Source organism: Streptomyces sp. UG1 (assembly GCF_049974585.1).
In the GTDB taxonomy this organism is placed as follows: domain Bacteria; phylum Actinomycetota; class Actinomycetes; order Streptomycetales; family Streptomycetaceae; genus Streptomyces.
In genome coordinates, this window is record NZ_JBNGGG010000003.1 from 113,064 (window position 1) to 170,223 (window position 57,160).

Consider the following 57,160-nt stretch of genomic DNA (forward strand, 5'->3'; position numbering starts at 1 on the left):
GGAGATCACCCCTCTTCCGCTTGCGTCGCAACAGTGCCCGAAGTCCACCAGTGCCCGCATTGTCCGCGAATGGGGCTCATTCACCACGGAACTGAAGCGCCATGAGATCGAGCGTGCCATCGAAGCCGTGGTCGTCAAGCCTGCCGGCAAGGGCGGCTCAGCGCGGCGCGTTTCGTCCCGGCCTGATCGAGATCGTGTGGAAGGCCTGACAAGGGCGGCAGGAAGGGGAGCTCGCTGCACGGGCCCATGACGCCGGATGCATACCATGGCACCCCGTAGAACGACAGGGTAGGAGTCCGCCCTCATGACAGAGCCCAAGCCCATCGAGTCGTGGCTGACAGACATGGACGGAGTCCTGATGCACGAGGGCGTCCCGATCCCCGGCGCGGACGCCTTCATCAAGAAGCTTCGCGACTCGGGCAAACCCTTCCTCGTCCTCACCAACAACTCCATCTACACAGCGCGCGACCTGCACGCCAGACTCAATCGCATCGGCCTTGAGGTGCCGATAGAGAACATCTGGACCTCTGCCCTGGCGACTGCCAGATTCGTGGACAGTCAGCGGCCGAACGGCACGGCGTATGTGATCGGCGAGGCAGGTCTGACGACTGCTCTGCACGAGACGGGTTACATCCTGAGCGACGCGGACCCCGACTTCGTGATCTTGGGCGAAACCCGCACTTACTCCTTTGAAGCCCTCACCAAGGCAATCCGCCTCATCAACAACGGCGCCCGGTTCATCGCCACCAACCCCGACAACACGGGACCGTCCACCGAGGGTGTGCTGCCCGCCACGGGGTCGGTCGCGGCTCTGATCACCAAGGCGACGGGCAAGGAGCCCTACTTCGTCGGAAAGCCGAATCCCCTCATGATGCGTACGGGTCTGAACGCCATCGGCGCTCATTCGGAGTCCAGCGCCATGATCGGCGACCGAATGGACACGGACGTGCTGGCGGGGCTGGAGGCCGGGATGACGACATTCCTCGTCCTCACCGGGCTCACCAGCGAGTCGGACATCGAACGCTTTCCCTTCCGGCCGACCAAGGTGGCCGACTCGATCGCGGACCTCGTCGACCTCGTATGACGACATTCTCCGACCACCGGGAACCACACGGTGGTCGGAGAACTCGCCCATCGGTCAACTGCTTGCTGGACACCCATCCCGATGCTCGCCGGGTATGGCGGCAGTACCAGCTCGAGGATCACCTGCCGGACGGTCTCGCGGGCGACCTCGTACTCCTTGGAGAGGTCACGCGAACGTCTGGGCCGGGTACGGGCCATGAGCAGGGCCCTGGCTGAGGTGTCCGAGTGTTCGTTCGCGGCACAGGGATCATGGGTGCCTGACGGGCCGTACGGGCAGTACAACTCCGGGTCCCACTTCGACCAACAGGCAGATCCACAGTCGGTAATGGGCCAGGTCTCCCAGACCAAGTCGAGGCGTCGGTACGCGTCATCGAACCAGGCATCGACCAGTGGGACAGTGGTCGTCACCGTCGTCAGAGACATGGAGTGGTCCTTGATCGTGACCTGGCACCGGTCATCGTCCTCGTCGAGTTCGATGAACAGCCACGGGCTGCGTTTCCCCTCGCACCAGGCGATGTCCTGTCCCGCGTCGAGCGAGTCCAGGGCCTGCTGCCACTGCCGCAGGTCCTCGGGGAAGACCCAGGTCTTGAGGGCGCCACGCACGAAGGGCGTGTTGACCAGGAACTCTCCGACCAGGGCATCGGCCTCGCTGGGACGCGATCGATCCACCTTCCCTGCGACTCGGAGAATGACGCTGTTCCCATCCCCCTCCAGGCGGATCAGGTCGATCGGATCTTCGGCCACGACTGTCCCTCTCGACTCGCGCATGTTGCCGCACACTAATCTCCGGCACCGACACAGGATCGGTTGAGGTGTGTCAGGCCGCGTGGGCTTCGGGGCGTTCGACGAGGTGTCCTCGTTCGAAGCGGGCTCCGGCGCGGACGAGGGCGACGAGGTGGGGTGCATTGACGGCCCGCCACCGTTGTTGGGCGGACTCGACAAGCTTGAAGACCATGGCGAGAGCGGCGGCCGCGCTGCCGGCGTCCTTGGTCACCTTCGTGCGGAGCCGGACGGTGGCGAAGGTGGACTCGATGGGGTTTGTGGTGCGCAGGTGGATCCAGTGCTCGGCGGGGAAGTCGTAGAACGCCAGCAGTTCGTCGACGTCGTCGGTGATCTTCTTCACCGCCTTGTGCGGACTTCGGCATAGCGTTCGCAGCATTGGCGATCTTGTGAACCCAGCACCTCTGATGGCGGGCCTCGGGGAACACCTCGGCCAGGGCCTTCCAGAAGCCCAGGGCGCCGTCGCCGACCGCGAGGACGGGAGCACGCATGCCCCGACGTGCGCAGTCCCGGGCCTACGCCGCTGCGGAGCAGAAGGCGATGAAGTGGACGTGGCGGATCCTCGGCTTCTCGCTTGTCGTCTTCTCCCTCTTTGCGATCCTGCAAGGCATTGTGGGCGGCACATAGCTGCTCCTACGCGGCAGCACCCCGCAGCACGCGTGGAATCCGCCGAACCTCGTCCTGGCCGAGGCCGGGATCGAGGACCCGGTGACGTTTGAGGAGGAGGCGGGTACCTCCAGGCTGCCTCTACCCGCTCCAGCGGCCGAAGTTCGGCCATCTGCTCACCTACACGCGGCCGGGCGACACCGTGCACATCTCAGTTCCGCCTCATGCGCGGCACCCAGCACATCCTCGACGTGCTCGACGTCCTCCGCCAGGGCCGCCGCCTCGCCCTGCGCATCCACGACGGCGGACACCTCCGCCCCGACCACCACGGAGGCCCGATGACCGTACCGAGCTGCTGCGCCGCACCACCCGGCCCCGGACTACAACCGGAAGTTCGACGGGCAACCCGTCGTCCATTGCCCGGACTGCCACTGGGCCCAGGTCTTGGACGAAAACTGCACGAGGGGCCCTACGCCCTGCTCTACCGGCACACCGACCACCCGGACGACGCGGTCGACCACCTCGCAGAGCCCTCGGATCGCCTGGCCGTCCCGGCGTACGTACGGTGGTGGGCGCAGGGCCAGTGGTTGGCCATCGAAGACAAGCGCAAGGAGGGGCCGGCGTGCTGTTCGGCACGAAGTGCCTGGAGATCTTCCGTTCGGTCCAGGCCGACGGAGGCCTGGAGGAGGAGGCGGTCGCGAACACCCGTCGGCGGCGCGTCTTCCCGTCCACGGCCCGCGCCGACATCGAGTGTCCCGTCTCATTGGATCTCGATTTCGTGAGGCCTGCTGACCAGCGATGATGCTCTTTGGTGTGAGAGGGGATCTCACTTCATCGTGTCTGTCGGCCTGGGAGGACGGCCGTGGCGGGTCGGCGCTCTGACTGCTGATCGGTGATCTTCCTGGCCGTTGGGCCAGCCGATAGGTTCGTCCCATGAGATCACCACAGGCGGACGTGCATCATTCGGCTTCGTCCTGGCGGCAGCCCTGCCCTGCGGCGGCCTCCGTCGAGCGCAGCATGCTGGTCGAAGAGATCGCCAAGCGCATTCTGAATGTCGGGCAGGGCCGTCTGCTCGTGGGGATCGACGGCTTCACCGCTGCGGGGAAGACGAGTTTCGGACATGAACTGGCTGAGTGGATCAGTGCTGCGGGGCGGCCCGTCCTCCGGGCCACTCTCGACGATTTCAAGAAGCCGTGGAGCGACCGGCATCTCTATGACCGGGAGTCTGGTGAGGGGTACTACCGCAACGCGTATGACTATGAGGCGGTCAAGCGCCTGCTGCTGGATCCCTGCCGGTCATCCGAAGCGACATCGTGCGTGCTGTGCAGCATCGACCCGCTGACCCAGCGAGATCACTCGTCGGAAGCGACGCCGCTTGAGGCGGACGCCGTACTGATCGTGGATGGTGTCTTCGCGTTCCGGCCTGAGATCAATGAGTACTGGGACTTCCGGATCTGGTTGCAGGTGGATGCGGAGCTGTCCGTTCGGCGAGGTGCCGAGCGTGACCAGAACTGGGCCGGGTCTGAAGCCGAGTCGATCCACCGCAACAGATATCTGGTGGCCGAGGGGATCTATCTTCAGGAAGTCGCCCCGCTGTCGATGATGGATGTTGTCATCGACAACTCGGCGTTCGCGCGTCCGCAGATCGTGACACCGTGACGTCGGGATGACGCGGGCGAGTGGTCGACTGAGCGAAGGCAACAGAGCATGTCGGCTGCCCTGCGACCGTCAGTTCGCTGCTTTGGGTGTGATGTAGCGGTAGATCGTGGCGGGTGCCGCCTTGAAGGTACGGAATCGGAGGCTTGGTCGTTCGGGTAGTCCACGCAGGGATCGTCGCAGACGGAGCGGCGACTCCTCCCGGCGACCAAGGGCTCGCCCTCAGCGGCGCCCCCGCACCACCAGAAGGCCGGCGCCGGTCAGCAGGAGGGCCAGGGTGGCGGCGAAGGTGAGCGCGGGGGGTGAGGTGAGGCCGGTGCGGGCGAGTTCGTCGGCGAGGGTGAGCCGGTTGCGGGCGGCGTCGCCGGGCGTCGGCGAGGCGTCCGGGTGGGCCGAGGCGTCGCGGCCGGCGGGGTCGGTCGGTGCTGCCGTACCGGGCGGGTGGCCCGCGTCGGCGGGGTCGGCCTCGATCTTGAAGCGGTAGTCGTTGGACTGGCCGACCCAGTCGCCGTCGCCGTCGTGGCGCTGTACGACGGCCGCGTTCGCGGTGATCCGGTTCGGTACGGCGTCCGAGGTGACGGCCAGCCGGATCTTCACGGTGATCGTCTTGCCGGGGCCGACGGTGAACCCGGGGAAGCCGTCGAAGGCGCCGACGAGTTCGTCCTGGTCGGTGGTCTCGAAGCGGACGGGGTGGGGCCGGGTGCCGTCGCGGCCGTCGTAGAACTCCAGGCGGGGCTGGGACGGTTCGAGGGCGCGCTCGCCGTCGACCAGGACGACCACGGGGTGGATGTCGGTGCAGGTCCGGGTGGTCTCGTTGGTCAGGTCCAGGTACCAGGTGCCGAATCCGCCGCCGACCGCGTAGGAGGCGGGGCCGCCGTGCAGACGGGTGGTGAGGGGGAAGGCTCCGTCGCCGGTGACGCAACTGGGGAGCGCGGCGGGCGGTTCCGCGTGCACCGGGGGCGCCGCGGCCAGGAGGGCGGCGGCTGCGAGGCCGAGGGAAGCGGTTGAGTGCAGTCGCATGAACACATGACCATGCCGGGTGGGCGCGGCCATGGGGCGGAGCCATTCCGTACGGCCCGGCAAGTCCGCTCGATCAGCGCACCCGCCCGGCCAATCTCGCAGAGGGTGACCGCCTCACCCCTCCGCCCGCCCGAACAGCGGTGCCAGCATCAACTGCGCCGCCCCTTCGGCGACCCCCTGCCCCGCGCCGGAGGCGACCCGCACCGGCACCGCGTCCCCGCCCGCGCGCCGGGCGCGTTCGGCGAGGACGGCGGCGGCTCCGCGGACGTAGGTCTCGGGCGCGGCGGCGACCGTACGGCCGCCCAGCAGCACGAGGTCGACGTCGAGCAGCGCGACCAGGTTGCCGGCCGCGGTGCCGAGCACCCGGGCCGCCTCCGCCACGTCGCCCCGCGCCACCGCGGCCAGGCACAGCGCCTCCACACAGCCCCGGTTGCCGCACTCGCAGGGCGGCCCGTCGAGCTGGACGACCTGATGCCCGAACTCCCCGGCTCCGGTGCGGGTGCCCCGGTGCACCGCTCCGCCGATCACGAGGCCTCCGCCGAGCCCGGCCCCGAAGTGCAGATACGCGAAGGAGGCCAGGGCACCGGTCTGTTCGGCCCCTGCCCCGACCGCGAGCCCCAGGGCGGCGGCGTTGGTGTCCTTGTCGACGACGACCGGCAGCGAGAGCCGCCGCGCGAGCACGTCCCGCAGCGGGAAGCCGTTCCACTCCGGGAACCCGGTGACCCGGTGCAGCACCCCGCGCCGGTGGTCGAGCGGCCCCGGCAGCGCCACGCCGACCCCGAGCACCGCACCCCGCCGGCCGGCCGCCCCGTCCGCCAGCTCCCCCACCTCACGTACCGCCCGCTCCACGACCGTGTCCGCACCGGCCCCCAGATCCAGCGGGGCGCCGCGCCGCGCCACCACGGCGCCGGTCAGATCGCAGAGCACGGCCGTCAGCTCGTCCCGGTCCAGATGCACCCCCACCGCATGCCCGGCCTCCGGCACCAGCCGCAGCACCGTCCGCGGCTTGCCCCCGGTCGACGCCCGCCGCCCCGCCTCCGCCGCGAGCCCGTCCTCCCGCAGCCGGGCGGTGATCTTGCTGACGGCCTGCGGGGTGAGCCCGGTGCGCTCGGCGAGTTCGAGCCGGCTGATGCCCTCGGGCCCGGCGACCCGCAGCAGATCGAGCACGAGCGCGGCGTTGTGACTGCGCAGCGCGCCCAGCCGCATCGATGTGCGACTCGGCCGTGCGGCACCGCTCACACCGCTCACCCCTTCGACGGCCCGGCCCTTCGTCCTGTTCACGCCTCCATTGTCCCTGCCGCTTGCGCTTTGGCAACAGCGTTGCGAAAGTAGAGGCCATGAGCTCCATGAGTGCTACTCCCCTCCGCGTCGGGCTCGTCGGCTACGGCCTGGCCGGCTCCGTCTTCCACGCTCCGCTGATCTCCACCACCGCGGGGCTCGCCCTGGACACGGTGGTCACGTCGAACCCCGAGCGGCAGAAGCAGGCCCTCGCCGAGCACCCGGACGTACGCGTCGCGGCCACGCCCGACGCGCTGCTCGCCCGCGCCGGCGACCTCGACCTGCTCGTCGTCGCGTCCCCGAACAGGACACACGTCCCGCTCGCGACGGCAGCCCTCGAGGCGGGCCTCCCGGTCGTCGTCGACAAGCCGATCGCCGGCACCGCGGCCGAGGCACGCGAACTGGCGGCGCTCGCCGAGGAGCGCGGCCTGCTGCTGTCCGTCTTCCAGAACCGCCGTTGGGACAACGACTTCCTGACCCTGCGTAAGCTCCTGGCCGAGGGCGAGCTGGGCGACGTATGGCGCTTCGAGTCCCGCTTCGAACGCTGGCGTCCACAGCTCAAGGGCGGCTGGCGGGAGTCCGGCGACCCGGTAGAGATCGGAGGTCTGCTGTACGACCTCGGCAGCCATGTCGTCGACCAGGCGCTGGTCCTCTTCGGCCCCGTCACGCAGGTGTACGCCGAGGCCGCCGTCCGCCGCTCAGGCGCGGAGACCGACGACGACACCTTCATCGCGCTGACGCACGCGAACGGCGTCCGCTCCCACCTGTACGCCTCCGCCACGACCGCCCAACTCGGCCCGCGCCTGCGGGTGCTGGGCTCGAAGGCGGGCTACGTCAAGTACGGCCTGGACCCGCAGGAGGCGGCGCTGCGGGAGGGGCGGCGGCCCGGCGCGGGTGCGGACTGGGGCGTGGAGCCCGAGTCGCTGTGGGGCCGGGTCGGCTCCGGGGAGTCCCCCGTGACGGGCGGCGGCCGCGTCGAACCCACCCTCCCCGGCGACTACCCCGCTTACTATGCGGCCGTGGCAAAGGCACTGCTGGCCGGCGGCCCCAACCCGGTGACCGCCCTGGAGGCGGCCGCCGCGCTCGACGTACTGGAGGCGGCCCGCCGTTCGGCACACGACTCAGTGGTGGTGACGCTGTGATGACGCACAACCAGTCGCATCAGACGCACAACCCGGAACTCACCCCGAGGTTCCACCCGGAGCTCATCCCGACCCTGGAGGAGCTGGAGGCCCAGGAACGCCGCCTGGTCTTCGGCCGGTTCACCCACGACGACGCCTGGGCCCTGGGCTCGCTGCTGGTCGACAGGGCCCGCGAGCGCCAGGCCCCGGTCGCCATCGACATCCACCGCGCCGGCCAGCAGCTCTTCCACGCGGCGCTGCCCGGCTCCACGCCGGACAACGACGCCTGGATCGCCCGTAAGCGCCGGGTGGTGGAGCGCTACGGCACCTCCTCCTACATCGTCGGCGCCCGCTTCCGCGCCAAGGGCACGACGTTCGAGGACTCCTCCCGCCTCGACCCCGACACGTACGCGGCCCACGGCGGCTCGGTCCCGATCAATGTGGAGGGGGTCGGGGTCATCGGGTCGGTGACGGTGAGCGGTCTGCCACAGCTCGAGGACCACCGGATGGTGGTGGAGGCGGTGGAGGAGTTCTTGAGCAAGGGGTAGGGCAACGCCTGCTCTCGAGGGGCGCGGGGCTGTGTCGATATGCGGCTCCGCCGCGTGGGCGCGACAAGCCACGACGGACCAGCTGCCCGCCGTACTGCGCGCAGTCCCCACCCCTCATGCGTCTTTGAACTCCTGCCGCTGCCGGCCAAGCCCTTCAATCTCCAGCTCAACCACATCCCCGGCCCGCAGATACGGCTTCGGCTCAGGCCGCCCCATGGCCACCCCCGCCGGCGTCCCCGTGTTGATGACATCACCGGGATACAGCGTCATGAACTGACTGACGTACCGCACGACCTCCCCCACCGGAAAGATCTGCTCCGCGGTCGTCCCGTCCTGCTTCAGCTCACCGTTGACCCACAACCGCAGCGCCAGGTTCTGCGGATCGGCGACCTCGTCCGCCGTCACCAGCCACGGCCCGAGCGGGTTGAACGTCTCGCAGTTCTTGCCCTTGTCCCAGGTCCCGCCCCGCTCGATCTGGAACTCCCGCTCGGACACGTCGTGCGCCACGGCGTACCCGGCGACATGCGCGAGCGCCTCCTCGGCCGAGTCCACATAGCGGGCCGTACGCCCGATGACGACGGCGAGTTCGACCTCCCAGTCGGTCTTCGTCGACCGCCTCGGGACCAGCACCGTGTCATAGGGACCCACGACGGTGTCCGCGGCCTTGAAGAAGACGACCGGCTCGGCGGGCGGCTCGGCGCCGGTCTCGCGGGCGTGGTCGTGGTAGTTCAGCCCGATGCACACGACCTTGCCGATCCGCGCGAGCGGCGGCCCGACACGCAGCCCGGTGGCATCCAGCGCGGGCAGCTCGCCGGCCGCCGCGGCCGTACGGATCCGCTCCAGCGCGGCGTCATCGGCAAGCAGCGCTCCGTCGATGTCCGGCACGACACCGGAGAGGTCCCGCAGCACTCCCTCGGCGTCGAGCAGCGCGGGCGTCTCCGCTCCGGCCGTACCGACTCGCAGCAGCTTCATGATCACAATCTCCCTCGATCGCGGGGTGCCCGCCGATGTGTGCAGCCATCGGAGGACTGGTCGATCCTCCAAGGTCCACGGCCGGTCCGCAATACCCGGTTCACGTACTGGACCGTAGGTCAGCGATAGAGCGCGGCCCGCTCCACCGCGCTCCACGTCGTGCTGGTCACCACGTACAGGGCGGCGGCCAGCGGCACCACCGCCACGGTGACCAGTGTGAAGAAGGACATGAACGGCATGACCTTGGTGACGGCGCCGAGCCCGGGCACCTGCTCCCCCTCGCCCGCGGGCACCGGCGTACCGGCCGCCATCATCCGCTTGGTCCGCAGGTAGTTGAAGGTGGCTACGGCCGCGACGATCGCGAACAGCCCCAGGTACACCACCCCCGCCCCGCCGAGCAGCCCGCCCCCGGCGCCGGTCAGCGCGTCGGCCCACCGGCCCCCGAGGGGCGCGGCGAAGAGCTGGTGGGTGAGCAGTTCATTCGTCCTGCCACCGATCGTGGTGTTCGAGAACAGGTGGTAGAGGAGGAAGAAGGCGGGCAACTGGAACAGCCCCGGCAGACAGCCGGCCAGCGGCGACACCTTCTCCTCGGTGTGCAGCTCCATCACGGCCCGCTGGAGCCGCTCGGGGTTCTTGCCGTGCTTCTTGCGCAGCTCGGCGATCTTCGGCTGCAACTCGGCGCGCGCCTTCTGCCCGCGCGCGGCGGCCCGGGACAGCGGATGCACCAGCAGTCGTACGAAGGCGGTGAACAGGACGATCGCGGCGGCGGCCGCGGAGGCGCCGAACAGCGGGTCGAGCAGTTCGGCCAGCTTCTGAACAAGGTCGGCGAAAACAGACATGGGTGAGCCCTCCGGGGGTCTCGTCGTGCCGGAACGGGGATGCCGGGAAACGGCATGGCGGCATGACGACCCGCGCGGGTCACACGTATGAGCTGTTCCGATGAACGGTTCCGATCGGGCTGTTCCGATCGAGCTGCCTCGGTGGCTGTGCGTGCCCTACGCGACGGTCGCCGGGAGGGCGTGCCCGGGTGCCCTGGGCCGTGGCCGGCCGGAGGCGTCGGGGTCGCGTTGCGGCAGGAAGGCCGTACGGCGGGCCCGGTCACGGATGGCCGTACGCACCCGGGTGGGCGCCACGGCGGGCGCGGCACGCGAGGCGAGCAGGGAGCAGACGGCGAACGCGGAACCCGCGGCGGCGGTCGCCGCGAGGGCGACGGTCGCGGAGAGGCTGCCGGTGTCGAGCAGCGTGATCTCGAGGAAGAGCAGCACCAGCACGGCGGCGGGACGCAGACTGGCCAGGCTGCGGATCATCGGCGTTCCCTCCCCTCGTACGGCTCGTCCTGACGTTCGCATTGGCCCTCTTGTTATACACCGATGGGCGAACGAGGTCACCGCGGCCGCATGGAGACGAGCTTGCCCCACACCACCAGCCGGTACTTCGACGAGTACTCGGGTGTGCAGGTGGTGAGGGTGAGGTAGTAGCCGGGGTCCTCGTATCCATGGCCCGGCTTGACCGTGGAGCGCGGGATCGGCCGGATGACGCTCGAGTCGTGGGCGGCGGTCTGCGGCAGCGTCCGGTCGACGGCGTACGTGTACGTCGCGCTCAGCGTCTCGACCCGCACCGTGTCCTTCGGCGCGAGCCGGTTGATGTACCGGAAGGGCTCGCCGTGGGTGTTGCGGTGCCCGGCGAGAGCGAAGTTGCCGGCCTGGCCCGGCTGTTGGGTGCCGGGGTAGTGGCCGACGTAGCCCTTGTTGAGAACGCCGCTCTTGCTGATGCCCTCGGCGATGGGGACGCGGAGGTGGAGGCGGGGGATGGTGAGGATGGCGTAGGCCCGGGACCAGTCGGGCTCCGGCGCCGGCGCGGCGACGGACCGGCGCCGGGTGCCGGCGGAGGGCTCGGGCGAGGGCGCGTCCGTGGCCGCAGGTACGGGCGTTACGGACGTACCGGAATCGGAATCGCCACCTCCACCGTCCCAGGCCCGCTCCAGCGCCCGGACCTCCCGCTCGGCCCCCGCCCTGGCCTCCCGGTTGGTCCACCACACCTGATGCACGACCAGCAGCAGAAGCACCGCCCCGACGGTGACGAGCAGCTCCCCGCCACCCCACAGCACGCGCCGCCGCAGCGCACGCCGCCGCAGCCCGCTGTGCCGCACGACGCGAACCCGCACCATCCGTGAGCCTCCTTCACCGGGGCCGCCCGCACGATAGGGGCCGGGGCGCGAGGTCTCCAGCCCCGTGCGCACCGGCACGGCGGCGGGACACTTCCTCCACTGGTTTGAGAAAGGCCTGTCGGAAAGCTCGACAACCTCACACACCACACCCGATGCTTCCTGTCGGCATGAACGCGGCATGAACGGGACAGGCCACGACGCCGGTTCGACGACGACCGGCCGTTGAAGGAAGCGGAGAAGTCATGATCCGACGCAGAACTCTGCTGGCCGCGACTGGCGGCGCACTCCTCGGCAGCACCCTGGCGACGGGCACCGCACACGCGGACGCCACCATCGCCGTCAACCCCGGCACGTCGTACGGCACCTGGGAGGGCTGGGGCACCTCCCTGGCCTGGTGGGCCAACGTCTTCGGCAACCGGAACGACTTCGCCGACCTCTTCTTCACGACCGACTCGGTCACCTACAACGGCACGACGCTGCCCGGCCTCGGCCTCAACATCGCCCGCTACAACCTCGGCGCGTGCAGTTGGAACAGCGTGAACGGCGAGACGATGGTCGAGTCGCCGAACATCCCCCGCTTCAAGCAGATCGAGGGCTTCTGGCAGAACTGGAACAACGAGGACCCCACGTCCTCGGCCTGGGACTGGACGGCGGACGCGGCCCAGCGCGCGATGCTGCAGAAGGCGACGGCGCGCGGCGCGACCACGGAGCTCTTCGCCAACTCCCCCATGTGGTGGATGTGCAACAACCACAACCCGTCCGGCGCGGCGGGCGGCGGCAACAACCTCCAGACCTGGAACTACCGCCAGCACGCGAGCCACTTGGCGGCGACGGCCCTGTACGCCAGGCAGAACTGGGGCGTGAACTTCGCGACGGTCGACCCCTTCAACGAGCCGGCGTCCTCCTGGTGGACCGCCACCGGCACCCAGGAGGGCTGCCACATGGACCCGGCGGTCCAGGCGGCCGTACTCCCGTACATGCGCAGCGAGCTGGACAAACGCGGCCTGACGAGCATCCGCGTCTCGGCATCGGACGAGACGAACTACGACACGGCCCGCTCGACGTGGGCGTCTTTCGGAGCGTCGACGAAGGCCCTGGTGAACCAGGTCAACGTGCACGGCTACCAGGGTTCGGGCGGCCGCAGGGACCTCCTCTACACGGACGTGGTGACCACATCCGGCAAAAAGCTGTGGAACTCGGAGACGGGCGACAGCGACGGCACGGGCCTCACCATGGCCTCCAACCTCTGCTACGACTTCCGCTGGCTGCACCCCACGGCATGGTGCTACTGGCAGGTCATGGACCCGACGACCGGCTGGGCGATGATCGCGTACGACCCCAACACCCTCCAGCCCACGACAATCCAGACCAAGTACTACGTCATGGCCCAGTTCAGCCGCCACATCCGCCCCGGCATGCGCATCCTCGACACGGGCGTGAGCTACGCGGCAGCGGCGTACGACGCCTCGGCACGCCGCCTGGTGATCGTCGCGGTGAACACGTCGACATCGGCCCAGACCCTGACCTTCGACCTGTCCCGCTTCACGACGGTCTCCGGCGGCTCGGGCGGACTGGTCCCCCGCTGGAACACGGTGACGGCGGGCGGCGACCGGTACCGGTCGTACTCGAACACGTACCTGAGCGGAAAGTCGGTGGCGGTGCCGTTCGCGGCGAAGGCGGTGCAGACGTTGCAGGTGGACGGGGTGGTGATCTGAGGGGCAGAAGTCAGGGGTCAGGCCGGTACGGGTCAGGCCGCACCCCGGTTCGGTCCCTGTAGCCCCCGCCGTCGACCACGTCGTTCGCGAAGATCTGGGCCCTGGCCAGCGCCTCGTCGACCGACTGCCGGCCGGCGATCGCCGCGGAGATCTCCTCGGCCACCCGGCCCCCGAGGCCCGCATACTCCGGGATACCGACGTACGACGTCCCCGTCCATGGCTGCCGGTGCAGGCCGGGCCGGGTGAGATCCACGGCGTTGATGGCGTCCAGCGTCGGTTGGAGAAACGCCCTGGCGGCGCCCCTGTACTGGGGAAGCCGGTAGGTGGACAGCCGGCTTCCGGGCGGCACTCCGACCCAGCCGAGCCGTTCGCCGTAGAGCTTCACGTACCGTCGCGAGGTGGCCCAGGACACGAAATCCCATGCGGCCTCGGGGCGTTGGGACGTGACCGGGATGGCCAGGGCCCATGTCCACAGCCATCCCGAGCTGTCCGTACGCTCCACGGGCGCCGGGGCGTAGCCGAGCTTGCCGGCGACCGTGCTGATCCTGGGATCCTCGAAACGCCCGGCGAAGGACGTGCTGTCGTACACCAGGGCCGCCTTGCCCTCCAGCATCGCCGCCTGGCACTCGGCGGGCCCGGCCTCGAAGGCCCGGGGCTCGCCGGACCTGCGCACGAGGTCCACATAGAACCGCACCGCCCGCTTGGTCTCAGGGGAGGTCAGCCGAGGATTCCACTCCTCGTCGAACCAACGGCCCCCGAATGTCAGGATCACCGTGTTGAGAGGCAACAGGTCCAGCCAGAAGGGACCTCCCCGCAGGCAGATTCCCGCGATGCCGCGGCGCGGGTCGTGGAGCTTCGCGGCCAGTTCGGCGACCTGCCGCCAGGTCGGACGCCGCGGCATGGTCAGCCCGGCCTTGGCCAACAAGTCCTTGCGATACATCAAAAGGGACGACTCCCCGTAATACGGCACCGCATACAGCCCCTTGCGATACGACAGCGCCGCGCGCACCACAGGAATGAAGTCCTGTACGTCGTAGTCGCCCCGACCTGCCCGCGAGTCGAGCCGGGTGAGCCACCCGCGCGAGGCCCAGATCGGCACCTCCCACGGGCCGATGGAGACGACGTCGTAACGGCCGTCCTCATCGGCAATATCCCTGGACAGCCGATTCCGCAGCACACTCTCGGGGAGAAAGTCGAACTTCACACGAACACGGGGATGAGTACGCCGGAAGTCATCGACGAGCCTTTCCATGTCCCGAGTGAAGTCGACGGCTGCCACGGTGATGGTGGTCGTGCCCTGCTCATTCCTGTCACAGGCGGCAGTGCCCAGCACGAACGAGACGAGCAGGGACCCCACGACAAGAATACGCAGGCTGTTCACTGCGGAAGTCGATCCGAGCCGGCGAACGAGACATAGTCGGGCACGTTCAAAAGGCATCCCGGCACCCGCTCCGCACTCGACACTCCGAAATAGGTGGTGACCTGCTCTCCCTTCTCAGCGGGAACCCCCATTCCCTGCGCCAGTGCGACCTTCCACTGCGACAGTCCGATCGCGTTACTCTCCTGAAGAGGGTGATCCAGCGCGATGACCAGAGTGATGAACAGGCCGATGAAGAGCGACAGAAGGCCCGTCAGCGCCACGTGGTCCACGAGCCTGACGCCGACAAGGGCCCAGGTCGCCCCGATGGTCACGGCCGCACCGCCGAAGAGGACGAGATACAGCACAGGCAGCAGCCCGATGCTCACCTCCCCCTGCCGTTCGCGGCGCAGGTTGTTGTATTCGTTGAAGGCCTCGAGCGTGACGGACTGGGCGTTCGACTCCTGCTCGTTCCGCGGCTCATAGAACATCAGGGACTCGAATACGGCATCCAGCCGCCCCTGATCCTCGGCGATGACTCCCCGCTGCTGCTTCGCCCACACCTCATTGATCACATTCTCGGCGTAGTTCCGCACCTGCGACTGAATCCGGCATCGACGGCTGTTGGGGAACGCCTGACCGGCACGATAGACGGTGGTGAGCTGCGAGGCCTCCTCATTGACCAGCTTCTTGACCTCCACATAGTGCTCATACGCCCCCACGGCGACGAGCCCGATGAGTAAGGCGTAAAAAGCCCCCACGACTTCCACCAGAAACTTGACACGGTCGTTGTGCTCGGGATCATCACCGAACCACCGACGGACCCGGGAACGCACGAACAGACCACTCAGCCCGAAAGCAAGGAAGCCTCCGACCAGAAGCACGGCCTGGACCCAGAGAGCCAAATGCGAGAACCACCCAGGCATGAGCCACCCCAGCACGATGATCCTGACGCGCCCGCCGTCACCACAAGAGCGCACGAGGACAACAAGAAGCAGCCACCACCACACGGCACGAAGAGATCCCGCCTGCGTACGCCGCCCAGCGCGACCGGCGAGAAGAGCGCCCCGCCCGCCTCGACCAGCCAATATCCGCCCCCTGTTCCCCCCTGTGTTCTCTCCTCCGCCACCCCTGGGCAGTACGGTGTCCCCCATGCGCCCCGACACGCCTGCCGAAAACGTCGACCACACCGCCGAAGCGGCACGCCTGGAGCGAACCGCCGGCCTCTATCCGGAGGACGCCGAGGCCCTGCTCCTGCGGGCCGCGGCCCACCTGGAACTCTCCGGCGACCGCCCCGCCGCGACCGCGCTCTACGACCGCCTGCTGTCATCGTCCACCCCCCTGGACAACCCCCATCTGGTACGGGCCCTGAAGGCCTCGAACCTCTGGGAGTACGGCCACGAGGCGGAGGCCCGCGCGATCATCGACGGCGTCCGAGCAGCGTCCCCCCGGGACCCGGCCCCGTGGGTGATCGTCGCGGAGGCATTGGAGTCCCACGACGAGCTGGAACAGGCGCAGGAGACTTTCACGCAGGGCGTGAGCCTCCTCCTGACGGACGTACCGGAGCCCCCGTACGCCACCCACCCCCTGCTGTTCGGCCGCCACCGAGTACGCCGCATGCTGGGCGCACCCCACGACGAGTGGGACACCTTCGCGGACACCCTGCACTCGATGCCGGTCTCCCTGGACGAGCTCCACGACCCGAAGCGCGTGTGGTCCCTGGGCTCGGACAACCCGGCGGAACTGGAGGCGGAGATCTCAAGGCTCCGCGCGGAACTGGGCGCGTACCGGGAGGCCCTGTCCCGCCCGTTCCCCGTGGCGGTCCTGCACTGGACGGCCCTCGAACTCACGGAACTCCTGACGGCGTACCCGTCCCTGTCCACCGAGTACCCCTCCCACGAGGAGCACCTGGCGACAATAGAGGCGTCACTGCGGGAGCTGTCGTCTTCAGGCACCCCAAACCTCGGCATCGTGACAGGCACGGTCCCGTCCTACGAGGCCTTCGCGGCGTCGGAGGGCGCCTCACCGGAGGACGTGGCGCTGCTGCCGCAGTATGCGACGACGTTGGCGGCGCGGGGGCGGGCCGTGGCTTGGCCGCCGCAGCGGGGGGCGGCCTGTTGGTGTGGGTCGGGGCGGGTTTATGGGGAGTGCCACGGGGCGTAGACGCAGAAACCCGATGGGGGCACCCAACGAGGGCGGGGCGACCGCCAACAGGGGGCTGCACACGGGCCCCGATAGGGTGGCCTGTCATGAACGCGGGCTCAGGGAACGAGATGGCTACCGTCCCGGCGGGCCGGGTGACGCTATCGGATCGGCGGACCGAACGCAGTTGGTCGGTCGAAGTCGCGCCATTCCAGATGTCGGCGTTCCCGGTCACTCAGGCGTGGTACACGCAGGTCACCGGTCAGCGACCGAGTGCCGCCGAGGGCGATCGGCTGCCCGTTGAGGGCGTGTCGTGGTGGGACGCCGTCCGTTTTTGCAACGCCTTGTCCCTGCGTGAGGGGCTCACACCCACCTATCACCTGGGGCACAACCCCGAGACGGCCGAATGGGACACCTCTGCCGACGGGTACCGGCTGCCGACCGAGGCCGAGTGGGAACACGCCTGCCGCGCCGGTACCACCGGTCCGCGGTACGGCCGACTCGACGAGGTCGCCTGGTACCGGGCCAACTCGGACGACCGGATCCACACCGTGGGCGGCAAGCAGCCCAACGCATGGGGCCTCTACGACATGCTGGGCAACGTATGGGACTGGTGCTGGGACCTCTACGACGCCCAGGTCTACGGCACTTACCGGGTGCTCCGCGGCGGCGGATGGTCCGACGAGCACTGGAGCTGCCGCGCCTCGGTGCGACGCCGCAGCCATCCGACCTTCCGGATCGATGACGTGGGCTTCCGCGTCGCGCGCTCCACGCCAACGCAGCGACAGCCGGCCGATAGGGCGGGGTGCCCCTCGGCTACGGGCGCCGAACACTGAGCGGCTGACCTCACTCGCGATAGACGGGTGGGGCGTTGGTGTACGCATGCCCCGTGGGCGCGGTCCAGGTACTGACGCCACTGCAGGGATCCCGCCTGACCTTCCACCCGGGATGATGGGTCTTGAGCCGGTGATGCCGTCGGCACAACGGCTGCAGATTGTCGGGAACAGTCTGCCCACCCCGCTCCGGATGCCGATGATCGAACGGCCGGACATGGTCAAGATCGCAACGGCCCGCAGGCATCCGACAGCTGGGGAAGGCGCAGTACTGATCCCGAGCAATCACATGCCGCTCGGTCTCGGCAGTGGGCCGATAGGTGGTGGGGTCGGTCTTGATGAGCAGCCCGGTCTCAGGAGCCGTGAGCAACCGCCGCCAGACGCTACCCGGCGCAAAGGCAAGCTCCCGAGCCTGCGAGGCGGCGATGGGCCCGTACCCCTTCAGCTCGGCAGGCCCATCCTCGTCCCCGATGAGGATGTCGAAGGGCACGGTCACCTGCACAACAACGCCCGACCGCCCCGCCCCAGTGGCCCTGGTGGCCCTGGTGGCCCCGCCTGCACCCGAACCCCCGACCGCACCGGGCTGATTGACCACAAGGTCGAAGAGCGCATCGACCCGCTTCTGCTCCAGACTGCGCCCATCCTCGGCATAGCCCTGAGCCCGACTGTCGACGGCCTGCTCCATGAGAGCGGCCCGCTGGGCAGGCAGCACGGCCCCGAACATGGCCATGCCGTCCTCCTGCGGATAGTGCTGAATGCTGCGCTCACGCACCCGCTGCTGGTGGCGCCGCTCGGCCCCTCCGGGATCGGCCCGCACGACTTCCTGGCGCAGCGCGGCCCGCGTCTGCCCGGCCGCTTGCCTGGGCATCTTCAACGCCATGACCTGCTCAACCTGAGCCGCAACGCTGTCATCGACGACGCGCAACTGCTCGGCGAGCGTCTGTGCCTGGATGTAGGAGATCTCCCCGGCAGCAAGCAGCTTGGTAGTGGTCTCATGCCGACCGGCCAGCAGGCTGGCCGCCTCCAGCCGCCGCGCGGCAGTGGCATCGGCCAGCCGCAACGCACAGGCGACTTCTTCAACGGCGCTGTCCCACTGAGCGGCGAACACATCATCCAGCCTCCCGCCCGCCGCCAGGATCATCTCCTCCGGGGTATCGGCATGCGCGGCAATCGCAGCCAGCACCTCAACCTGCTTGGCCTGCAACCACGACAAGTGCTGCTCCAGCACCACCAGCGCATCAATACGCCCCCGCGCAGAGAGCTGCCCACAGTCGAGCCCACCCAACAGCCCAACCGTCCGATCCGACGGCCCCTGCTCCCGAACCCCCGCCACCCACTCATCCAGCGGCCCACACAGCACCACACCCACCCCCTCACAAACCAGCAGCGCACCACACGGAACTCGCGACGATCCTGAGCGAGTCAGCACTGTCAATTATCGCTTACGCAGAGTAATAACACCAGGTCAATCCAACACTCGAAAGAGTGAACCAACCCCAAACAGAAGACTCACCAGGGCCCCTCGCCCGATCTTGAACAGCCCCCGCTACCCCACGTCACCGAAAACCCGCATCCCGCGCCGGCGCGGCGCACACCACCACAACACCGCACCCCGCCAAACCGGCCCGCCGTGCCCCCACAAGACGACCGCGCCACCCCACCCCCACCCACCGGCCGCCCGCCGCTCAACCCACCCGGCCTGCCACCAAGACGCGAACGCGCCCCCATCCCCGGCCAGCCACACAGCCCACCCCACCGCCACCAACCTGGGCCGCCCGCTCGCTTCTCCCCCGTGCTGGAGCGGGCCGGGTCAAGGGTGGCCCGGAGGGCCATCGGCGCAGCCGACGCGGAACGCAGCGCAGCGGAGTGAAGCGCCCTTGACGCGGCCCGCGGAAGCACGACACTGACCAAGAAGCGGGCGGCCCGACGGCAACGCCCTGGACGAGGGTCCTCTGCAACGCCTCATCGCAGGCAAGTGGACCTCCCCGCGCAAACGGGGAGGCCATGCGCGTACGTCCACGCCGGCAGAATGTTCATGTGCCTGGTGCCGTCCCCTCATCCCCCGAAGTCTCAGCACGCATGTCCCGGCAACTCAGCAAGGACACGAGGGCCGAGCTGGCCGTGCGACGCCTTCTCCATGCGGCGGGCTTCCGTTACCGCGTGGAGTACCCGGTGCCGGGCATGGCTCGGCGCCGGATCGATGTGGCGTTCACCGGGGCGAAGGTTGCCGTCCTGATCGACGGCTGTTTCTGGCACGGGTGCCCGCAGCACGCGACGCAGCCGAAGGCCAACGCGCAGTGGTGGCGTGACAAGCTCGACCGGAACATGGCCCGCGACCGGGAGACGACGGAACACCTCATCGCCGAGGGCTGGACGGTGCTGCGGTTCTGGGAGCACGAGGCTCCAGAGGATGTGGCCGTACGGGTGGCGGCGGCCGTTGAGCGGCGTCGAGTGGAACGGACCAAAGGGAGGAAAGCATGAGTGGCCTGTCCTTCGTGGACGTGTGCTCGGGTGCGGGCGGGCTCGCCCTCGGGCTGGAGCGGGCAGGGTTCGAGCCGCGCTTGCTACTGGACAACGACGAGGACGCCGTCCAAACTCTGCGGACCAATCGGCAGCACTGGAGCGTGCTCCACACCGACCTGTTGGGCTTCGACCCGAAGGATCATCGCGAGAGCTATGACGTGGACCTCCTCGCGGCGGGACTGCCCCGGGTGAAGTCGAGTGCGACCGTGAAGCGGGCGGATTCGGATGTGGAGGTGCGGTTGCTGGAAGCCACCGTCTACCTCGTCCACGCGATCCGGCCCCGGGCGGTGCTCATCGAGAACGTTCCCGGGCTCGCCCACGCGGACAAGTATCAGGAGTTCCGAGACTTCGCCCGAGCCGAACTGGCCCATCTGGGATACGAGTTCAGTTGGTTCGTCGTCAACGCCGTCGACTTCGGCGTACCGCAGAACCGCAAGCAAGGCATCCTGGTGGCCATCGGGCGGCAGTGGGCCGGGGCATTCCGGCCACCGACACCCACCGTTCAGGAGCCGATCACGGTTGGCGCGGCCTTGGGACCGACCATGGCATCAAGGGGATGGGCGGACGCTCCCCGCTGGGCCGCCCAAGCGGATCAGCCGGCTCCGACTCTGGTCGGAGGCTCGAAGAACCGGGGTGGCGCCGACCTGGGCCCGACCGGCGCCAAGCGAAAGTGGGCGACCATGGGTGTCAACGCGCACACCGTGGGTGACGCCGTCCCTGGCCCGGACTTCGTATGGGATCCCGAACTCGGCAGGGACAACATGGTGAAGATCACGGTTGAGCAGGCGGCGCTGTTGCAGAGCTTTCCGGCAACGTGGGAGATCGCCGGGCTCAAGACCGCCCGGTACCGTCAGGTCGGGCATGCAACGCCGCCGCCCGTCGGAACGGCCCTGGGGCGAGCCATAGCCGAAGCGCTGGTTGGGGATCCGGCAGTCCCCGTTGCCGGCTAGACTTCCGCCACATGACCAGCACGGCGTCCCACCAGCCCATCCTCGACAAGCCTTTCGTCCTGGACCTCTTCGCAGGTCCCGGAGGGCTGGACGTCGCCGGGCACGCGCTCGACATCCCGAGTCTCGGCATCGAGTGGGACAAGAGTGCGTGTCTCACGCGGTACGCGGCGGGGCTGGACACCCTCCACGCCGATGTGAGCGAGGTGCGCAGGGACGCCTTCGAGTCGCTGCCGCCGGAGATCAACGTGCTGGCAGGTGGTCCCCCGTGCCAGACGTACTCGGTGGCCGGGCACGGCGCCGGGCGCCAGACCCTGGACAGGGTCAAGGAGTACATGGAACGGCTGTTGGCGGGGGAACCCGACGAGGAGATCGACAAGGATCTGAAGACCCTCAGCGATCCACGCACCGCACTGGTCCTAGAACCTCTCCGCTATGCCATTCAGGCGACCCGGAGCCCGAACCGGGAGAAGCGCCCGTACGACGTCATCGTCCTGGAACAGGTCCGCGAGGTCAAAGAGCTCTGGAAGCACTACGCCAAGGTGCTGGAGGAGACAGGGCTCCCCGACGGGACCAAGTACAAGGTCGTCGTCGATGTTCTCGACACCGAGACCTACGGGGTTCCGCAGACACGGGACCGCGCGGTGCTGATCGCTCGACGTGAAGGGCTTGGTGAGCCCTCGCTCCCCTCGCCGACCCACCATTCCTACGAAGCCAAGAAGTGGAACCGAAGGAACGGGAGGAACGAACACGACGAGGCCGCGGGCCATGCCCATCAGCCGACTCTCTACGACGGCACCGAACCGGAGTCCGATGAACACCAGGCGACAGGCGACGAGGATCTGCTGCCCTGGAGGTCGATGGGTGACGTCATCGCGAACCCGGTGGGTTCACATCCGGGGCGCCCCACTCCGTTCCTGGTTCGCTCGAACTATGGCAGCTCCCGCCACCCCGGGCGACGAGGCGTGCGAGGCGACCAGCAGCCCTCCTTCACCGTCACCGGCAAGATCAGCCGCTTCGTGGTCTTTCAACACCTCACCGAGAGCATCGTCTACGAGGGCGCACGATTCAGCATGAATGAGGCGGGGATGCTGCAGAGTTTCCCGCCGGACTATCCATGGTCCGGTACGGCGCAGGCCCAGCAAGTGGGCAACGCCGTCCCGCCCCTGTTCGGTGCGCACCTGCTGAGCGCTGCGCTCGGGCTGCCCAGGCCGGGCCCGAAGGACCTGCGGAAGCCGTGGCAGCCGGCCACGGAGGAGCAGCGGGCCAAGCTGCGAAGCAACGGCTGCGGGGCCGCCGACGCGTGCACCGATAGGTGTCCGCAGCCCAAGGACCAGGTGCCGCCGCCCTCTTCCATGCGCCCGCGCAAGAACAAGAAGGCGCCGGCGAAGTAGTCAGTAGTCGGCGAGTACGGTGCGGAGGGCACTGCGGCGGCCAGCCACAGCTCCGGGTCAGTCCCCGCTCTTCCTGCCCCTGACCGGCGCGGTCTCGAACAGTTCCGCGAAGTAACTGGTGAGCGCGGCCACGGATTCCTCCGGGACGGGATCCTCGTCGGGCCCGTTCGGGAGCTCGTACCGCTCGACCGGTGGCGCCGATTCCGCCTCCGCGATCCAGTCCCGCAATGCGGCGGGGTCCCTGAGCTCGTCCGGGGCGAGGACGTCGTAGCTCAGGGTCGCTCCGGCCGTACTGATCGCCACGCAAAGACCGTTGATCTCTCGCCCGGTGGTGACCAGCCCGCTCTGCAGGAGGCGGACCAAAGCCTGGGCGGTGGGACGGTGGTCGATCACATCCATCCGCAGAACAGTGTGGACGAGATCCTGATTTCCGCAGGCATCCTCGACGGGCCCGTAGTCCGACCCGTTTCGGAAAAGCTCAGCCGCCCACCACAGACGGGAGAAGCACTGACGGTCCGCAGGGCCACGGAATCGCTCCGCAGCGACGCGTCTTTCCGGCCTGTTCGCCGTCGGCTCCGACCGGTGACGCCAGACGACATAGTCGGGGGCCACCGCCAGGGCGATGTGGTTCCACAGACGTTTGTCCGCAGCCTCTCGCCGCGTCAGGCGCAGCGTGGCGTGGAGCCGAGGCGCCAACCACGCGTCGGCTCGGGTGCGGTCCTCCCGGAACTCGAACATGGCGTCTTCCACCAGGCTTCGGATCGGCTCGACCCACCATCTGGCGTCGTCCTCGGGGAGCGGCTCGACGATCTTGGCGAGATCGATACCGCCGTGGACCTGTTCACCTTTGAGCAGTTCCTCGGTGAGGAACGGATCGACGGCCGAGGTGGCGAGCAACCCCAGGCGCTCCGGTACGTGGTTCGGTTGCGTGATCACGTCTCACTCTCGCGGTTCATCTGTGCCAGACTGCGGATGACATGGGCGAGCGCCTTGGAGGCATCGGCGCGGCGGACCGCCGCGTAGTGGATACGCGTCTGGAGTTCCACCCAGCCGGAGTCGCCGGTACGTCGACGGTGGACCTGTCGTAGGGCCTCCTCGACGTGCACTCCGGGAATCACGTCCGGGAGCATCTCCCGCAGTACCTCGCCCTGCCAGTCGGTCGGGAAGACCGGGCCACCGCCGGGTTCCACTTCCAGATCGCCGATGGCGCCGTGGAAGACCGCGGTCCAGACGTCTGTGGCCATCTGGGTGACCAGGAGGTCACGCACCTTGCTCTCCACACCCGAACCGTTGCTGTCCAACAGGCCGATGGCACCCTCGACGTCGGTGTTCACGAACACGGTGGGGACCCTGGCCGAGGCGTCCAGGATCCAGGGGGCGTCGGCGTAGGCCTGGAGCCACTCCCGGGAGCTTCTCTTGAACGACGTTGTCTGGACGTCCAGTTGGAGCCCTCGGACCGGTTCGTCGGAGATCGTGTCGACGATCCAGCTCCGATCGGTCTCGGCGATCGACCGTCCGCGGACCCCGTCCACGGTCCCTACCGCATGCACGGCGAGAGAGGCTCGCCCCAAGTGGTCGTCACGGAGCACTTCCACGGAGCCCGACCAGTCCCGACCGTCCGGCGCGTCACGCGTGAGCTCCGCGGAGGTGCGGATATTGGTCTCGCCGTCCGTCAGCACGGCGAGGACACACAGATCGGACCAGGCCGCGTCCGGCGCGTTCACCCCGGGCGGCAGCGTCGCCGAGAGACCGATCGTGGCGCTGACCCAGTCGGCGTGGCCCGCGATGCCGAGCGCGACGGCCTGCTGCTGGGTCGAGTACGCCGTGGTCTCCAGCTGGTCGCGGGTGCCGTCGGCGAGCCTGAGGGAGACCGAGGTCACTCTGAGCGTGACCGGCCGGTTGAGCCGCTTGTACGGGTAGATCTTCACGCGTCACTCCCCCTTGCCGGCACGGAGTTCGACGACGAGGCGGGTGAGCGTCGTCCTGACCGGGTGGCTGGTGACGTCGGTGAATCCTTGGAACTTCGCACGACGCGTGCCGGGCGGAAAGCGCAGGGTCCCGTCCTCCACCTCGCAGCCCTCCAGCGCCACGAGCTCCGCCCAGTCCAGTTTCGGGCGGCCTCCGGAGCGCACGTCCAGCTGGGCGACCGGCACCATCGGGACGATCTCGTCGCCACGCGGGATGCTCACTTCGGCGGTGATCCGCCATTCCCCGTCATCGCCGACCGTCGCGTCGAGCTTGTCCAGCACCGGAACCACCGGCCCGGCGGGAGCCTTGGCCTTGGGTCTCGTTCTCACTGTCAACGCCTTGCGCACGGCCTCACCGCCGTCGCGACTACTGCGCTTCGGCCGTCCGACGAGCTCCCTGACCGCGCTGTTCACCTCGGTGGTCAGCGCATTGATCCGCCGGTATGCGGACGGCGACCAGCGCAGGGTCAGCTCCTCCGTCTGTCCCCAGCGGTCGTGCTCAGGCGGTTCCGCCGCACGCAGGAAGTCCTCGGCCTCCTCCGCAAAGGGGGCCGTTTCTCCGACTGCCTCGCCCACCAGCAGAACGGCCTGGAAGGGGTTGGTCCCAATCGGCAGCTTCGGGACCACGGTCCTCTTGACGGTCATGCGGTTACCGCGCAACGAGTGCACCTGGTTCTTCCCCCCGACCCCATCCCTGTCGCCCTCGGCCTCGGTGACCAGCAGGACCGCCTGGTGCGTACCGAGCGTCCCATGAGTGCCCCCGGAGAGCGGCAGTTTCAACGGAACGCTCCGCGCCGCCACCTGCCCGGCCTCGGTGAGGCGATCCACCGTGGTGCCCTCGTAGTGCGCCTTGAGGGCACGAGTCCGGGCGGGCTGCTCGGCAGACGGGTCCACCTGCTTTTCCGGCACGACCTCCTTGCCGTTCTGCAAGGCACGGACAGAGACCTCAAGCAAGGGGAGCCTGCTGCCGCCGCCGGTCATCGCGGCCCAGAAGTCACGTCCCAGCGCCTCCACGAGACGGCCATGCATCTTGCGGATGTCACGCGTGTCCTCGTCACCCTCCTTGTCTTCGATGGACTCGTCGTCGGCCTCGGCCTTCCCCTCAAGGCTGGCCACGTCGTGCGCCCCGACAATGAGGAAGGACGTACCGGGTTCGTCGCTCTCCCTGGTCAGATGCAGGCTTGCCACGGTCTCCTCGTCCGCCCACCAGGAGCGGGCCACCATGGCACCGGGCGAATCTGGGTCGGGGCGCCCGAACCATGCCGGGCCCGCGTACGGCTCGCCATCCACCTCACGCCAGGGCAGTTCGAGACGGCCGATGACCCGTCGCTCGGTGCGTCCCTCGTGTGGCACGGACAAAGTGGAGTTGATGAGCACGAGGCCGAGGGCGCTGGTGGCCCACAGCGTCGCCTTGCCCAAGCCGTACGAACCACCCGCGCCGGGCCCGGACTTGAGGCTCTCCAACTGACGTCTGACCACGGCGGCGAACTTGCCGTCCGCGTAGTCGTCGCCGATGAGCCCGGAAGCGTTGTAGTCGTCAACCCGCAGCAGGACCAGGCGGCCCTTCTCGTACATGTCGCGCACTCCGGCGTCCACGACCCGGCCGACCTTCTGGTTGGCGGCGGTCTCCGAGACGGCGGAGTAGTGCGGAAAGAGATCATTCCAGAGGATCGCCTCGCGGAAGGCGTCCAGGGCCTCGCCGGTGAGCTCATGGAGGGTGTAACGAACCCGGACCGGGCGGCCGTTCTCCGTCAGACGCTCGTCGAGACTGTTCTGGCAGGTCTCGCGCGCGAGGACCTGCACGTCGGCGTCGAAGGCGAAGGCAGCGGCATTGCCCAGGTCACGGCCGCCGTCGGGGTAGCCGGGGCGGTGGTACCAGGTGACGGGGAGGCCGGCCTGGGTGTCGGTGGTACGGGTGTGGACCGTACCCACATCCGTGCCCAACGCCTTGGCGATGTCCGTCATGACGGTCGGTCGGGGAGTCGACCTGCCGGTGATCCATGCGGACACCGCAGCCCGGGTCAGGTTGAGCTCGTCGGCCAGTTCGGCCTGCGTCTTCCCCGCGAGCTTGAGCTGTCGGGCCAACCAGGGCCCGAACTCCTCACCTGTCTCCACGCGCCGCCTGCTCTTTCCTCGGAGTCCCATGCTGATCGCATGTTGTGGACCACCAGGCTAATTTGACACGCGCAGCATCGTCAACCAACAGTTGATCGGGCTTGATCACCTGGGTCACTTCAGTCGAGTGTCCAACTTGCTCAAATGATCATATTTATCCTCAGATGTACCACTCTCGTAAGCAGTGAGGATCAACTCCCCCCAGGCAAAGGGGAGTTGGTTGACACATTCGAGTGAACGCCGATAGCGTTGTTGACAGTGGGGATCCCACTCCGCTCGCGAAACCCGAAAACGGGAAGGCCGGGCGGCCTGGGGAGAAGTGCGCCCAAATTCTAACCTCATACCTAACCGACACCTCTACAGAGCTCTTCCAGGGAACGCCCTTCCAAAAAGGACTGGCCCCACAAGACTTCCATCCGCTAGCTTATTTTGGGGGAGCAAGTCTCAACCAAAGCATCAACTTGCCTATTTCTTTTCACACGGGGGGCGTGTGCCCGAATACACCCCTGTGCAACTGCAGGATGCGACGATAGACAGGGGTGCAACCAGTCGATGAATGAACAGGATAGCGACTCGCTCGACTCGCTTCGGGATTCCAGCTCATTCGAGCTGAGTATCAAGACCGCAGAAAGCATGGTCGAAGTTCTGGAGATTCTCCACGAACAGAACCTGTCCGAGGAGGATTTCACCAACAGGTTCCCCATCCTGGCCAAGCTGTTCCAGGGGCTGCCGAACGAGACCGCTCCCCCTGCCTGACCCCAGAGCCCAGAGCCCCAAGCATGTCCGGGGGTCTCGGTCTCGCAACAACCAACGTCTTCACCGCGAGTTCTCCGCTTCACGACGGCACTGTGGGAAATACGCCCACGTGCCATGAGAACGAACACGGGCCGGCCGACGCCCGGCGGCCGGCCCTCCGTTCGACCTTTCGCCCGAACCTTTGACAGCCCAGGAGCGCAGAAGCAGTGCCATCTTCGTCCTCTCCAGTAATTCAAACCGTTCTCGAACAGTCCTCGCGTGTCCTGCAGACATACGCCGTGGACCCCGGTCTTGTGGCCGAGCACGCCAACGGAGAGCGCCGCATCACCCAGGGTGGATATGGCGACCGCCAGCTTTTCGAGCTCGTCCAGAATGCGGCCGACGAAATGGCCGACGAGCAAGGCGGGCGAGTTTATGTCGTCCTCACGGAAACCCACCTGTACTGCGCGAACGAGGGTAATCCGGTAACCCCGGAAGGCGCGGAGACAATTCTTCGGATGAGTATGTCGAAGAAGCGTGGAGGCCAGATCGGGCGTTTCGGAGTGGGCGTCAAATCGGTTCTCGTGGTGACCGACGCACCGGAATTCTTCAGCCGCGACGGTAGTTTCGGATTCGATCGAGCGTGGTCGTACGAGCAGATCAAGGCCGTGCCCGGCGTGACGGCGCGCTACGGCCCGGAGTTCGACGCTCCCGTGCTGCGGATGGCCCGGCCTCTCGACATGCAGGCCGAGCGCGCCTCCGATCACGTCCTCGACGAACTGCTGAGCTGGGCCACCACCGTCGTACGCCTGCCCCTGCTCCCGAAGGCCGACGACCGGCTGGGCCGGGACATGCACGGCGGTCGCGCCAAGGACCACGGCGAGCCCCGCGAGGAATTCCCGGTCGGCTTCCAGCTCTTCTCGCCGCACGTCGCAAAGGTCGTACTGGAGGACCGCCGGCCACGGCCCATGGCCCGTCGGACGCTGACCGCCCGGCAGACCGGTGACCTGCACACCGTGATCGAGGAGCGAACCGGGAAGGCCGTCGCCACCGACCGGTGGCGCGTGTTCACGACCACCCACGAACCCGGTCCAGCGGCCCGCAGCGACGCCGGAGAGCTGCACGACCGGCTCTCGCTCGACCTCGCCTGGGGCGTCCCCGCCCTGGAGAAGGATCAGGAGAGCGGTTTGTACGTCAGCCCCCGATCGCGCGGACGCGGCAAGTTCTGGTCCTTCTTCCCGACCAAGTACGAGATGTCGCTGAGCGGCATCCTCAACGGGGCCTGGAAGACGAACGAAGACCGGCAGAATCTCCTCGACTCCTCCCCCTTCAACCAGGAGATGATCCGAGCAGCCGCGCAACTGGTCATCGAGTCGCTCCCGGCCTTGGCACCCGCCGAGGACCCGGCCGCCTACCTCCCCCTGCTGCCCGGCCGTGTGAAGGAGGCGATCAGCTGGGCGGACGAGTTCCTGACGGAAGAAATCTGGATGCGCGCCGCGGTGAACCCATCGCTTCCCGACCAGGACGGCGTGCTGCGCGTGCCGACCGAGCTTCGGGTGCACCCCCGTCCCAAGGACCCGAAGAAGGAGTCGAAATCTCTCCTGCGTTGGCTGCGGTGGTGGCACGAGTGCGCGGACCGTCCGGCGAACTGGCTGCATCCGAGCGTCGAAGTGGATGCCCTGCGCTCCGGCAAGGTCGAGCACATCCTTGGTGCGGCCAAGCACCAACGAGCCGACGTTCGCGACTGGTTGGAGGCCCTCGTCGAGAGCGGCACCGTGCAGGCCTCCGCGACGGCGATCCGCATTCTCGCCGACATGGTCGAGGTCGGTTCCCCGTTCGTCGAGGAGGCCCGTAAAGCCCACATCGTTCTCACCGAGGAGGACGGTCTCGTCGCCCCTGTGCAGGGCAAGGTCTACCGCCGCACCGACCAGGACGGACTGCGCGAGTCCACGGTGTACGTGGTCGACGAACTCGCCCAGGACCCCTCGCTGGCGCACGCGCTCGACGTCCTGGGCATTCGGGAGGCCGATGTAGAGGGCCGGTTCGACAGCGTTCTCGACCAGGGCTTCGATCACTACAGCCAATCGGACTGGGAGCGGTTCTGGGAGCTGTTCCGTCAGGCGGGGGTCCGTCGCCTGACCCACAAGGTCCTGGAGCGGGTGCCCGCAGCACGCTCGACGCTTCGGGTGCGGACCGCCGACGGTCGGTTCCGACCTGTCGAGGACTGCATGCTGCCGGGTGTCGTGGTCGACGCGAAACGGGACCCGAGCATCGCCGTCGACATGGCGTTCCACTCCGACGACACTCCCTTCTTCTCCCAGGTCGGCCTACGGGAACGACCGTCCGGCGGGATCCGGCCCCAGGAGGGCGAGGCGTGGTACGACGAGTACCGCGAAGCCCTCCACACCTCCTACCTGCGCCGCCTGGACAGCAGCGCCCCGCGCCCCGCGCTGAACCGGATGAAGACCGATGGCGCCCCGATCGGCGGCCCGCTCCATCTCTTTCGCGCTCTCTCCGAGGAATCCCGCGCCGCCTTTCTGAAGGTGCTGCCCGACGACGCCGTGGTGGACAACTGGACGCGCCAGATCGGTACGCAGACCAACACGCGGCAGCCGGTCGCCTCACCGATCCGGTGGATGCTGTGGAAGTACGGGACGGCCGTCACCTCCCAGGGGATCAAGCCGCTGAAGGAAGCCGTCGGCCCTCAGCTCGCCGCCTACCGCGACGTATTGCCGGTGGCCGAGATCTCTCCGGAGAAGGCCCGTAAGTTGCGGCTCCCGACCACCGTCGACGAGGTACCCGCCGACCGTTGGGACGCGCTCCTCGACGAGGTGACCCGCAGCGAGGACGACTCCTTCGTCGGCGCCACCTACGTGATGCTGACCCGGTTCGGCGCGGACTTCCCCGAGGACGCCCTGACTCGTTGCCGGATCGGCGATGGCTGGGGCACCCGCCCCGACGACGAGATCACCCTCGCCGTCGGGGCCGCCCAGTACCGCGCGCTGCGCGCCGAGCAGCTCCCTGCGCTGCTCGTACCTACCGCTGACGACGCCGAGCTGATGATCGAGAAGTGGGGCATGCTCCGCTATGCCGACGTGATCAGTCTGGAGACCCGTGAAGTCACCGAGGGCGACCCCGTGCCGCTGGTCGAGTTGTTCCCCGCCCTACGGCAGCGCCTGAACAGCGGGAACCGCAACAGCATGGTGCAACGGTGCAGCGAACTGGAGGAGGTCACCCGCACACCCAACGGGACGCACGCCTCCCCCCTCGACGCCGTGCGCCAGGACAGCACCGTCAAGGTCCGCGTTCCTCTGGACCCCGAGCCGATGCTGCGCCTGATCGACCGCGAACTCGGGCTGGGCCTCGGTGCCGCCGGTTGCCGTCAGGTCCTGGAGCACCAGGACCGTATGGCGCGGGACAGCGAGCTGAAGGCAGCGCAGAAGGCGGTGCGCGAGGCCGAGGACGTGGTGGCCAAGATCGAGCTGCTGATCGGGGCGGACGCGCTCCGGACCGGCCTCCCCGAGGGATTGATGGAGGCCGAGCTGCAGGCGACCGACGGGGTGGAGCCGTCCGGGCGCCGGATCGCGCAGATGGCATTCAACGCGCATGGTGACGGGGTGCTCCAGCAGCACGCCCGCGACATCCAGGCGCGCTTCCCCAACGCTCCGGTCGCATATGGGGGTTCGTCGGTTGCCATCGCGTTCGTCTCGGAACTGAAACTGCCTGCCGCTTTCGCCGGTTCGAGGACTCCGTCCCCACCTCCGTTCGAGACCGTCGAGGGCCCCCGGGACTTCCCGAGCCTCCACGAATACCAGGAGGACCTGGTCCGGAACATCTCCACCATGCTCGACCGACTGGCGCCCCAGCGCGGCATGCTGTCGCTGCCGACCGGCGCCGGCAAGACCCGGGTCACCGCCGAGGCCGTGATCCGTTGGGTGAAGCGGGTCGGCGACCTCAAGGGACCGCTGTTGTGGATCGCGCAGACCGAGGAGTTGTGCGAACAGGCCGTCCAGAGCTGGAAGTTCGTCTGGAGCAAGGTCGGCGCCGAACGGCCGCTCACCATCAGCAGGTTGTGGAGCACCAACGAAGTCGGGGACGTGGTCGATCACCCGCACCTGGTGGTCGCCACCGACGCCAAGCTCGAGCGGTGCCTTGCCACCGACCAGTACGCCTGGCTGCGCCAGGCCGCTCTGGTGATCGTGGACGAGGCGCACACCGCGATCTCCAAGCGGTACACCGAGATCCTGGGCCAGTTGGGACTCACCCAGTACGAGACCGGCCGGCATCTACTCGGTCTGACCGCCACCCCGTTCCGAAACCGCAACGAGGAGGAGACCCGCCGTCTGGCCGGCCGCTTCGGCAATCGGCGACTCGACGAAGGGGTCTTCCCGTCGGGCGACCCGTATCGCGACCTCCAGGACTGGGGGATGCTCGCGCAGGTCGAGCACCGCACCCTGGAGGGCGGCCGTATCGAACTCACTCGGGACGAGAAGACGCACGCCGATCGCATGGCCATGCTCTCCCGGTCCGCCGAACAGCGGCTCGCCGACGACCACGCGCGCAGTCGACGCATCGTCGACTCGGTGGCCGAACTTCCGGACGACTGGCCGACGTTGCTCTTCGCAACCTCCGTCGACCACGCCAAATACCTGGCGGCCATGCTCAACGACCGGGGTGTCCGGTCCGCTGCCGTGGACTCGACGACCAGTGCACAGGACCGTCGAACTCGCATCGAGAACTTCCGAAACGGACGCATCCGAGTACTGACCAACTACGGTGTGCTCACCCAGGGATTCGACGCGCCGGCCACTCGTGCCGTGGTCGTGGCCAGGCCGGTCTACAGCACCAATGTGTACCAACAGATGATCGGTCGCGGACTGCGCGGACCGCGGAACGGCGGCAAGGACAGCTGTCTGATTCTCAACATCAGCGACAACATCACCAACTTCGACACCGACCTCGCCTTCAACGAGTTCGAGCATCTCTGGAGCCGGAAGTGACCGACGTCTACCAGGACAGCCCTCCGCTCACCGACGAGCAACTGGCCGTGGTCGAGCAATCTTGGGACGCTCGGGTCCTGGTCACCGCAGGCGCCGGTGCCGGAAAGACCCACACCCTGGTACGTCGACTCGATGCCCTGTGCGGCAACGAGGACCCCGAACAGGCCCTGGAAGCTGCCGAGATCCTGGTGCTCACCTTCTCCCGGGCCGCCGCTCGGGAGCTGCGCGAGCGGATCTCCCGGCACGGGGAACGAGCGCATCGGGTACGTGCCCGGACCTTCGACGCCTGGGCCTACGAGGTGCTTCTCCAGGTGCAGCCGGACGGCGAGTGGGGAGCGGTCGACTTCGACGAACGGATCGCCGCCGCGACTCAGGCGATCGAAAGGGGCGCGCTGGAGATCGGCGACGCGGTCCCGCCGGCCCATGTCGTGATCGACGAGGTGCAGGACCTGTTGGGCGGGCGCCGCGAGTTGGTGGAGACGCTTCTCGACCGATACCAGGACAGCTGCGGCTTCACCGTCGTCGGGGACGCCGCCCAGTCGGTGTACGGCTTCCAGATCGAGGATCTGGGCGAACGCGCCGACGAGACCGGCCGGTTCTTCGACTGGCTGCGCTGCTCTTACCCCGACGACCTGGTGGAACTGCGTCTCACGCGGAACTTTCGGGCCAACACCGAAGAGGCTCGGGTCGCACTTCCCCTCGGCCCCCGTCTCCAGCGGTTGAACGATCCGGACGAGGCGGGAACTGTCTACGACGAACTGCGCGATCTCCTCCTGGATCCGGCGAACGGCATGGGCGGCCTCGACGACGAGTTCACCCTGGACGGCCTGCGGGAGGTGTCCGACACGTGCGCCGTCCTCACCCGTGACAACCAGCAGGCCCTCGTGGTCTCCGGGCTGCTGCACGCGCACGGCATCGCACACCGACTGCGGCGCCCGCTGGAGGAGCGTCCTGTGCCGTACTGGGTGGCCGAGTTGCTGCGGCGCACGGAGGCGACCGGCCTCACCGAGGACCGGTTCCGTGCTCTCCTCTCGGAGATCCCTCTGCGGTACGAACCGAATGCCACCGCCCTGTGGACGGTGCTGCGTCGGGTCGCTCGCGGAGCGGGGCGCGGTGTGCTCGATCTGGACCGACTGCGCCGCGCGGTCGGCGAGGGAAGATTTCCCGACGAAGCGGCTGACCCGGAGACGTCCCGGATCGTCGTCTCGACCGTGCATCGAGCCAAGGGGCTGGAGTTCGACCGGGTGATCGTCCTCACGCCACCGACCGTCACGGATCTCCGCAAGCGATACGAGGAAGAGTTGGACCTCCAGGCCGAGGCCCGAGCTCTCTACGTGGCGATGACCCGTGCCCGTCAGGACCTTTACCACGTCGCCCCGCCCGAACTGCCGCACTTCAAGTGGGCCGGGCGTCGGCGCCATGGCCGTCGTTACCTCGGGTCATGGCGGTCGTACGACAGGTACGGGATCGTCACCGACGCGGGCGACGTCTGCCGCGACAATCCGCCCGGCCACGAGACGAACGCCGTGGCCGCCCAGGAGTATCTCCTGGAACAGGTACGCCCCGGCGAGGAAGTGGTGCTGCGCAGGCGTCACGATCTACCGATGGGCGAGACACAGAGCCCGCCCTATGTGCTGGTACACGGTGGGCGGGAGATCGGCGAGGCGTCTTCCCGCTTCCGAGAGGACCTGTTCCAGGTGCAGAAGGTGAGCCGTACCTGGGATCCCTGGTGGCCCGACGAGATCCACGACCTGAGGATCGACAGCCTGGAGACCGTGACGGGCAGCACAGCCGCCGGCGCCAACGCCGGACTCGGTGATCGAGGTGTGTGGATCGCCCCGCGGATCACCGGCATCGGTCGATATCGGAGAGCCGACAACTACGAGGAGCAGGGCGCATGACGCAGGTGACAGGCCGACACTCCGAGCACTACCGGTTCCGGGACGAGGAACTCCTGGTGGGGCTCCGCCGTGAACTCCTCGGCCCCTCCGAGGACGCCGAGCCGGACGACCGGGGCGAGGTTCTCACCCAGGACGCGCCGATCGACCGCTATCTGACCGGCGTGCTGTATCCGCGTGCCGCGGACAGGGCCGCGAAGGAGCAGCAGGACGATGACGCGGGCGAACAGCAAGGCCTGGACGCCGCACCTCTGCTCACCCGCGACGACGTCGAGGAGTCCGGCACCGCGCAGGACGTCGGTGCCTCGGGGGACAGGCGTCCCTCCTCGATGGGTCTCACCTTCGCGGTCCGCCCCGCCATAAGCGGTTCGATCGTGGTCTCGGCCCGTGCGGCTGTCTACGAGCCCACCGATGCCGATGGCAGGCGCATCCCGGCCCGCCGCGCCGAGGCGCGTACCACCGCCGACCAGCGGGAGCGGTGGCGGCGCAAGGAGCTCGACCTCCCTGATCAGACCATCGAGGTGACCCGGCCGGATCCGAGGATGAGGATCGAGCTCTCCCCGGAAGCCGCGCTGCACGTCAACGTCCGGCGTCTCGATCAGACCACCCGCACGGTCACGATCACAGTCACGTTGATCAACACCCAGAAGGTCGGGGAGTGGGATCTCCAGGACGCCTTCTCCCTGTTCCAGTGCGGTCTGACGGTCCGGGCCGCCGACGGCTCAACCGCGTTCGTGGAGCGTCCCGCGCCCGCGGCCGGCCACGACCCGGAGATCGGCACGAGTCGGTTGCTGCACCGCCACGCCCCGACCTTCGCGGTCGGCCACGGCTGCTCCGCCGAGTGGGATTGGACTCCACAGCCGATCGGTATGACCGAGGCCGAGACGCCCGCCGTCCCCGAGGTGCGGAGCCAGTTCGTACCCAGCGTGGAGGTGCTTCTCACCGACTCCAACCCGGAGATCGACAGCTCGGCACTGTCCATGCTGGGGCTGGCCGAGCAGTCCGACTCCGAGGTCCTGGCCGCTCTGGAAGGGCTCGCCACGGGGTACGGGCACTGGATCGACCGCAAGTCGGCCGAGGCGGACGCTCTGACCGGCGGCCCTCACGAGAAGCCCGCGCGGGAGCAGGTGACGGCCTGCCGGGAGGCGCTCGACCGCATCCGTGAGGGCATCGAACTGCTGCGGACCAAACCCGATCTCATGCACGCGTTCCGTCTCGCGAACCGTGCCATGGCAGACCAGCGTGCCCGCAGCAAGTGGGTGAAAGACGGACGGGTCGGGGCCCCCGACCTCGCCGCCGGGCACTGGCGCCCCTTCCAGATCGCGTTCGTGCTGCTCTGCCTGGCCGGCATCGACGACCGCGAGCATCGCGACCGACAGACTTCCGACCTACTGTGGTTCCCCACTGGTGGCGGCAAGACGGAGGCCTATCTCGGGCTGATCGCCCTCACGTCGTTCCTGCGTCGCATCCGCAAGGGCGCGGACGGCGGCGGTGTCACCGTCCTCATGCGCTACACGCTGCGACTGCTCACCCTTCAGCAGTTCGAACGCGCGGCGATCCTGCTCTGCGCCATGGAGCGCATGCGGCGCCGGACGCCCGAGTTGGGCCGAGAGGAGTTCTCCGTCGGCATGTGGGTGGGACGTTCGGCCACCCCCAACACACTGGCCGTGGCAGGCCTGAAGCTGGACGAGCTACGGAGGAACCTCGACAAGCGCCTCGCCACCGAGAATCCCGTCCAACTGCACGCCTGCCCCTGGTGCGGGACCCGCCTCGACGCACGGAACTACGAAGTCGACGAGGACGCCAAGCGGATGCGCGTCCGATGCCCCGGCGCGGACTGCGACTTCACCGACGGCCTGCCCGTCCATCTGGTCGACGAGGCGGTGTACGACGCACGGCCGACCCTGGTGATCGCCACCGTCGACAAGTTCGCGTCGATGCCGTGGCGTCCCGCGACCTCCGCGCTCTTCAACCGCGACGACGACCCGGAGGGCGGCACCCCTCCCCCGGAACTGATCGTCCAGGACGAACTCCACCTGATCTCCGGCCCGTTGGGAACCCTCACCGGCCTCTACGAGACCGCCGTCGACGCCCTCGCCGGCCAGCCCAAGGTGATCGCCTCCACGGCGACCATCCGTCGCGCCGCCGACCAGGGACGCAACCTCTTCGCCCGCGATGTACGCCAGTTCCCGCCCGCCGGCCTCGACGCCCGCGACTCGTGGTTCGCCGTGGAGACACCGCGCGAGGAGAAGGCGAGCCGCCGCTACGTCGGCCTCCTGGCCCCCGGAACCAGCCAGTCCACCCTCCTGATCCGCACGTACGCCACCTTGCTGCACAGGGCCAAGCAGGCGAAGACCGAGGACGAGGTGCGCGACGCATACTGGAGTCTCATCGGCTACTTCAACAGCCTCCGGGTGCTGTCCGCGGCCGAACTCCAGGTCCATGACGACGTGGTGGCCTATCTGGAGCTGCTGGCCGAGCGTGAGGGAGTGGATGTCCGCTCGGTCTCCAACTACTCCGAGCTGACGAGCCGTATCGACGCCAGCGAGATCCCCACCCGCCTCAAGGGCATCGAGAGGCGGCTGCCCGACGACGACACCGTGGACGTCCTCCTGGCCACCAACATGATCGCGGTCGGCGTGGACGTGGACCGCCTCGGTCTGATGGCCGTGATGGGCCAGCCGCAGACGACCGCCGAGTACATCCAGGCCACCAGCCGGGTCGGCCGCACCCACCCCGGCCTCGTCGCGGTCATGCTCAACTCGACCCGATCCCGGGACCGTTCCCACTACGAGAGCTTCCAGCATTTCCACTCGGCCCTGTACCGCGAGGTCGAGTCCACCTCCGTCACCCCGTTCTCCGCCCGCGCCCGCGACCGGGGTCTGCACGCGGTCATCGTCGCTCTCGCCCGCATCATGATCCCCACTGCCCGCCTCAACGAGGGCGCCGGCCAGGTCGAGTCCTACGAAGACGTACTCCGGAATCGCATCAAGTCGATCCTCCTGGAGCGCGTGTCGGCGGTGACCCCGGAGGAGACCGACGCCGTGTCCCGGGCCTTCGACGAGTTCGTCGAGTGGTGGTGCCGCGAGGCCGACATCGACAGCAACCTGCTTTTCGAGCCTCAGAGGGGCAGTCGTGCCCCTTCGCTTCTGAAGGCGTACGACGACGAGTCCCAGGACGTCGAGGCATGGTCCACGTTGTGGAGCCTGCGCGATGTCGACGCCGAGACCGCCCTGTTCATGGAGGGAACCCGATGACCCCGCCCCCCGCCCGCCGTCGCCGGACCGGCGCGAACAGCGCCGCCCCCGCCCACAACTTTCCGCGACGTGGTGCGGTCCGCCGCGCCCAGGCGATCACCACATACGGCGTCGGGTCTCTCATCGCCGTCGACCATGAGTCCTTCATCGTTTCGGGCCTCGACGAGGCCGAGCAGAGCTGGAGCCGTGACGAGTCCCCGCGGATCTACGAACGGCGCCTGGCCCGAGTGCTCGGCGTCGACTACTTCCGGTTGCCGCCCGCTTCCGACGACACCAGCAAGGACGGTCTCCGGGTCCGGCGATTCCCCTTGATGCACTCCTGCCCTGAGTGCAACGACCTGCAGCGACACCGCGACTTCAACCCGCCCGCCGGTCGAAGCGTCTGCGGCACGTGCGAGGTCGACCTGGTCCCCTCCCGTTTCGTCGTCGCCTGCGAGGCCGGACACCTCGGCGAGTTCCCGTACTGGCAGTGGGTGCACCGCTCCACGGACCGCGGTGCCACTACGGCGGGACAGTGCGGGGGGAAGCTCAAGGTGCGCACGACCGGGCGCACTTCCTCGCTCCGCTCCATCCTCGTCTCCTGCACCTGTGGGCAGGCTCCCGAGGTCTCGATGGAGGGCTCCTTCCGCAGGCGCGCGCTCAAGGATCTGGGTCTCAAGTGCCGAGGACCCCGTCCGTGGCTCGGCGCGTCCGCCCCCGCCCAGGAGTGCGGACTCCCCCTGCGTACGTTGCAGCGTGGTTCGTCGGCGGTGTGGCAGCCGGTGTTGAAATCTGCGCTGTCCATCCCGCCTTGGAGCGACGGCCGCTCGGATCCGCTCGCCGAACACTGGGAGCAACTGCGCGAGCTGAACAGTCGAGCAGAGGTGGAAATGTGCCTCAAGTTCGTCTTCAAGGGTGAGAGCCCCGTTCCGATCGATGACGTCATGGCATTCCTCGTTGCTGAGCGGGAGGAAGACCCCACTGGTGACGAGGCGCCCTCGTTCGGCCATGGTTATCGCGCCCTGCGCAACAAGGAGTACGAGCGCCTCCGCGCGGGCAACGACGAGAGCGAGCACTCCCGCGACGAGCAGTTCGTCTGCGAGACCCCGCTGGGCGACCAGAGGGTGCTCGACCCGCTCGGCGTCACCGGCCCGATGCTGGTCAAGAAGCTTCGCGAGGTGCGCGCCCTGAAGGCGTTCACCCGGCTCGTCGACGCCGAGTCGACCACCGACTCCAAGGAGATGCCGCTGTCCGAACGTCCCCTGCGCTGGCTCCCCGCCATGGAGGTACGGGGTGAGGGAGTCTTCCTCCGACTGGATGAGGATCGGCTCGGCGTCTGGGAGAAGGCCCCGGCGGTGGCAGCCCGGGTCGAGCGGATGCGTACCGCCCACCAGCGGGTGCTGGAGCAGCGGGCCGACGATCCGAGCAGTGTCGTCCCCTCCCCCGCAACCCCTCGCATGGTGCTGCTGCACACTCTGGCCCACATCCTCATCAACGAGTGGAGCCTGGAGGCGGGCTATCCTGCCGCGGCCCTGCGCGAGCGCCTGTACGCAGCCGACGACATGGCCGGGGTCCTCGTCTACACGGCGACGAGTGACTCCGCGGGCAGCCTCGGCGGTCTCGTCGCCCGGGGCGAACCTGATCATCTTGAGCAGGCGATCCGTTCCGCCGTCCACAGAGCCGAATGGTGCTCCTCCGACCCGCTCTGCGTCGAGTCCGAAGCATCCGGCGCCGGCGGAACCAACCTCGCCGCCTGCCACGCCTGTGTGATGCTCCCGGAGACGAGTTGCGAGCACAACAACATCCTGTTGGACCGCGCGCTGCTCGTCGGTACCCCGGACAATCCGCACGTGGGCTTCTTCGCGAAAATGCTGGGCCACTGACGTCCAACCGGCCGTGAAGCAGAGCCACAGCTCCGCGCCGTGCACGATACCGATGTCGGTAGAGCGGAACCGGCCGCCGCACCGCGGCCGCCGGGCAGCCCCCTGCCTTGCGGGGCCAGATTTTGGCGGCATCGTCATCAGACTGCCTGGCGGGACTGGCCCTCGGACCCCGCGACCTGCACCTCGAAGTGCGTCTGCGCCTGGTCCAGCACCTCATCGGCATCGCAACCATGGACTCTGAGCCAGTGGAGAAGGTCCGTGATGACGTCGATCGCCGCCTCCTCGGTCACCCTCATGGTCAGCCTGCTCGGGTTGGGCTCACCGCGGTCTCTCACCGCCAACTCGCACCAGGTCACCTTTCGGTCGGCGTGGAGATCCACTCCCCAGCGATCGGTAACCGCATCGACAAGCGCCACACCCCGCCCGGTCTCGGAGTCGGCGCCCGCATCCTTGAGAAAGGGAAGGGCTCGCGTATCCGGGTCGTGGACCTCGATACGGAGATGCGCGCGGTTCATGCAGACGACGAGGGTGGCCGGTGTTCCGGAGCCGACATGGTCGATCACGTTGGCCACGAGCTCACTGACGCAGAGTTGGGCCAATTCGATCGACTCGTGCAGGCCCCATAGCGTCAGGTGGGTCCGCAGCACACGTCGAAGGGAGGCCACCTCCTCCGGCTCCGCCAGGAACGGAAGCTTCCATGGTTTCCTCCGCACGCACCGAGCGCCGTCCATGATCCAACTCCTCTGCCGGTCCGCCGAGTTGCCCTACGCATCGCGGCGCATACAGAGCGTTGCACTGGAACTCTCAAAATGGAACTCTCATATAGACCTGACCGGAGCGTGGAGCTACGGCGTGCGCCCCCGGCGCACACCACCTTGCAGTCGCTCGCGAGAAGACTTCACGATCTGACGGATCGACACGAAAGGCCCTGGACATGGCAGTCGGACCCACCACCCGTAGACGTCAACTAGGAGCCGACCTTCGTCGTCTACGCGAGCTCAAGGGTCTGACCCTTGAGGAAGCAGGGGCGCGAGTCGGTATCTCGAAGGCGACGCTCAGTCGCTATGAGACGAAGGAAGGCGCAGTCAAGTGGCCTGCTGTCGACGCCCTCTGCCGAGAGTACGGCGCCTCGGATGAGGAGCGTCTCGCACTTGTGGAGCTGGCCAAGGGAGCCAAGATCCAGGGCTGGTGGCGTTCCCTCGCGGATCCCATCCCCGAGTCCATGAACCTCATGCTCACTCTCGAGGACGAGGTCGTACGCGAAGACCACTACGGGTGCATGTACATCCCAGGGCTCCTCCAGACCCGGGCCTATGCCGAGGCAGTTCACCGAGCCTCGGAAGTGCAGTGCCCCGAGCGAGAGGTGCAGCACATGGTCGACATCCGCATGAAACGGCAGGAACTCCTGGAGCGAGACGAACCACCGCATATCTGGTGTGTGATCGACGAGGCAGCACTACGACGCAGAGTGGGCGGTCGCGACGTGATGCAGATGCAACTACGTCACCTGCTCACCATGTCCCAACTGCCGCACATCACCGTCCAGGTATTGCCGTTCTCAACGGGCGCACACGCCGCTGCCGTAGGCAGTTTCGTGGTCCTTCGGGGTCCGGATCGGGCGCTGGACGTGGTGTACGTGGACCTGCTCGGCGGTGGCCTCTTCATGGAGAAGCGCCCAGAACTGGAGCGTTATAGGTTGGCATTCGAGTACCTCAGCGCACAGGCACTCGATCTCGAGTCCTCGGCGGAGATCATCCACCGTATAAGCAAGGAGCTCTGATGACGGCGCCCTCGACGCACCAGTGGTTCAAGTCCTCTTACAGCGGTGGGAGTGGAACCGAGTGCGTGGAGTGTGCGCATGTCTACGATGGCGTCCTCGTGCGCGATTCCAAGCGTGACGATGGCCCCGTTCTGGCGGTCCAGGGGCGGGCGTGGCGATCCTTTATGGACGCTCTCGGTCAACACTCGCAGGCAATATCCGGCGCCAGTAGGGGGCACCGCGTTGCGCCCTGACCGCGGCCACCCGTTCCAGGCAGACGGCGCTCGCACGCTGACTTGGTTGCGCGCAATCCACTCCTACGCTCCCGAATGCGCAATCCGCGGCAATCCTTGAGCGCACCACAGCCCGCAATCGCATTTCCTGGACCTCCGCCCAACACAGATGGAGGGCGAACATGACGCTAAGGCTCCTCGGCACAACCAGCGACGGCGACTGCCCCACCCTCTACGACATCGAGGGCACGAACGAGATCCTCGTCCAAGGCGAGCGAGAGACCAACCCGGAGCATCTCGCCGAGCTTCGGGACGTCAAGGCGTCCGAGACCTTCGTCCGCGTCCCGCGCAGTCTGCTGACCCGCTTCGCGCCGAGGAGTGACGCTCCCGAACTCCAGCCGTTCGCCTCGATCTCCCATCTCTTCCGCGACTTCAAGCACACGGCTTGGCGCTTGGAGACCCGCCGCGGCTACGCATCGGACCGCAACAGCGCCAAGTGGCCCCGATTCCTCGCAGGCGAAGACATTGCCCGCGACCCCGACAACGCCTGGCGCGAGAACGTCCGCGCACAGACGGCGCAGGGCAAGCGGTTCGAGCGTGTTCGTCTGGTCGACGAGCCGGCCACCCAGGGTCAGGAGTTCCTCCTGGCCAGTGCGCCCAGCAACATCACGGCGGGCGAGGACATTCGCTGCCTGACTCGCGCCCAGGCGCGGGAGTTGCGGCTGCCGGACTACGACTTCTGGCTCTTCGACTCAAAGGTCCTGGCCCGCTTCGCCTTCGATGACGAGGACACCACTCTGGGTGTGTATGTCACTCAGGACCCGGCGGAAGTCCTCGTCGCCTGCCAGGCCCGGGATGCTGCCTGGCACCATGCGGTGCGTACCGAAGAATTCGCCAGGCGGGTACGTTCCACCGTGTGAGTACGGACTACCGGACCGCAAGAGAAGCCCTCGGCGCGCGGCTTCGTGAGCTGCGTACCGAGGCCGGTCTGGAAGGCAAGGACCTCGCCGCCAAGCTCGGTTGCCAGCCGTCGAAAGTATCGAGGCTCCAGAACGGCAAGCAGACCCCGTCCGCGGCGGACCTGACCGCCTGGGCTAGGGCATGCGGTCGCCCGGAGGCCGAGGCGGAGCTCCAGGGTCTTCGGGCCGGGCTGGAGATGAAGCAGCGACACCGGTCTTGGCGGCGCCGGCTCGCCGGCGGCCATCGCGGTCGGCAAGAGATCGCTGTGCGCCAGACCGAGGCCACGAAGACCATCCGCGGGCTTGAGGTGTCCCGTGTTCCCGGGTTGTTCCAGACACCGGAGTACGCCCGCGTCATCTTTCCCAGCGCCCGAACTGCTCCGCCGTCCCCTCAGGCAGGGAAAGACTGGCCCGCGTCCCCGGCACTTGACCGACCGAGCCCTCACTGACCGACTCGCGATGCGCGATTATTTGACCAACCGTTCCAGATAAGCGTATGGTCCTCGATGTGGCCAGGACCAAGGAATTCGATCCGGACGCCGCACTGCAGTCGGCCCTCGAGCTGTTCTGGCGGCGCGGCTACGAAGCGACGTCACTGGCGGACCTCGTCGAGCACCTCGGCATCGGCCGCGCCAGCATCTACGCGACCTTCGGAAGCAAGCACGAGCTGTATCTGAAGGCCATGGACCGGTACTCCGAGACGCGCGACCCGGCCCTCCTCGCCGACTTGTCCCAGCCGGGCCCCGCGCTGCCTGCGGTGCGGGCGGTAGTGCGCCGCTTCGCCGCGGAGGCCGCATCCCCGGAAGGCCGGCTGACCGGCTGTTTCGTCACCAACACCGCGGCCGAGCTGGCCCCGCACGACCCTGCGGCGGCCCGCCGGGTCGAGATCAGCTGGGAGCACATCGAGACCCTGCTGCACTCCGCGCTCGTACGGGCCCAGGCTCAGGGCGAACTGCCCGAGGGGCGCGATCCGCGTGCGCTGGCCCGCATGCTGCTCGTCCTGCTGCAGGGGGTGCGAATCGTCGGCAAGGCGTCGAGCGATCCCGCCAGGGTGCGGGACGCGGCCGAACAGGCTCTGGCCCTGCTGGGCTGACTCACACCCGCCGAAACCGCCGGGCCTCCTTTCGCATGCCCACTTTCGCATACCCAAATAATGAACCGATCGGTCAAATATCAGGGGGACGCATGACCGCCACGGGTGCCGCCCGCGTCGCCACCGTGCAGCAGCGATGCGCCTTCGTCCTCCTCGGTAGCGTCCAGGCCGCGCTGATCTTCACGCTCGCTGCGCTCGCCGTACCGCTGCCCCTCATCGGGCGCGAATTCGACCTGGAGCGAGCGGAGTTGATCCTGCTCAGCGCCGCCTACGGACTGACCTTCGCCGGGCTGCTGCTCTTTGGCGGACGCCTCGCGGACCGCTACGGCGGGCGGCGTGCCCTCACCGCAGGCCTTGTCCTCTTCGCCGCGGCCTCGGCGGCCGCCCCGCTCGCTCCCGGCATCGGGACACTGCTCGCAGCGCGCTTCGCGCAGGGCGCGGGGGCGGCTCTGATCGCGCCCGCCGCCATGGCCGTACTGCGTGCCGTCTTCCCCTCCCCACCCGCCTACAGCAGGGCGATGGCCACCTGGGGCGGGCTCTCGGTACTCGGCGCGACGGCGGGCAATCTGCTCTCCGGCGTCATCTCGGCGCTGCTGTCCTGGCGTTGGCCCTTCGCCGTACCGCTCGTGGTGGCCCTCGCAGCCCTCGCCCTCACGCCTCGGCTGCTGCCGGACAGCACACCGCGCCGGGGCAGGGCTCTCGACCTGACGGGTGCTCTGCTCGCCACCGCCGGTATCACCCTCGCCAGTTACGGACTCGTCGTCACCGATACCCGTCCCTGGTCGTCGGTCGGCGTGCTCGTGCCGCTGCTCTGCGGGGCCGCGCTGCTGGCCGCGTTCTGGTACGCCGAGCGCCGCGCCCGCGACCCGCTGCTGCCGCCCCGTTTCCTGCTCGACCGGCGGCGGGTCCTCGCTCTCGCGGCCATCGCACTGAGCGCTTGCGGAACCGCGATGACATTCGTGGTCCTCTCGCTCCACCTCCAGCAGGCGCGCGACTGGTCACAACTGCAGACCTCGGCGGCGTTCGTACCGTTCGCCGTTGCGCTGATCGCCTCGGGCCGGGCGGCAGGACCGCTGATCGGCCGGTACGGCGCCCGAACCGTCACAGTCGCCGGGCTCGGCACCGGCGCGGCCGGGCTCGCCCTCCTCGCGCTCACCGGGATCGACACACACATCTCATACGGCCATGGACTGCTGCCGGGCCTCGTGCTGTTGCCGGCCGGCGTGGCGGCCTCCTTCGCGGGAGCCGCCGTGCTCGCCACCACGGGCGTGCCGCAGCAGCAGACCGGGCTCGCGGGCGGCGTGCTGAACACGGCGATGGAATTCGGCCCCACCGTCCTGTTCGCGATCCTGCTCACGCTCGGCAGCGATGCCTCGTCCCTGGCCGCAACGGGGGCCGCTCTGGCCGTCGTGGCCCTCCTGAACCACCGCACCAAGTAATCCATCACTCAAGGGAGCAACCGGCATGAACCGCTTCACCGGCAAGACCGCCCTCGTCACCGGCGCAGGCTCCGGCCTCGGCCGAGCCATCGCGCTCGCCTTCGCCGCCGAGGGCGCATCCGTGGTCGCCGCGGGACGCAGCGCGGCCTCCCTGGACGAGACGGCCGGTCTCATCGAGGCCACCGGCGGCACGGCCACCGCCATCACCGCCGATGTCACCGACTCCGGCCGGCTCCAGAACCTCGTACGCGAGACCGTTGCCCGCTTCGGTGGACTGGACATCGCGGTCAACAACGCCGGAATACTCCGCGGCACCGGAGCCGTCGGTGAGGTGAGCGAGGAGGACTGGGACGCGGTGCTGCGAACCAATGTCACCGGCGTCTGGCTGGCCATGAAGCACGAGATCGCGCACATGAAGGGCAACGGTGGCGGCACCATCGTCAATATCTCCTCCAACCTGGGCGCCCACTTGCGGATCCCGAACCTCGGCGCGTACATCACTTCAAAGGCAGCGGTCTCCGCGCTGACCCGCGCCGCCGCTCTCGACCACATCCACCAGGGCATCCGCATCAACGCCGTCAGCCCCGGCGCCTCCGCTGCTCCCATGTCGCTGCGGCCCGGCGAGACCGAGGCCGACCGTGCCGAGCGAGTGAAGACAGAAAACCCGCTCGGCCGGGTCGCGGAAGCCGAAGAAGTAGCGGCCGCGGTGCTCTATCTCGCCTCGCCCGCGGCCGGCTCGGTGGTCGGCGCCGACCTGGTCATCGACAGTGGATCCTCGGCCTGACGGTCCGCAGACTTCGGCGACGCGCGGTGACGGGCCTCGCCCGCTGCGGCGAGGCCCATGGCATGGCGGCCGGGCCACGATCGACTTTCTGACCAAGAGCGAGGGCCAGGAGCACCGGCCTCAGCTCTCCGCGCGCGAGTGGACGACCTCTGAGCTTGGCTCTCAGCCGGGCAGGGCGTGCAGTTTCTTGCCGTGCAGGGCGAAGACGTGGGTGGGACCGCTTGATCTTCACGCACAGGCAGGCAGGGTGCGGCGCGAGAAGTCGCGCACGTTGGTGGTGGTCTGGCCGTTTCCGTAATTGTCGATCCAGACCGTGAGCTTCCTGCCTTCGTGCGCTCCGGCGGCATTCGCGGCCAGCGCCCTAGGTGCCACCCCGAGCCGCGCTTCCGGGCCCGATGGTCCCCGCGTACGACGCCCGCCTGGGCCTTCGTCGCGTCTGCTGGGCGTATGGACTTCGACAGGCGCACGGTGATGGCGGCAGGGCTCGGGGCGGCGGGGGCGTTGGGGATGGGGGCGGGCCGGGCAAGGGCGGCCGGGGGGAGGGGAAGTGGTGGTGCGGCGGCGCCAGTGGTTATCCGCGTGCAGGGCGAGTCCGCGATGTGTACGAACATTCCGGTGGGCCGTGACCGACGTGCCTCGCGGGGGCGGTACCTGGCGCTGTTGGCGGCGCGGGAGGCGGTGGGTGGGAGTGGGTGGTTCGCTGCGTACCGGGTTCGGGTGCCCGAGGCGGGGGTGTACGCGCTGACTGCCGTTGCCACCGCGCCCGTTGAGACGCCGCATACGGAGGCGGTCGGCTCGTATGTGCAACTGCGGGTCAACGACGGGCCCTTCGGCGAGGTCGCGCGCTCGCAGCCGTACTGGTACGAGTCGAGGCCCGCCTGGGGGGACTTGTCCGTGTTGGAGCTCGGTGAGGTTGAGCTGCGGCGCGGCGAGAACGAGGTCACCTTTCGTGTTGTCGAGCCGGTCGTGCTCGATGACGTCACGGCGTATGTGCTCTCCCTCGATCACTTCACGCTCACCCTGCGACGGCGCCAGGCGGCCGGGCAGCCCGTCCCGCGTGAGGTGTCGGTGCCCGTCCATCGGCACGGTGATCCCGCCCCGGTGATGTGCGTGCGGTTCGACGGGCGTGCCGCCCGCGCGCATCACGTGCGCTATACGGTCGCCGACCATCGCGGGCAGTGTGTCGCCGCCGGGCGTGTGACCGTGCGCGCGGGGGAGGCGACGGCGGCCGTCCGGCTTCCTCCGCTGCCGCCGGGGTATTACCGGGTCGATGTCGAGGGGGTGGGTGGGCGGTTCGCGTGTCTTCCGGAGCGGCTTGCCGTCGTCGGGGCCGGGAGCCGGTTCGGTGTGAATCTCTGGGCGTCCTCTCTCGTACCGCCGTCCCGGATCGACGGACTCGCCCGCGCGCTGCGGCAGATGGGCGCGGGCTGGGTGCGCGACGGCCAGTCCTGGCCGGCCGCCGAGCCGGTGCCCGGGGCGTACGACACCGAGCGGCACGACCGTGTCGCCCGCGCCCTGGGTGCGCACGGGCTGGCGGTCCTCGACGTGGTCTCGCCCGCACCACAGTGGGCGATGACCGAGGCGTCGCTGCCGCTCCCGGCGGACCTGCGGCACGCCTACCGCTACGCCCGCCGGCTGGCGCAAGCCGCCCCGGACGCGCTGCAGTTGTCCAACGAACCCGACGTCGACACCACGCGCAGCACCGGCGACGCCCACGCCGCGTTCGTCAAGGCCGCCGCGCTCGGCATCAGGGGCGTGGCCGAGGACATGGCCGAGGATGCGGTCGGGGAACTGGACAGGCGACCGCCGCTCGTCGTACTGCCCGGCATCGCGCAGAGCGGCACCTTCCAGGAGCTGATGCTCGACAACGACGTCGTACGGTACGCCGACGCCTGGGCCTTCCACGGCTACCCGGACCCCGCCGAGCAGGACGACCCGCAGTTCCCCGGCGCGGCGGCCGAGCAGCGTGAACTGGCCCGCCGGTACGGGGCGTCCGGCGTGCCGCTGTGGATGACGGAGTGCGGTGCCTTCCTCGACGCCCGTCCGCGCCTGGACCTCACCCCCGCCCAGGAGGTCGTACAGGCGCGGTACGTCGTGCGTTCCATGGTGGAGGGGCTGGCCGCCGGAAACGCGCGGCAGTTCTGGTTCGCGGGGCCGCCGCTCCACGACGACGGCGTGTACTTCGGACTGTTCGACCGGGAGTTCCAGCCCCTGCCCGCGTACGCCGCCTTCGCGGCCCTCACCTCGCTGCTCGGCGAGGCCCACTTCGTCGGCACCGTGCCCCGACTGCCCGACGGCGTCTCGGGGTTCGTCTTCGACAGCGGGCGCGGCGAGCGGGTCACCGTCCTGTGGGCGCCGAGGCCGGTGCGGCTCGACCTGCCGGGCACCGCGTACGACATGATGGGGTGCCGGGTCACCACCGCGGTCACCGCCTCGCCCGACCCCGTCTATGTCGTCGTACCGACGACCTCTGACCCACCACCGTCACCTCGCGTGCTCAGGACTCCGCGTCGCCATCTCTCCCCCGCCGAGCACATCGTTCTCAGTCAGCGCTACTCGGCGCGTAACGCCGCGCCCGGCAAGGACAACGGCGACGCCCCGCCCCCGCTGGGCTACCGTCTCGGCCGCCGTACGCGCATGACGGTCGATGTCTACAACTTCAGCGGCTCGGCGCGGTACGTGACGCTCACTCCGCGCCCGGCGCGCGGCTGGTCGGTCCGGCCGCAGGGGGTGGCCCGGGTCCGTGTGCCCGCCCAGGGGCGTACGGGCGTCGGCTTCACCGTCACGGCCGGCCGTTCCGTGCCCCGCCGGATCGACCATCGGCTGGCGTTCGCCGCGGTCCTCGACGACGGCAGCGAGGTGCCCGTGTCCGTGGCGCTGGTTCACGTGAGGTGACGCCATCCCGCCCTCCGCACTCCGCCCTGCCGCCGTGCCCCCTGACGGCCCCTCACAGCCCCCCGAAGCTGATTGGGCCTCATGGGCGTGGCCCGTATGGCAGCTTCGAAGAGCGCTGAGGGACATATCGGATTAGCCTCCCAAATGAGCGCTAAGTGGATCTTTAGTCGCGCGCTCTACTCGAAACAAGGAGGAGACATGCGCAAGCTTCAGAAGGCCGCTCTCGCGGCCGCGATGGTCGGGACCCTCAGCCTCATAGCCACCGGCTCCGCCAACGCGCAGCCCGCGTACAACGACCACGGCCATGGTCATTGTCACTCGCACGACTTCAACATCGACATTCTCGGCCAGGTCGGGCTGCTCAACGGTCTTGCGGGCAACCTGCTCAATGGTGAGGGACACCCCGGCGCGCAGTTCAACGACGTCGGCTCCGACTGCCACCACTGAGCGACAACAGCGAATCTGTCATGTAGTTCGCCGAGACAGGGCCCGGTGCCCGGGTGACAAGCCCGGGCACCGGGCCCTTCGTCCATGGATTCATGGACGCATGGATTCATGGACGCATGGATACGGGCGACCAAAGTCGCAGCGTCGTAGACCATCGGCCGATGACCGGGCATGCGGTCCTCGCCAGACTCGGCAGGGCAGGAGAGTGAGCCGGCTGGAGAGGGACGGGGAGCGCGGGGCGGTATGGGATCGGGGGAAGTGGAACGTGGGGGGCTCGGCGGGGGTGTGGGGGCCCGCAAGGTCGCGGTCCCGGTCACGGTCATCGCTGGGTCGGCCTGGTCGATGACGTTGTTCTGGGTGGCTTGTGGGGCCGTTGTCGGCTGGCTGGTCACCCTTCTTGCCGATTGGTTCGTGACGTTGTCCTGGGCTCCGCTGCAAGGGCCCGCCGAGCTGCTGCACTCCGTTCCGGAGCCCTGGCAGACCATCGGTGCCGTCGGAGTGGGGGGCGCACTGGGGCTGGTGGTCGGGTTCGTCGCGGTGCACGAGTCGCTCGTGGTCAGTGTCTCCCCCAGTCGGGTCGAGCTCAGGGTCAGGGACTCGTCGCAGGAGTTCGGGCGTGACGAGGTCGCCCTTGCGGTGCGGGACGGCAAGAAGCTGGTGCTGCTCGGGCCGGACGGCATGGAGATCGCGCGGGAGACCTGCGAGCTGTCCTGGGCCGAGGTCGCCGAGGCCTTCGCCGAGCACGGTTACCGGTGGGCGGACGAGGATCCCTATCGCGCGGAGTTCAGGCTCTGGGCGCCCGGGATGCCGGGGCTGCCCGAGGGGGCGGACGCGCTGCTGCAGGCCCGTGCGGTGGCACGCGAGAAGGACGGGGGTGCCGAGGACGCCCGGGAGCTGCGCGGGGAGCTGCTGCGGCTCGGTGTCGTCGTGCGTGACGAGAAGAAGCGGCAGTACTGGCGTGTGGCTCGGCGTTCCTGACGTGACGGGTTGATGGGCAACGCGGCAACGCGGCAGCGCGGCAGGGGGTGTGACCCGGAGACGCGGCCCGTTGTTGATCGATTCGACCCGAGTCGAACCGGATGGCCAGGTCTTTCCGGAACGTCCCACTCTGGTTGGGCCGGACGGGGGCGGCCGAACGAGGCAATGCTCCGACCATCCCTGGTTCCCCTCCCCAGAGGATTGCGCCGACCGTGGAGCAAGACGGGGTTGGGCGTGATCGTGCTCGCCTTGGCCGGCGTCCGGCTCCGGCGATTGACGTCGTACGACCACTGTGGGACCGCGGAGGGCGGGCCGCACCGAGCAGCATGCTTCGGTGCGGCCCGCCCGTATCCTCGCGTCCTCGCGTCCTCGCGTCAGCCGGTCGTCGTTGTCGACGCCTTGCCCTCCGTCAGGAGCCACTCGCGGTGGAGGGCGCCCAGTGGGATCTTCGTCTGGAGTACGGGGGTGCCGAAGATGGTCAGTTGGAAGTTGAGGGTGCCGGTCAGGTCCACGCCTCCGTAGAGGGCGTAGGCCCCGGCCGCCGAACCCGTGCCGTCGGCGGAACCCTCGGCCGACGCGTCGGCGTGGGCGCGGAGGTACGGGGCCAGGTCGGCGGTGACGCCCACCGTGCCGTAGAGGCCGACGGTGGCCTCGGCGCCGAGGGCCGCCTTGACGTCGCCCGCCGCCGTCACCGTCGTCTTGAGGGGTTCGCCCGTCATGTCGGACTCGCTGACCGGGGTCCAGCCCTTGGCCCAGGAGAAGCTGCCGCCGACGCGGAAGTCGCCCTTGAGGTCCTGTTCGACGTCGACGGTGACCTTGCCGTCGGCGTTCACCTGGATGTAGCAGGTCAGGTCCAGATTGACGACGACCGGGATCGGGCCGACCTGGATCACCGGGTCGGCGTGGAGCTTGGCGAAGGGGATGCGGATCGGCTGACCGTTGGTCGAGCCGGCCGCGCGGCCCTTCAGCGACCACTGGGAGGCCCACTCGCCGGACAGGCCCAGGAAGGCTGCGCCGGGCGAGTCGGCCGTTTCGGGGGTTCCGGAGGTTCCGGAGGCTTCGGAGGCTTCCGAGGTCTTGGAGCCGTCGTACGAGAACGCGACCTCGGGGGCCAGTTGCACGAAGCCCTCCACGGACGCCGACGCCGACGCCGGGGCGCCCTCGGCCGTCGCGACCGCCGCGCCCACGTCCATACGCAGGCTGCCCAGCGGGAGTTTCGCGCCCTCGGGGCCGAAGTGGAGGTCGCCGGTCTTCGCCCAGGAGACCTTCACGCCCTGGACCAGCGGCTCGACCTCCATGGCCGACGGGTCCACCGGGACCTCGCCCTCGGCCTTGCTGGCGCCGAGCACGGAGTTGAGCTTCGCCGGTTCCGTCTCGACGGACGTACCGCCGTTCTCCGCGGTGCCCACGACCTTCGTGACCTCGGCGAGGACGCCGTCGGGGGCGCCGGGGGCCGGGGCGCTGGCGATGATGTCGCCTTCGGTGACCGGGGGTTGGGCCGAGGGGTCGGCTGACGGATCGACTGAGGGTTCGGCCGAGGGATCGGCTGAGGGGCGGGACGTCGGGGTGGCGGTCGGCTTCTTGGCGGGCGGTGCCGAGATGACGGCCCGTCCGGTCTTCCTGTCGTACGAGGCGACCTTGAGGGAGGACTTCCGCGCCGTGCCTCCCTCGCCTCCGTCCGCGACCGCGGTGGGAGTGGCCGCGCCGGACGGGGCCGATACGACGGCGAGTTGCTCCTGGGCCGCGGCGGGGGGCGGGGTGGGGCTCTCGACTCCCGTCGTGGGTGCGGAGTCGGCGCCGGTCGGGGAGGTGGAGGAGCAGCCCGTGGTCAGTACGGCCGCGATGGCGATCGCCGGCAGTAAGGCGTGCCTCTTGAGCTTGGGTCTGTGCATGCGTGTTCCTCGGGAGCGATGTATGGGGGTGCGCTACAGGAGGTGACACATGGGGGGCGGGCATGCCGATCCGGCCGTTCCGGCGCGGTGCGCTCGGACGGTGACCTCGACGCTGATTACCCCCCAGTAGTCATGCATGAGCATGCCAGTACTGGGGGGACAGCGGACGCTTTCTTCTGCCTCGATCGCGGTGACGTGAGTCACAACTGATCGAAGGTCAGCCCTCGCAGCCTTCTCCGGGGTTCTCGGGGGACGGTTCGGGGGCGGTGGTCTCCGGAGGGGTGGGGGGTTCTTCCGGGGGTTCAGGGGTGGCCGGGGCCTCAGGGGTCTCCGGGTACTCAGGGGTGTCCGGGTACTCAGGGGTGTCCGGGACTTCCGGCGTCTGCGGGGCCTCCGGCTCCTCAACCGGTTCCGGTTCTGCCGGGGGTGCCGGTTCTGCCGGTGCTGCCGGTGCTGCCGGTTCCACCGGCTCTACGGGAGTTGACGGCGACGACTCCGGCGCTTCGGGCACCTCGGCCTCCGAGGCCTCCGGGACCTCCGGGGCCGCCATCGTCTCCGGCACCTCGGGCTTCTCCTGCACCTCAGGCCCATCCGGCTCCACCTCCCCCACCGGCGGTGCCTCACCCCCACCCTCGGCACGCGCAGGCGCGACCTCATCGACACCCGGCACCTCAGGAACAGCCGCCGACTCAGGCTCAGCCCCAGCTACCACACCCGCAGGCACCCGCGGATCAACCGGCACCCCCGGCACCCCCGGCACCTCCACCCCCGCCCGCTCCCCCGCCCGCTCCCCCGCCCCCTCCGACGGCCGAGCCACCGGCGCCTCCGCCAGCGGCACACGCGACGGAAGCGGTGTGGCGGACGGGCCGCCCGTGCCCAGCGCCAGCATCATCACGAGGGCCGCGCCGGTCACCGTCGCCCCGGCCGCGACCGCCGCCGGAACCTTCGCGCCGCTCACGCCGCCCGTCACCGCCTGCCGGGCCGTGTGCAACACACCGCCGAGCTGGCCGCTCAGCGCACCCGTCGCGCCGACCGCACCCGCGGACCCGGCCGCCAGCGGCAGCAGGAACTTGCCCGCGCCGCCCACGGCGAGGGCCAGCAGGGCGGGGCCGACGAGTGCGGGCAGGCGGTCGTTGGCGCGCATGAGCACCGCGAGCCGGCCGCGGCAGTCGTCGCAGGCGTCGACATGGGCGAGCAGGCGTTCCGACTGACGGGGCGTCGCGTTGCCGCGGACGTACGCGGGCATGCGCACCCAGTGGACCTCGCAGGCGGGGTCGTCGGGGGCGCCGGTCTGGGAGCGCAGGAAGGCCTGGCGCATGCCTTCGCGGGCGCGGTGCAGCAGTACGGCCGTCGCGCCCTGCTTGGCGCCGATGCGCTGCCCGACCGTCTCCAGCGGCTGGCCCTCCGCCTCCGCCAGCCACAGGGCCTGCACCCAGCGTTCGGGCAGTTGGCCCAGCACACGTACCAACAGGTCGACGGAGGAGACCTGTTCGGCCGGGTCCGCGGCATCCTCCGCGCGGACGGACATCTCCGTGCGCTCGGCGGTGCGCGGGTCGTGCGGGGTCTCGCGCGCGTCGCCGGCGGTCGTCGCCGCCAGGTGCCGCACCGTCGTCATCAGATACGCCGGTACGTTCTCGATCTCGTGGCCCTGCGACAGCCGGCGCCAGACGCGGAAGTGCGCCTCGGCGACGAGGTCCTCGGCCGCCCAGGAGTTGTTGCGGGTGAGCGAGCGAGCGTACGCGACCAGGCGCGGCTGCTGTTCCTCGTAGATGCGGGCGTACGAGGCGGTGGCGGAGGCGCGGGGTGACGCCTGGGCGGGCACCTTGGGGGAACCGTCGGACATGGCGGGAACGCTCCGGTTGCCTGCTGATCTGATGGGCGCGGACGAGTTTGTCAGCGTAGATGACTTAAAACTCAACCATCCGGTTCGCGTGAGTTAGATCACAGAGGTGAGGTTCCGGTTCGGCGTAATCAACAGGCCTGCCACGCGGTCGAGAAGGCGTACCGGCACCCACAGGAGAGAAGACCGACCATGCGCCTCACCCTCGACCAGCCCGTCCGCGCCCGCCTGGCCACCCCCGACTACCCGGAGCTGCCGATCCGCCCCACCCTGCGCTACCGCGCGGCCGATCCCTTCGCCGTGCGCATCGACTTCCCCGCCCATGTCTCGGCCGACGGGGACGGGGTGACGTGGACGTTCGCCCGCTCGCTGCTGGAGGAGGGGCTGGTGGCGGCCGCCGGGATCGGGGACGTACGCATACGTCCGTACGGCCGGTCGCGCACGGTCATCGAGTTCCACGCGCCGCACGGCATGGCCGCCATCAGATTCGGCACGGCCTCTCTCCGGCGGTTTCTGCAACGCTCGTACGCCGTCGTCGAGCCGGGGAGAGAGACCCTGGGCCCGGAACTGGACCACGGCCTGATGTCCCTGCTCGACGGGGTGTGAGGCTCAGCCGGCCGGTGAGACGAGGCCGGCGCGCGCCGTGTGGCGGATCCTCTTGGTGCGGCCCCGGTCGGCGAGGAGGGTGAGCGCCGTGGCCGAAATGGCCGGGGTTCCGGCGAGCTTGAGCTGGAGCCAGTTGGACGAACGGGTCAGGGCGTCGGGGTCCCATGGGTCGTCGAGGTGGACGGCTCTGAGGAGGGTCCACTCGCGGAGGCGGTTGGTCAGGAAGGGGCGGCCGGCCGTCGCCGCGGTCATGGTCTCGGCCCACTCGGCCCATTCGGCGTAGTCGCGGGTCACGTGGATCGCGGCGGCCCGGTGGTCCAGGTGACGGGTCACGGCGGACTCGGCCATCGTCCGGTCCGGGTCGGTGAGGATACGGCGGATCAGGGCCGGTTCCTCGGTGGGGGAGGACCGCCGCAGTTCGTCGACGTAGGCGGCGAAGCGGGCGTGTTCAGGGGGTTCGCCCGTGCCTTGGGAGGGTTGCACGGGGTGATCCTGGCCCCTCGGCACCGCGCCTGTCAGGGAGTTCTTCCCGGCCCCGGCCCGGTCTCCACGGATCCGCCCGCCGGGCCAGGGCGCGGGCGCCGTGGCGCAGGGATGGTGGGAGGCGGTGGATGAGGGTGCGGGCCGTGCGGCGCAGGTGGGGGGAGTTGGTTGTGTGGAGGAAGGCGCGGTGGGCGGTGGTCGTGTGGCCCAAGGGGCCTACTGCCAGGCGGAGTTGGTCGTCGCGGGCGGACCAGGTGGGGATGAGCAGGCGGGGTGGGGCGCCCAGACGGGTGGTGGGCAGGTGGGGGCGGTGCTCGGTGGTGGTGGCGGTGACGCGGACGCGGCGGCCCACGCCCAGGAGTTGGGCGGAGGCCCAGACGAGGTGCGTGCCGGGGAGCAGGGTGTCGCCGCCGGCGAGGGTCCGGGGGTCCACGGCCGTCACGCCGGACACGGCGACGCGGTGGTGGCCGGTGGTGGCCAGGGGTTCCAGGCGCGGGGTGAGATCGGCGTCCGGGAACCACCACTCGTCCCGTGCCGTGTCGTGGACGAGCAGTTCGCCGCGGGCGTGGTCGAGCGGGTCCGGGACCTCCCAGTGCTCGGCTCCCTCGATGCCGGCGAGGAGGGCGGGGTCCAGGAACAGCCTGCCGTCGCGCTCCTGGAGGGTGAGGGGTTCGCCGTCCGGGCGGAGCAGGGTGATCGTCGTCGAGATGAGGAGCCTCGCCCCGGCCGGCCCGCCCACGCTGCCGCTCCCGCTCCCGCCCTCGCTCCAGCGGATGTCGTCGATCGTCAGGTGGGCTCTGATGTGCTGGGTGCGGCGGGCCAGTTCGACGAGGGAGTCCAGGCGGCCGGCCTCCAGCAGGGCCGCCCTGAGTGCGCTGATCGCCGGGAGGCCCGCGCGTACGCCGGGCGGATAGCAGTCGAGGGCCATGCGGCGTACGACGGTGAAGTACCGCTCCAGGGCCTTGCCGGTGCGCTGCAGGACTCGGGGCTCGCTGACCGGGCGCAGGAGTTCCACTCGGTAGGAGCGGCGCAGGAGGTGGTCCTGGAGGGGGCCGGGGTCGGTGCCCTCCTTCACCGCCGCCACGACCGTACGCAGATGGCCGTAGTAGACCTCGGGCGGTGTCGCGCGGGCGCTGGTGTTGCCTCCGTCGTCGCGGCGGTTCCAGATGTAGCAGGGGTGGCCGCCGAGGATGGAGACGGTCTTGGCGCGGACGTACGCCCTGGCCATGAAGACCTGGTCCTCAAGGCGTACCCGCCCCTCGGGGAACTCGATGCCGTGGTCGAGCAGGAAGCGGCGGCGGAACATCTTGTGCGGGGTGAGGCTCTCGAAGAGGGGCGCGTCGGCGGCGGTGCAGCGCTCCACCGTGCGTTTGAAGACGCTGCTCGGGCCCTGCATGGTGCCGGTGACCTTGCCCAGCACGATGTCGGAGCGGTTGCGGACGGCGAGGCCGTGGAGGCGCTGCAGTGCCTCGGGGGTGAGTTCGTCGTCCTGGTCGACGAACTGGACGTACTCGCCGCGGGCCAGTCGCACGCCGACGTTGCGGGGCTTGCCGGGCCAGCCGGAGTTCTCCTGGTGGGCGACGCGGACGTGCGGGTGCCGGGCGGCGAGGTCGTCCAGGCGCCGGGGGGAGTCGTCGGTGGAGCCGTCGTCGACGTAGATGATCTCGTACGCGTCGCGTCCGATGCTCTGGTCGAGGAGCGAGGGTGCGCACAGGTCGAGGTAGCGGCCCGCGTTGTGGACGGGCACCACGATGCTGACCTTGAGCATCACTGCTCCCGGTGACGGACGCGGTTGGGCCCGGCTGCTGCCGGGTGAGGCCACCCTCCACGCTAGGGCGAACCTCCGGCTTCGGAAACCCGCCCCCGCGTCCCGCTAGCCCCGGTGGCTCAGCACATTCACCACCCGGCCGCCCGGATCCCTCACGAAGAACCGCCGTACGCCCCACTCCTCGTCCTGGATCTCCCGTACGACCTCCGCGCCCGACGCCACCACCTGCGCGTACACGGCGTCGACGTCCTCGACCTCCACGCTCAGGTCGGGGACGACGGGGGCGGTGCGCTCCTCGGTGAAGAAGCTGATCTGGGCGGTGGGATTGGATGGGGAGGTCATCGTCGTCACCCAGCCCATGTCCATGGCCTCCTCGAAGCCGAGGAGGCCGTAGAAGTCGCGGTTCGTCGTCTTCGCCTCCTCCGACCCGACCTGGACGTTGGGGACGATCCTGCGAATGGTCATCGGTACGGCTCCCTCAGTGATGTCAGTGATGTCAGTGACGCCAGTCGTGTCAGTGGCGTCAGTGGTGTCAGTGGTGTCCGGAGTTTTTGTTATCCCCGCAGTCTCGCTCCGTCTCCTCACCGTCCCCAGCCACAGGCACGCGAGGAATGAGCCACGTGACACGACAGATCAGCCGCCGAAGCATGCTCAAGGCCGCGGGTGCGACCGCCGGAGCCGTCGGTATCGGTACGGCCGTGACGCCCGCTCCTGCCGTGGCGGCCGGCGGCTACGCCCACCCCGGCCTGCTGCACACCCGCGCCGACCTCGACCGCATGGCCGCCAAGGTGAAGGCCGGCGCGGAACCCTACACGGCCGGGTTCGCCAGGCTGACCGCCAACGGCCGCTCACACAGCGGTTGGACGCCCCGCCCCGCCGCGACGGTCTACCGGGGCGCCGGCACCCCCCAGAACTACGCGGCGCTCTTCAAGGACATCCACGCCGCCTACCAGAACGCCCTGCGCTGGCACGTCAGCGGCGACAGCGCCCACGCCGAGACCGCCGTCA

The 57,160-nt window shown here is 69.0% G+C and carries 47 protein-coding genes and 3 pseudogenes (2 of these 50 only partly in view); 30 read left to right on the top strand and 20 right to left on the bottom strand.

The genetic code is table 11. The features are described 5' to 3' along the window. Positions 1-250 carry the end of a hypothetical protein gene (locus ACP4J3_RS04415; protein ID WP_426530564.1) on the top strand. The gene continues 278 nt to the left of window position 1, outside the view, so only the last 250 of its 528 coding nucleotides appear in the window; the start codon falls outside the window, past its left edge; the stop codon is at positions 248-250. 54 nt (positions 251-304) lie between these two features. Further along, on the top strand, positions 305-1,084 hold the full coding sequence (locus ACP4J3_RS04420; protein WP_426530566.1) for an HAD-IIA family hydrolase: 780 nt from the start codon (positions 305-307) through the stop codon (positions 1,082-1,084). A gap of 338 nt (positions 1,085-1,422) precedes the next feature. Here ACP4J3_RS04420 and ACP4J3_RS04425 read toward each other — a convergent pair. Both ACP4J3_RS04425 and ACP4J3_RS04430 read right to left on the bottom strand, forming a co-directional pair. Further along, positions 1,423-1,989 (bottom strand): annotated as a pseudogene (locus tag ACP4J3_RS04425) (DUF5959 family protein); the annotation flags it as partial. Continuing rightward, positions 1,901-2,375 (bottom strand): annotated as a pseudogene (locus tag ACP4J3_RS04430) (transposase); the annotation flags it as partial. The pseudogenes ACP4J3_RS04430 and ACP4J3_RS04425, both read right to left, overlap by 89 nt. Here ACP4J3_RS04430 and ACP4J3_RS04435 point away from each other — a divergent pair. The 3 genes from ACP4J3_RS04435 to ACP4J3_RS04445 all read left to right on the top strand — a co-directional run bounded on the left by ACP4J3_RS04435 (position 2,353) and on the right by ACP4J3_RS04445 (position 4,128). Further along, positions 2,353-2,490: a hypothetical protein gene (locus ACP4J3_RS04435; RefSeq protein ID WP_426530568.1), complete on the top strand. Its 138-nt coding sequence runs from the start codon at positions 2,353-2,355 to the stop codon at positions 2,488-2,490. The pseudogene ACP4J3_RS04430 and the gene ACP4J3_RS04435 overlap by 23 nt on opposite strands. Before the next feature lie 601 nt (positions 2,491-3,091). After that, the gene (locus ACP4J3_RS04440) at positions 3,092-3,271 is read left to right on the top strand and encodes a hypothetical protein (protein ID WP_426530570.1); all 180 of its coding nucleotides are present in this window, start codon (positions 3,092-3,094) and stop codon (positions 3,269-3,271) included. Between the two features lie 131 nt (positions 3,272-3,402). Then, entirely contained in the window at positions 3,403-4,128 is a 726-nt protein-coding gene (locus ACP4J3_RS04445) for a uridine kinase (RefSeq protein ID WP_426530572.1), read from the top strand. A gap of 219 nt (positions 4,129-4,347) precedes the next feature. Here ACP4J3_RS04445 and ACP4J3_RS04450 read toward each other — a convergent pair whose 3' ends face one another. Beyond that, positions 4,348-5,151 carry a hypothetical protein gene (locus ACP4J3_RS04450; protein ID WP_426530919.1) on the bottom strand — a complete coding sequence of 268 codons (804 nt, stop codon included), beginning with the start codon at positions 5,149-5,151 and terminating at the stop codon, positions 4,348-4,350. A gap of 108 nt (positions 5,152-5,259) precedes the next feature. After that, positions 5,260-6,351 carry an ROK family protein gene (locus tag ACP4J3_RS04455; RefSeq protein WP_426530921.1) on the bottom strand — a complete coding sequence of 364 codons (1,092 nt, stop codon included), beginning with the start codon at positions 6,349-6,351 and terminating at the stop codon, positions 5,260-5,262. Between the two features lie 140 nt (positions 6,352-6,491). On the opposite strand from ACP4J3_RS04455, the gene ACP4J3_RS04460 reads away from it, so the two are divergent. Continuing rightward, complete coding sequence (locus ACP4J3_RS04460; protein ID WP_426530573.1) at positions 6,492-7,565, top strand: Gfo/Idh/MocA family protein; 1,074 nt, start codon at positions 6,492-6,494, stop codon at positions 7,563-7,565. Continuing rightward, complete coding sequence (locus tag ACP4J3_RS04465; RefSeq protein ID WP_426530575.1) at positions 7,565-8,092, top strand: heme-degrading domain-containing protein; 528 nt, start codon at positions 7,565-7,567, stop codon at positions 8,090-8,092. The genes ACP4J3_RS04460 and ACP4J3_RS04465 overlap by 1 nt, the downstream gene beginning before the upstream one ends. Positions 8,093-8,206: 114 nt before the next feature. On the opposite strand, the gene ACP4J3_RS04470 is transcribed toward ACP4J3_RS04465, so the two are convergent. From ACP4J3_RS04470 to ACP4J3_RS04485, 4 genes are all read right to left on the bottom strand, one after another. Continuing rightward, positions 8,207-9,064 (bottom strand): fumarylacetoacetate hydrolase family protein, encoded by an 858-nt coding sequence (locus tag ACP4J3_RS04470; RefSeq protein ID WP_426530577.1) that lies wholly within the window; start codon positions 9,062-9,064, stop codon positions 8,207-8,209. Positions 9,065-9,183: 119 nt separating this feature from the next. Continuing rightward, a complete protein-coding gene (locus ACP4J3_RS04475) occupies positions 9,184-9,903 on the bottom strand; it encodes a YidC/Oxa1 family membrane protein insertase (protein WP_426530579.1) in 720 nt (239 codons plus the stop codon). Between the two features lie 156 nt (positions 9,904-10,059). Beyond that, positions 10,060-10,371 (bottom strand): DUF6412 domain-containing protein, encoded by a 312-nt coding sequence (locus ACP4J3_RS04480; RefSeq protein WP_426530581.1) that lies wholly within the window; start codon positions 10,369-10,371, stop codon positions 10,060-10,062. 77 nt (positions 10,372-10,448) lie between these two features. Then, complete coding sequence (locus ACP4J3_RS04485) at positions 10,449-11,231, bottom strand: class E sortase (protein WP_426530583.1); 783 nt, start codon at positions 11,229-11,231, stop codon at positions 10,449-10,451. Between the two features lie 242 nt (positions 11,232-11,473). On the opposite strand from ACP4J3_RS04485, the gene ACP4J3_RS04490 reads away from it, so the two are divergent. Next, positions 11,474-12,946 carry a glycoside hydrolase gene (locus ACP4J3_RS04490; protein WP_426530585.1) on the top strand — a complete coding sequence of 491 codons (1,473 nt, stop codon included), beginning with the start codon at positions 11,474-11,476 and terminating at the stop codon, positions 12,944-12,946. A 10-nt stretch (positions 12,947-12,956) separates the two neighbouring features. Here the strand turns inward: ACP4J3_RS04490 and ACP4J3_RS04495 are convergent, their stop codons facing one another. Beyond that, complete coding sequence (locus ACP4J3_RS04495) at positions 12,957-14,384, bottom strand: ABC transporter substrate-binding protein (RefSeq protein ID WP_426530587.1); 1,428 nt, start codon at positions 14,382-14,384, stop codon at positions 12,957-12,959. After that, positions 14,324-15,313: a DUF4239 domain-containing protein gene (locus ACP4J3_RS04500; protein WP_426530589.1), complete on the bottom strand. Its 990-nt coding sequence runs from the start codon at positions 15,311-15,313 to the stop codon at positions 14,324-14,326. The genes ACP4J3_RS04495 and ACP4J3_RS04500 overlap by 61 nt, the downstream gene beginning before the upstream one ends. A 142-nt stretch (positions 15,314-15,455) precedes the next feature. Here ACP4J3_RS04500 and ACP4J3_RS04505 point away from each other — a divergent pair, with 142 nt between their 5' ends. Together ACP4J3_RS04505 and ACP4J3_RS04510 are read left to right on the top strand one after the other, a co-directional pair. Next, the gene (locus ACP4J3_RS04505; protein WP_426530590.1) at positions 15,456-16,466 is read left to right on the top strand and encodes an SEC-C domain-containing protein; all 1,011 of its coding nucleotides are present in this window, start codon (positions 15,456-15,458) and stop codon (positions 16,464-16,466) included. 110 nt (positions 16,467-16,576) lie between these two features. After that, positions 16,577-17,281, top strand: a complete 705-nt coding sequence (locus tag ACP4J3_RS04510; protein WP_426530592.1) for a formylglycine-generating enzyme family protein — start codon at positions 16,577-16,579, stop codon at positions 17,279-17,281. A 10-nt stretch (positions 17,282-17,291) separates the two neighbouring features. Here ACP4J3_RS04510 and ACP4J3_RS04515 read toward each other — a convergent pair whose 3' ends face one another. Further along, the gene (locus ACP4J3_RS04515; protein ID WP_426530594.1) at positions 17,292-18,509 is read right to left on the bottom strand and encodes a DUF222 domain-containing protein; all 1,218 of its coding nucleotides are present in this window, start codon (positions 18,507-18,509) and stop codon (positions 17,292-17,294) included. 848 nt (positions 18,510-19,357) lie between these two features. On the opposite strand from ACP4J3_RS04515, the gene ACP4J3_RS04520 reads away from it, so the two are divergent. From ACP4J3_RS04520 to ACP4J3_RS04530, 3 genes are read left to right on the top strand one after another with little or no spacing between them, the layout of a single operon-like run. Then, a complete protein-coding gene (locus ACP4J3_RS04520; protein ID WP_426530596.1) occupies positions 19,358-19,759 on the top strand; it encodes a very short patch repair endonuclease in 402 nt (133 codons plus the stop codon). Then, complete coding sequence (locus ACP4J3_RS04525) at positions 19,756-20,751, top strand: DNA cytosine methyltransferase (protein WP_426530598.1); 996 nt, start codon at positions 19,756-19,758, stop codon at positions 20,749-20,751. Before ACP4J3_RS04520 ends, ACP4J3_RS04525 begins: the two co-directional genes overlap by 4 nt. A gap of 11 nt (positions 20,752-20,762) precedes the next feature. After that, positions 20,763-22,142 carry a DNA cytosine methyltransferase gene (locus tag ACP4J3_RS04530; protein ID WP_426530600.1) on the top strand — a complete coding sequence of 460 codons (1,380 nt, stop codon included), beginning with the start codon at positions 20,763-20,765 and terminating at the stop codon, positions 22,140-22,142. 57 nt (positions 22,143-22,199) lie between these two features. Here the strand turns inward: ACP4J3_RS04530 and ACP4J3_RS04535 are convergent, their stop codons facing one another. The 3 genes from ACP4J3_RS04535 to ACP4J3_RS04545 are packed head-to-tail and all read right to left on the bottom strand — an operon-like array spanning position 22,200 to position 26,254. Continuing rightward, entirely contained in the window at positions 22,200-23,078 is an 879-nt protein-coding gene (locus tag ACP4J3_RS04535; RefSeq protein ID WP_426530602.1) for a DUF6339 family protein, read from the bottom strand. Continuing rightward, positions 23,075-24,070: a hypothetical protein gene (locus ACP4J3_RS04540; protein ID WP_426530604.1), complete on the bottom strand. Its 996-nt coding sequence runs from the start codon at positions 24,068-24,070 to the stop codon at positions 23,075-23,077. The genes ACP4J3_RS04535 and ACP4J3_RS04540 overlap by 4 nt, the downstream gene beginning before the upstream one ends. 3 nt (positions 24,071-24,073) lie before the next feature. Further along, a complete protein-coding gene (locus tag ACP4J3_RS04545; protein WP_426530606.1) occupies positions 24,074-26,254 on the bottom strand; it encodes a helix-turn-helix transcriptional regulator in 2,181 nt (726 codons plus the stop codon). Positions 26,255-26,776: 522 nt separating this feature from the next. Here ACP4J3_RS04545 and ACP4J3_RS04550 point away from each other — a divergent pair. From ACP4J3_RS04550 to drmB, 5 genes are all read left to right on the top strand, one after another. Further along, on the top strand, positions 26,777-26,980 hold the full coding sequence (locus ACP4J3_RS04550) for a hypothetical protein (RefSeq protein WP_426530608.1): 204 nt from the start codon (positions 26,777-26,779) through the stop codon (positions 26,978-26,980). Between the two features lie 206 nt (positions 26,981-27,186). Then, positions 27,187-31,959, top strand: coding sequence for a DEAD/DEAH box helicase (locus ACP4J3_RS04555; RefSeq protein WP_426530610.1), 4,773 nt, complete (start codon positions 27,187-27,189; stop codon positions 31,957-31,959). Beyond that, positions 31,956-33,860 carry a UvrD-helicase domain-containing protein gene (locus tag ACP4J3_RS04560; RefSeq protein WP_426530612.1) on the top strand — a complete coding sequence of 635 codons (1,905 nt, stop codon included), beginning with the start codon at positions 31,956-31,958 and terminating at the stop codon, positions 33,858-33,860. The genes ACP4J3_RS04555 and ACP4J3_RS04560 overlap by 4 nt, the downstream gene beginning before the upstream one ends. Next, on the top strand, positions 33,857-37,114 hold the full coding sequence (locus ACP4J3_RS04565) for a helicase-related protein (protein ID WP_426530614.1): 3,258 nt from the start codon (positions 33,857-33,859) through the stop codon (positions 37,112-37,114). Before ACP4J3_RS04560 ends, ACP4J3_RS04565 begins: the two co-directional genes overlap by 4 nt. After that, positions 37,111-38,976 carry a DrmB family protein gene (drmB, locus tag ACP4J3_RS04570; RefSeq protein WP_426530616.1) on the top strand — a complete coding sequence of 622 codons (1,866 nt, stop codon included), beginning with the start codon at positions 37,111-37,113 and terminating at the stop codon, positions 38,974-38,976. Before ACP4J3_RS04565 ends, drmB begins: the two co-directional genes overlap by 4 nt. A 137-nt stretch (positions 38,977-39,113) precedes the next feature. Here the strand turns inward: drmB and ACP4J3_RS04575 are convergent, their stop codons facing one another. Continuing rightward, entirely contained in the window at positions 39,114-39,707 is a 594-nt protein-coding gene (locus ACP4J3_RS04575) for an ATP-binding protein (RefSeq protein ID WP_426530618.1), read from the bottom strand. A gap of 203 nt (positions 39,708-39,910) precedes the next feature. Between ACP4J3_RS04575 and ACP4J3_RS04580 the strand changes: the two genes are divergently transcribed. The 10 genes and pseudogenes from ACP4J3_RS04580 to ACP4J3_RS04625 all read left to right on the top strand — a co-directional run bounded on the left by ACP4J3_RS04580 (position 39,911) and on the right by ACP4J3_RS04625 (position 49,563). After that, positions 39,911-40,756, top strand: a complete 846-nt coding sequence (locus ACP4J3_RS04580) for a helix-turn-helix domain-containing protein (RefSeq protein ID WP_426530620.1) — start codon at positions 39,911-39,913, stop codon at positions 40,754-40,756. Continuing rightward, on the top strand, positions 40,756-40,989 hold the full coding sequence (locus tag ACP4J3_RS04585; RefSeq protein WP_426530622.1) for a DUF397 domain-containing protein: 234 nt from the start codon (positions 40,756-40,758) through the stop codon (positions 40,987-40,989). The genes ACP4J3_RS04580 and ACP4J3_RS04585 overlap by 1 nt, the downstream gene beginning before the upstream one ends. 161 nt (positions 40,990-41,150) lie before the next feature. Then, on the top strand, positions 41,151-41,888 hold the full coding sequence (locus tag ACP4J3_RS04590; RefSeq protein ID WP_426530624.1) for a DUF6879 family protein: 738 nt from the start codon (positions 41,151-41,153) through the stop codon (positions 41,886-41,888). Continuing rightward, positions 41,885-42,298, top strand: a pseudogene (locus ACP4J3_RS04595) (helix-turn-helix domain-containing protein); the annotation flags it as partial. The gene ACP4J3_RS04590 and the pseudogene ACP4J3_RS04595, both read left to right, overlap by 4 nt. Before the next feature lie 137 nt (positions 42,299-42,435). Beyond that, a complete protein-coding gene (locus ACP4J3_RS04600) occupies positions 42,436-43,020 on the top strand; it encodes a TetR/AcrR family transcriptional regulator (protein ID WP_426530626.1) in 585 nt (194 codons plus the stop codon). A gap of 92 nt (positions 43,021-43,112) precedes the next feature. Further along, positions 43,113-44,459 carry an MFS transporter gene (locus ACP4J3_RS04605; protein WP_426530628.1) on the top strand — a complete coding sequence of 449 codons (1,347 nt, stop codon included), beginning with the start codon at positions 43,113-43,115 and terminating at the stop codon, positions 44,457-44,459. 25 nt (positions 44,460-44,484) lie between these two features. Then, positions 44,485-45,243 (top strand): SDR family NAD(P)-dependent oxidoreductase, encoded by a 759-nt coding sequence (locus ACP4J3_RS04610; protein WP_426530630.1) that lies wholly within the window; start codon positions 44,485-44,487, stop codon positions 45,241-45,243. A gap of 615 nt (positions 45,244-45,858) precedes the next feature. Continuing rightward, entirely contained in the window at positions 45,859-48,138 is a 2,280-nt protein-coding gene (locus ACP4J3_RS04615; protein WP_426530632.1) for a hypothetical protein, read from the top strand. 198 nt (positions 48,139-48,336) lie between these two features. Next, entirely contained in the window at positions 48,337-48,585 is a 249-nt protein-coding gene (locus ACP4J3_RS04620; protein ID WP_426530634.1) for a hypothetical protein, read from the top strand. Between the two features lie 243 nt (positions 48,586-48,828). Then, positions 48,829-49,563: a YqeB family protein gene (locus ACP4J3_RS04625; RefSeq protein WP_426530636.1), complete on the top strand. Its 735-nt coding sequence runs from the start codon at positions 48,829-48,831 to the stop codon at positions 49,561-49,563. A 374-nt stretch (positions 49,564-49,937) separates the two neighbouring features. Here ACP4J3_RS04625 and ACP4J3_RS04630 read toward each other — a convergent pair whose 3' ends face one another. Further along, positions 49,938-51,455: a hypothetical protein gene (locus ACP4J3_RS04630; protein ID WP_426530638.1), complete on the bottom strand. Its 1,518-nt coding sequence runs from the start codon at positions 51,453-51,455 to the stop codon at positions 49,938-49,940. Positions 51,456-51,672: 217 nt separating this feature from the next. Further along, a complete protein-coding gene (locus tag ACP4J3_RS04635) occupies positions 51,673-53,298 on the bottom strand; it encodes a sigma-70 family RNA polymerase sigma factor (protein ID WP_426530640.1) in 1,626 nt (541 codons plus the stop codon). Between the two features lie 189 nt (positions 53,299-53,487). Between ACP4J3_RS04635 and ACP4J3_RS04640 the strand changes: the two genes are divergently transcribed. Then, positions 53,488-53,901, top strand: coding sequence for an SsgA family sporulation/cell division regulator (locus tag ACP4J3_RS04640; protein ID WP_426530642.1), 414 nt, complete (start codon positions 53,488-53,490; stop codon positions 53,899-53,901). A 3-nt stretch (positions 53,902-53,904) separates the two neighbouring features. On the opposite strand, the gene ACP4J3_RS04645 is transcribed toward ACP4J3_RS04640, so the two are convergent. The 3 genes from ACP4J3_RS04645 to ACP4J3_RS04655 form a co-directional block, all read right to left on the bottom strand. Next, the gene (locus ACP4J3_RS04645) at positions 53,905-54,384 is read right to left on the bottom strand and encodes a hypothetical protein (RefSeq protein ID WP_426530644.1); all 480 of its coding nucleotides are present in this window, start codon (positions 54,382-54,384) and stop codon (positions 53,905-53,907) included. Further along, positions 54,350-56,152, bottom strand: a complete 1,803-nt coding sequence (locus tag ACP4J3_RS04650) for a glycosyltransferase (protein ID WP_426530646.1) — start codon at positions 56,150-56,152, stop codon at positions 54,350-54,352. The genes ACP4J3_RS04645 and ACP4J3_RS04650 overlap by 35 nt, the downstream gene beginning before the upstream one ends. 105 nt (positions 56,153-56,257) lie before the next feature. Further along, the gene (locus tag ACP4J3_RS04655) at positions 56,258-56,617 is read right to left on the bottom strand and encodes a VOC family protein (RefSeq protein ID WP_426530648.1); all 360 of its coding nucleotides are present in this window, start codon (positions 56,615-56,617) and stop codon (positions 56,258-56,260) included. A gap of 146 nt (positions 56,618-56,763) precedes the next feature. On the opposite strand from ACP4J3_RS04655, the gene ACP4J3_RS04660 reads away from it, so the two are divergent. Continuing rightward, positions 56,764-57,160, top strand: partial view of an alginate lyase family protein gene (locus ACP4J3_RS04660; protein ID WP_426530650.1) — the start only. Its footprint extends 1,112 nt past the window's final position; the window shows 397 of its 1,509 coding nt (coding positions 1-397); it begins with the start codon at positions 56,764-56,766; its stop codon lies beyond the right edge, outside the window.

What these genes read in the sequence shown, in the direction of transcription:
- ACP4J3_RS04420 (WP_426530566.1), top strand. Translation starts at nt 305, where the DNA reads ATGACAGAGCCCAAGCCCATCGAGTCGTGGCTGACAGACATGGACGGA.
- ACP4J3_RS04435 (WP_426530568.1), top strand. Translation starts at nt 2,353, where the DNA reads ATGCCCCGACGTGCGCAGTCCCGGGCCTACGCCGCTGCGGAGCAGAAG.
- ACP4J3_RS04445 (WP_426530572.1), top strand. Translation starts at nt 3,403, where the DNA reads ATGAGATCACCACAGGCGGACGTGCATCATTCGGCTTCGTCCTGGCGG.
- ACP4J3_RS04455 (WP_426530921.1), bottom strand. Translation starts at nt 6,351, where the DNA reads ATGCGGCTGGGCGCGCTGCGCAGTCACAACGCCGCGCTCGTGCTCGAT.
- ACP4J3_RS04460 (WP_426530573.1), top strand. Translation starts at nt 6,492, where the DNA reads ATGAGTGCTACTCCCCTCCGCGTCGGGCTCGTCGGCTACGGCCTGGCC.
- ACP4J3_RS04465 (WP_426530575.1), top strand. Translation starts at nt 7,565, where the DNA reads ATGACGCACAACCAGTCGCATCAGACGCACAACCCGGAACTCACCCCG.
- ACP4J3_RS04470 (WP_426530577.1), bottom strand. Translation starts at nt 9,064, where the DNA reads ATGAAGCTGCTGCGAGTCGGTACGGCCGGAGCGGAGACGCCCGCGCTG.
- ACP4J3_RS04475 (WP_426530579.1), bottom strand. Translation starts at nt 9,903, where the DNA reads ATGTCTGTTTTCGCCGACCTTGTTCAGAAGCTGGCCGAACTGCTCGAC.
- ACP4J3_RS04480 (WP_426530581.1), bottom strand. Translation starts at nt 10,371, where the DNA reads ATGATCCGCAGCCTGGCCAGTCTGCGTCCCGCCGCCGTGCTGGTGCTG.
- ACP4J3_RS04485 (WP_426530583.1), bottom strand. Translation starts at nt 11,231, where the DNA reads ATGGTGCGGGTTCGCGTCGTGCGGCACAGCGGGCTGCGGCGGCGTGCG.
- ACP4J3_RS04490 (WP_426530585.1), top strand. Translation starts at nt 11,474, where the DNA reads ATGATCCGACGCAGAACTCTGCTGGCCGCGACTGGCGGCGCACTCCTC.
- ACP4J3_RS04495 (WP_426530587.1), bottom strand. Translation starts at nt 14,384, where the DNA reads ATGCCTTTTGAACGTGCCCGACTATGTCTCGTTCGCCGGCTCGGATCG.
- ACP4J3_RS04505 (WP_426530590.1), top strand. Translation starts at nt 15,456, where the DNA reads ATGCGCCCCGACACGCCTGCCGAAAACGTCGACCACACCGCCGAAGCG.
- ACP4J3_RS04510 (WP_426530592.1), top strand. Translation starts at nt 16,577, where the DNA reads ATGGCTACCGTCCCGGCGGGCCGGGTGACGCTATCGGATCGGCGGACC.
- ACP4J3_RS04520 (WP_426530596.1), top strand. Translation starts at nt 19,358, where the DNA reads ATGTCCCGGCAACTCAGCAAGGACACGAGGGCCGAGCTGGCCGTGCGA.
- ACP4J3_RS04525 (WP_426530598.1), top strand. Translation starts at nt 19,756, where the DNA reads ATGAGTGGCCTGTCCTTCGTGGACGTGTGCTCGGGTGCGGGCGGGCTC.
- ACP4J3_RS04530 (WP_426530600.1), top strand. Translation starts at nt 20,763, where the DNA reads ATGACCAGCACGGCGTCCCACCAGCCCATCCTCGACAAGCCTTTCGTC.
- ACP4J3_RS04545 (WP_426530606.1), bottom strand. Translation starts at nt 26,254, where the DNA reads ATGGGACTCCGAGGAAAGAGCAGGCGGCGCGTGGAGACAGGTGAGGAG.
- ACP4J3_RS04550 (WP_426530608.1), top strand. Translation starts at nt 26,777, where the DNA reads ATGAATGAACAGGATAGCGACTCGCTCGACTCGCTTCGGGATTCCAGC.
- ACP4J3_RS04565 (WP_426530614.1), top strand. Translation starts at nt 33,857, where the DNA reads ATGACGCAGGTGACAGGCCGACACTCCGAGCACTACCGGTTCCGGGAC.
- drmB (WP_426530616.1), top strand. Translation starts at nt 37,111, where the DNA reads ATGACCCCGCCCCCCGCCCGCCGTCGCCGGACCGGCGCGAACAGCGCC.
- ACP4J3_RS04575 (WP_426530618.1), bottom strand. Translation starts at nt 39,707, where the DNA reads ATGGACGGCGCTCGGTGCGTGCGGAGGAAACCATGGAAGCTTCCGTTC.
- ACP4J3_RS04580 (WP_426530620.1), top strand. Translation starts at nt 39,911, where the DNA reads ATGGCAGTCGGACCCACCACCCGTAGACGTCAACTAGGAGCCGACCTT.
- ACP4J3_RS04585 (WP_426530622.1), top strand. Translation starts at nt 40,756, where the DNA reads ATGACGGCGCCCTCGACGCACCAGTGGTTCAAGTCCTCTTACAGCGGT.
- ACP4J3_RS04590 (WP_426530624.1), top strand. Translation starts at nt 41,151, where the DNA reads ATGACGCTAAGGCTCCTCGGCACAACCAGCGACGGCGACTGCCCCACC.
- ACP4J3_RS04605 (WP_426530628.1), top strand. Translation starts at nt 43,113, where the DNA reads ATGACCGCCACGGGTGCCGCCCGCGTCGCCACCGTGCAGCAGCGATGC.
- ACP4J3_RS04610 (WP_426530630.1), top strand. Translation starts at nt 44,485, where the DNA reads ATGAACCGCTTCACCGGCAAGACCGCCCTCGTCACCGGCGCAGGCTCC.
- ACP4J3_RS04620 (WP_426530634.1), top strand. Translation starts at nt 48,337, where the DNA reads ATGCGCAAGCTTCAGAAGGCCGCTCTCGCGGCCGCGATGGTCGGGACC.
- ACP4J3_RS04625 (WP_426530636.1), top strand. Translation starts at nt 48,829, where the DNA reads ATGGGATCGGGGGAAGTGGAACGTGGGGGGCTCGGCGGGGGTGTGGGG.
- ACP4J3_RS04630 (WP_426530638.1), bottom strand. Translation starts at nt 51,455, where the DNA reads ATGCACAGACCCAAGCTCAAGAGGCACGCCTTACTGCCGGCGATCGCC.
- ACP4J3_RS04635 (WP_426530640.1), bottom strand. Translation starts at nt 53,298, where the DNA reads ATGTCCGACGGTTCCCCCAAGGTGCCCGCCCAGGCGTCACCCCGCGCC.
- ACP4J3_RS04640 (WP_426530642.1), top strand. Translation starts at nt 53,488, where the DNA reads ATGCGCCTCACCCTCGACCAGCCCGTCCGCGCCCGCCTGGCCACCCCC.
- ACP4J3_RS04650 (WP_426530646.1), bottom strand. Translation starts at nt 56,152, where the DNA reads ATGCTCAAGGTCAGCATCGTGGTGCCCGTCCACAACGCGGGCCGCTAC.
- ACP4J3_RS04655 (WP_426530648.1), bottom strand. Translation starts at nt 56,617, where the DNA reads ATGACCATTCGCAGGATCGTCCCCAACGTCCAGGTCGGGTCGGAGGAG.